The sequence below is a fragment of the Actinomyces sp. oral taxon 170 str. F0386 genome, assembly GCF_000195595.1.
Lineage (GTDB): Bacteria > Actinomycetota > Actinomycetes > Actinomycetales > Actinomycetaceae > Actinomyces.
In genome coordinates this window covers 59,124-115,578 of the sequence record NZ_GL882539.1, presented here as the reverse complement: position 1 = coordinate 115,578, position 56,455 = coordinate 59,124, and the positions used below count along the sequence as shown (strand labels likewise).

Below are 56,455 nucleotides of genomic sequence, written 5' to 3'. Positions count from 1 at the left end.
CACTCGCAGAGATCGTTCGGACACTTCGACGCATGTGGTGAGTACATGACCTATCCGACCAATCCCTACGATCCCGCCACGGGTCTCCATTCGGATGTGCCGGTGCTGCCCTCGGGCTCCTCCGCGGGGGAGTACCCCGGCGGTGAGTGCCCGCCCAACGCCGGGCAGCCCGGTTTCGGCCCGCAGCCGGGGTATGGCCCGCAGGGCGGCTACGCTCCACCACCGGGGTACGGTCCCGGATACGGCGCGCCGCCCGGATACGGGCCCTACCCCGGTTACGGCCCGCCGGCGTACCGGGGCAAGTCGAAGGTGGCTGCCGGCATCCTGGCTCTGTTCCTCGGAACCCTAGGGATCCACAACTTCTACCTCGGTTACACGGGCAAGGGCCTCTTCCAGCTCCTGGGCACGTTATTCAGCTGCGGTTTCCTCATCATCCCGATCGCCATCTGGAGCATCATCGAGGGAATTCTCCTTCTGACGGCTCATCCGGGCGAGCCGCCATGGGGCATCGACGCAGACGGCATGCCGCTGAGTAACTGATCACCGTCGGAGAGGTCGCCGGACCGGCCTCGGGCCGCGCCGCTGTTGAGGACCTCGGCGTCCCGGGTCGTGTGACTCTCCGCCGATGTCCAATCGCTGTGCGGACCTGGCACAATCGAGCCCGTGCTGCTCTCAGACCGCGATATCCGCACCGAGCTCGACGCCGGACGGGTCGTCCTCGACCCCTACGACCCCGAGATGATCCAGCCGGCCTCCATCGACGTGCGCCTGGACCGCTGGTTCCGTCTCTTCGACAACCACCGCTACCCGGTCATCGACCCGGCCGCCGACCAGGAGGGGCTGACCCACCTGGTCGACGTCGGCGGCGACGAGCCCTTCGTCCTGCACCCCGGCGAATTCGTCCTGGGCGCCACCTACGAGCGCATCACCCTGCCCGACGACGTCGCCGCCCGTCTGGAGGGCAAGTCCAGCCTGGGGCGTCTGGGCCTGCTCACCCACTCCACCGCCGGCTTCATCGACCCCGGCTTCACCGGGCACGTCACCCTGGAGCTGTCCAACACGGCCACCATGCCCATCAAGCTCTGGCCGGGGATGAAGGTGGGGCAGCTGTGCTTCTTCCGCCTGTCCAGCCCCGCCCAGGCGCCCTACGGCTCGGGCGCCACCGGCTCGCGCTACCAGGGACAGCGCGGACCGACCGCCTCCCGCTCCCACCAGTCCTTCCACCGCACCCGTATCCCCGACGCCCCGGCGGCCCCCGCCGACGGCGCCGGTCCCGTCTTCCAGGAGAAGCACGCATGAGCGACTCGACCGACTTCGCCGTCTCCCTGCCCACCGACACCGGCACCTTCACGGCCTCCTCGATGCTGCCGGTCGGGCTGCTGGACACCAACCACGTCCTGCTCCTGGCCGACGACGTCGCCCCCGACGAGGTCGAGGCCCTCGCCCTGTCCCAGGACATCCAGGCCGGCTGGGTGGGCGTCTCCAGCCTCCAGCTCTTCCCTGGGGTCTCCCTGCTGGGGCCCTGGAAGGTCGATGCCGAGATGCGCCGCCTCCTGGGTGCGCCGGAGTGGACCACGCAGCTGATGATCCTGGACTGTCCCCGCATTCGAGCCGGTGCCTTGCCGGCCGAGCTCGCCGGCCTGGATCCGCTCTCCGACGCCTTCCCCAAGGCTCAGCCCACGGGAGCCGAGCTGGTGGCCCTCACCCGCCTGCGCGCCATCGCCCGGCGTCTGGCCGGCGCTCTGCGCCTCATCCCCGGCGGGGACAAGGAGGACCCGGTCCTGGTCGAGCCCAGCCCCGAGGTCTCCGCCTCCCTGACGGTCTACGCCCCGGTGTGGCTCGGTCCGGAGGACCTGGTGGCCGTCCTGCGGCCCGTGGCCCCTGAGGCGACCGCGGCGCTGGAGGCCGTTCAGCCCCGGGGCGCCGTCGGACTGGATGCCATCGACCCCGAGCAGCTGGAGAGCCTTGTGGAGCGCATCGGTCCGGAGGTCTTCGAGAAGGCCTGGCGCGGCTCGGAGAAGATCCGCCAGGACACGATGCGTCAGGAGATCGTCGCCGCCGCCACCGGCAACGTCATCGAGGAGCTGCGCGACGGCTACGCGGTGGTGTCACCGGTCGACCCCGAGCACGAGGGCTGGGGCCGTATCGAGGTGCGCGCCGGCGCCACGGACGGGCTGCCGCTGGCCGTGCGCGGCGAGCCGTGGGCGCGCGGGGCGGTCCTGTCATACGACCTGCGTTGGATCCCCCAGGACCAGGCCGACGCCTACGCCGAGGTGGTCTCCCGATCCCGGCGCCGCGAGCGTCAGACGGCCCGGGACCTGGTCGAGGAGCTCGCCACCGTCCTGGTCACCGCTGTCTCCGGGGTGGCCGTGGACGACGACGGCTTCCTCGTCTCCCTGGGTGAGGATGCTCAGGAGGCCTGAGACCCGGGGCGGGCCCGCTCGGCACCGGGCGTGGTGCGCGCCGTGAGGAGCTCGACGCCGGCCTGCGCCCTCGCCGCGTCCCAGTGCCAGCCGCTGAAGCGGTGGGCATCGAGCAGCGCTCCGGCCCAGGCCACCGGTTCCTCGCCGCGCTGCCTCCCCACCTCCAGGTAGTGGCGCAGCAGGCCTGCGGCGGCCAGGGCGTCGTCGAGCGCGTTGTGGTGGCGGCCGATCTCCACCCCGGCCACCTCGCAGCACGTGGTCAGCCGGCGTGACGGCGTCGTCATGAAGTGGCGCGCCCACTCCATCGTGCACACCCGCGGCACTCGCGCGCCGCGGTCCAGCAGCCCCCGTGCCCCCAGTGCCTGGGTCAGGAAGCCGACGTCGAAGCGGGCGTTGTGGGCCACCACCGCCCGCCCGGCCAGGTCGGCCACCAGCAGGTCGGCGACGTCGTCGAGCCCGGGCGCCCCGCTGAGCTCCTCGGCGACGAGTCCGTGAATGCGGGTGGGGCCGACGTCCACGCCCGCGCCGGGATCGATGAGTGTGGACCAGCTGCGCTCGACCCGCCCGGCGGCGTCGGTGAGCACGAGCGCGACCTCCAGGATCGAGTCCGTCGTGGGGGACAGGCCCGTGGTCTCCAGGTCGACGACGGCGTAGCCGACACCGACGGCCTCGGCCATCTCGGCGGGTGTGGGCGGCGCCGTCGCCTGGCTGGGAACCATGGGGGAGCGGGGGCGCAGCGGGCCGCGGTCGGCGGGCGGGCGGTGGTAGAAGGGCATCGCCCCGATCCTCTCGCGAGCGGAGGTGAATCGCAGGATCATGACGCACCGTGCGCCGTCGGGCCGGCCCGATCCTGGGCGGTCTGCGCCCGCGACCGTGCCTGACGCCTGACGGCCGGCCCCGATGGCCCGGCCCCGGCGTAAGGTACGGTCCCGAGGGAGCACGGCCTCCCGCGTCGAGACACGATCCTGGCCAGGAGGAGCGATGACGACCCCGGACACCTCTCAGACGGATGCCTCTGTCCTGCCAGCGCTGGCCGACTTCCCCTTCCCAACCGCGCTCGTGGTCACCGGGACGGTCACCGGCTCGCCGGTGACCGATATCGGCGTGCTCCACGAGGCCGGCGACGTCGACGAGATCTTCCCCCTCGCCTCGGTCACCAAGCCGATCGTCGCCTGGTCCGCCCTGGTCGCCGTCGACCGGGGGCTGCTGGACCTGGAGGCCCCCGCGGGCCCGCCCGCTCCCGACGGTGCGACCATCGCCCACCTGTTGTCCCACTCCTCTGGGATCGCGGTCGACTCCGACGAGCGGCTGGCCGCTCCGGGCACGCGCCGCATCTATTCCAATCGCGGCATCGAGATCCTGGGGGAGCGGCTTGAGGAGGCCACCGGCACACCCCTGGAGACCTGGGTGGAGACCACGGTGCTCGAGCCCCTGGGAATGGCCAGCGTCCTCATCCCCGGCTCGCCCGCCCACTCCGGAGAGGGCAGCGCCCGTGACCTGTCCCTGTTCGCCCGCGAGCTGGCAGCCCCGAGGCTCGTCTCGTCGGCGCTCGCGGAGCGGGCCCGCACGCCGGTCCTGCCCGGCCTCGACGGCGTCCTACCCGGTTATGGACGCCAGGCCCCCAACCCCTTCGGCCTGGGGGTGGAGGTGCGTGGCAACAAGTCCCCGCACTGGACCGGGAAGGGCAACAGTCCGAGGACCTTCGGGCACTTCGGTCAGTCCGGCTCCTTCATCTGGGTGGATCCGGTCGCCGGGCGCCAGGCCGCCTTCCTGGGGGCCGAGCCCTTCGGGCCGGTCCACCGCAGGACGTGGCCCGCGCTGGGCGACCAGATCCTGGCTCTGCAGACGCCTAGCCCTGCTTGATGGGGAGGGAGGCGTTCTCGAGGTCGCGGACCGATGCGGTCAGCCTGTCGGTGCTCACCTGCACCTCCGCGCGGCAGACGATATTGCCTCTGCTGGACGACTGGCTCACCCGGATGCTGCGGTCGACCGGCCGCCCGGAGAACTCCTCATACTTCTTGCCGCAGTCGACGTCGGTCGGTGCGTCGAAGAACTCCTCTGAGGCGTGGTCGGTATCGCAGGAGGTTGGCTGACCCTGGCGGTTGAAGCACCGACGGAAGTTGCCGCCGTCCTTGTAGCCGTTGTGGTCGTTGTCGACCGTCCAGATGTCTTTGAGAGACACGTTCGGCATTCCCGATGTCCTCTCGACGACGCACAGGTCGTCCGCGTTCTTGAAGAATGTGACGTCGATGCCGGAGCCGAGGAGATCGACGCCGGCGACTCCGCCCATGTACAAAATGAGTGAGGTCTCATCGCAAGAGACGCCAGCAGGTTTGGAGAACACCTCCCGCGAGTGCGGCGAGCCGCACGGTGTCGGAGTATCACCGTCGTAGCAGCCTGAAAGCTCCTTCGTGGGTGAAGTTTCGGCGTCCGATGAGGAGGTAGGCGATTGTGGATTTCTGCTGCCGATAGTCGTAGAGCCGATGTGCTGTGTTTGATTTTCGGGACTTGGAAAAGGAGGGAATCCGAAGTGGTTTGCGACTGCCAGGGATGCTGCGAGCATGCCTGGCAGTGCGATTACTGCAGTTGCTAAGCCAATCTTGTCGGACCTGGAAAGGGGGGTTCGCTCTTTCTTAGAGGTGTCTGCATGCGTGGTTTTGTGAAGGAGCGTAAGGAGGTTCATGGGGTATCCACGCTTACTCTAGGCGCATGTCGAACATAACGCCGGTCAAGGAGTTCGATCCGAAGAATTTTTTCCCGTTCTGGTCGAGTGGTATGAGGTCGATCTTCAGTGCGTTGACATTCGATACGTCAATCTCGACTGGTTTGATTTCGTTGAAGAGGACGTCGATGAGCTGGTCGTTTTTGCCGTCCTTGTAGGTGGCTACCCGCAGAATGAGGTCTGAGGACTTTGAGTCGTTTGCCTGGCCGGCTTTGAAGGTGAGCTTGGTGAATCGGTTCTCCAGGCGAAGCTCTGCTTGCACCCCGTCGCTATCTCTCAGATATGCCCCGATTCCTTTTGTCTTGCTGGTTGTGGCAACGTTGTAGAGGTCTTCCTTGAGAGACTCCGAGGGATTGAAAAAGTCTCCGAGGGTCAGGTCTCGTCCCTGAGTGTTCATGGGTACCCCTGTTGCGGATGCGGGCCCCGGGGGTGTGCTGCCGTCAGTGGCACTCGTCGACGTCATTGACGGGCCGACTGCTGCGGTACTGGTCGTTGAGGAAGGGGTGGGGGCCTGCGTCGGAGTCGGGGTGGGAGGTGTGGAGGGAGGGGTGCTGGGTGCCTGGCTGGGTGGGGCCGTCGTTGGCTGCGGGGTGGGTTCGGAGGTGGCGTGCTGTCCCGAGCAGGCGGTCAGTGCGAGGATCGGGAGGGAGGAGAGAATGATGGCGTTGCGCCGGGTGACAGGCTGCTTCGGCATATTCATACGGTGATGATATGGCTCTAAATTCGGCAGAATAAAGCAGTTAACGTCATATTTTTACACAAATATTCACGAAATATTCTGACTGATTCGTCGGTTGTGCGGCGCTACTGCTGGTGGCATGTCCTCGTGCAACAGGGGGCAGCGATACGGCGGCTGTCAAGCCACGTTCGCCCGGCTGCGGTTCCTGGCCTCAGTCGACCTCGACGATGACGGGGACATGGTCGGAGGCGCCCTTGCCCTTGCGCTCGTTGCGGTCGATGGCGGCGCCGGTGACGCGGTCGGCCAGGGCCTGCGAGGCGTAGACGAAGTCGATGCGCATGCCCTCGTTCCTCGGGAAGCGCAGCTTCTGGTAGTCCCAGTACGTGTAGTTGGTGACCCGCTCGCGCGTGACCTCGTGCATGCCCGTTTCGGCGAAGGCGGCGAAGGCCTCGCGCTCCGGTGCTGAGACGTGGGTGGCGCCCTCGAAGACGCTCATGTCCCACACGTCCTCGTCCTTCGGTGCCACGTTCCAGTCACCTACCAGCGCCAGCGGCAGATCCGGCTCGGCCCTCAGCCAGGTGGCGACGTCGTCGCGCAGCGCCCGCAGCCAGTCGAGCTTGTAGGTGTAGTGCGGGTGGGTGAGCTCGCGGCCGTTGGGCACGTACAGGCTCCACAGGCGCACCGGCCTCGCCTCCGACGCTGCGCCCACCGTCGCCCCGAGCGCCCGCGCCTCAACGACTGGCTCGGCCTCGGACTTGGCCGCCCAGCCGGGCTGGCCCGGGAAGGAGGTGGCGACGTCGTCGAGTCCTACGCGCGAGGCGATCGCCACCCCGTTCCACTGGTTGAGCCCGTGGATTGCCAGCCGGTAGCCGGCCGCCTCGAAGGGCTCGACCGGGAACTGGTCGGGGCGGCACTTGATCTCCTGCATCGCCAGGGCGTCCACGTCCTCGCGCTCCAGGAATGCCAGGACGCGGTCGACGCGGGTGCGGATGGAGTTGACGTTCCAGGTGGCCAGGCGCATGGCAGCAGCGTAGCCGGTGCCCGGTTCCCATCAAGCACTCAACAAGCGGCCGTAGCCTGCCGCCATGGGAACAGCACTTGTCACCGGGGCCACCAGCGGCCTCGGCCTGGAGATCGCCTGGCAGCTCGCCCAGGCCCGGCACAACCTCATCCTCGTCGCGCGCACCCCCGAGCGTCTGCGGGAGGTGGCCGAGGAGATGCGTCAGTTCGCCGGTGTCCAGGTGGAGGTCCTGCGGGCCGACCTGTCTCAGCGCGATGAGCTCGAGGTTATCGCCGAGCGCCTGCGTGAGCCGGGCAAGCCCGTGGGGCTCCTGGTCAACAACGCCGGCTTCGGGCTGGGGCAGCCCTTCATCGGGGGAGACCTGGCCCGTGAGGAGCGGGCCCTCGACGTCATGGTCCGCGCGGTCATGGTGGCCTCGCACGCAGCGGCCGGTGCCATGGTGGAGCGCGGGCGCGGTGCGATCCTCAACGTCTCCTCCATGACTGCGCACACCGCCATGGGTACCTACGCGGCGCACAAGGCCTGGGTGCTCCGGTTCACCGAGGGGCTGGCCGCCGAGCTCGCCGGCACCGGCGTGACCGCCACGGCGCTGTGCCCCGGGCTGGTCCACACCGGTTTCCACGCGGCGGCCGGTATCGACGAGACCCAGTGGAAGGACCCGCTGTGGCTGGACGCTGAGCGAGTCGCCATCGACGGCCTCGCCGCAGTGCGACGCGGCCAGGTCATCTGCACCCCGAGCCTGCGCTACCGCAGCGCCAACGCCGCTCTGCGACTGGCTCCCCGCTGGTTCGTGCGCCGGATGGTCGGGCCCGAGCGCTCCGGCCGAGACCCCGAGTGAGGCCGCAGGAGCTCATCGCGGCGAAAAGTGTCACAGATGGAGGCTTTTCACCCGCATTCCTGCGTGCTGCCGCCACCGTTGACTTCCCCAACGGCGCTGACCTGCGCAGATGTGTCATGGCCGGGCGATGCGGCCATCTAAGAGTCTCTCGTTGTGACAGACTCATCCGCTCGCCGGGGTTCTTAGCCTTGTCGGGCGGGCCGAGAATCGCCCAGGGCTGAGGGCGTGGCCAGAAGACCGGTGACCTGCAACGATCGCACCATGGCTTCCATTACCTTCCACGGAGACCCCGTCAGCACCGTCGGCCAGCTGCCCGCTGTGGGCTCGACCGCCCCCGCCTTCGACCTCGTGGGCGCCGACCTCGCCCCGGTCACCAGCCAGTCCCTGGCCGGCCACCGCGTAGTCCTCAACATCTTCCCCTCGGTGGACACCGGGGTGTGCGCCGCCTCTGTGCGTCAGTTCAACAAGCTTGCCTCCGAGCTGGACAACACGACCGTGGTCTGCGTCTCCGCCGACCTGCCCTTCGCCGGCTCCCGCTTCTGCGGCGCCGAGGGCCTGAGCAACGTGGTGACCGGCTCGACCTTCCGCTCCACCTTCGGCGCCGACTACGGCGTCACCCTGGCCGACGGCCCACTGGCCGGCCTGCTGTCGCGCGCCGTTGTCGTTCTCGACGAGAACGGCAAGGTCGTCTACACCGAGCAGGTCCCCGAGGTCGGTCAGGAGCCCGACTACGACGCCGCCGTGGCCGCCCTGTCCTGACCTCCCCTACCGAGACTCTCCCAGAGCCCGCCCCTCCGCATCACGCGGAAGAGGGCGGGCTCTGGTCGCAGTGGGTGTCTACCCGGCACGCAAGCGCCCACGGCCACTACCATCGGAGCCGTGAGCACCAACGATTCCCATATCGCCCGCCTGGCCGAGCTCGTCAATGAGCTGTCCGTCGTCCGCGGCAAGGTCACCCTCGCCTCCGGCCTCGAGTCCGATTTCTACGTGGACATGCGCCGCGCCACCCTCCACCACGAGGCCGCCCCCCTCATCGGCCACGTCATGCTCGACATGCTGGAGGAGGCGGGGCTGGGCACTGACGAGATCGACGCCGTCGGCGGCCTGACCATGGGGGCCGACCCCGTGGCCGCCGCCATGCTGCACGCCGCCGCCTCGCGCGGTCTGGACCTGGACGCCTTCGTCGTACGCAAGGCCGCCAAGGACCACGGCATGCGCCGGCGCATCGAGGGCCCCGACGTCGCCGGGCGCTCCGTGGTGGTCCTGGAGGACACCTCCACCACCGGCGGCTCCCCGCTGGAGGCCGTCGAGGCCCTGCGCGAGGCGGGTGCCGACGTGCGGGCCGTCGCCGTCATCGTCGACCGGGCCACCGGCGCGCGTGAGCGCATCGAGGCCGCCGGCCTGTCCTACTACGCGGCGCTCGGCCTGGCCGACCTCGGCCTGGAGTGAATCCCCGACGGCGTCCGCCGGCATCTGCTCGCCGAGGCGAGGACGCTGATCGCATGGATCAGCCCGTCGACCTGCCCGAGGGGGAGCACCGGCCCGCTGTGCCCGCAGAGGCCGCGACGTCCTCCACCAGGTTCTCGGCCATGACCCCGGAGGAGGACCGGCCCGCCGATGTCCGCCAAGTCGGCGTCGGCCCCTGGCCCGGAGGCCCCGAGGCCTGGCCCGCCGACCCCCGCTACGACCGCGAGCTGCTGGCGGACGGCGACCGGCGCAACGTCGTCGACCGCTACCGCTACTGGACCATCGCGGCGATCCGCGCCGATCTGGCCGCCCGCGCCCACCGGCTGCACATCGCCATCGAGAACGTCAGCCAGGACCTCAACATCGGCTCCATCGTGCGCAGCGCCAACGCCTTCAACGTCGCCGGTGTCCACATCATCGGCCGACGCCGCTGGAACAAGCGCGGCGCCATGGTCACCAACCGCTACCTGGACGTGCGCCACCACCCCGAGCCCGGCGAGCTGCTCGACTGGGCGGCGGCAAGCGGCTACGAGGTCATCGGCATCGACAACGGCCCCGGAGCCCGGCCCCTGGAGGCCGCCGCGCTGCCCGAGCGCTGCCTCATGGTCTTCGGTTCCGAGGGTGAGGGCATCAGTGCCGAGCTGAGCGCCGGCTGCGCCAGCCTGCTGCGCATCGGCCAGTACGGCTCCACCCGCTCCATCAACGTGGCCGCGGCGGCGGCCGTGGCCATGCACACCTGGATCCTCCAGCACGCCGGGCCGGCCCCAGACTGACCTCGGGCGCTGCCGGCCCGTTGTATTGCGCTGTATTGCCCCGTATTGCCCCGCCTCATAGGCGTCAGCACCAAACCGGCCCTGAACAGCCCATGCTGCCGGCCCGCGCGGCCCATCCGGGACCATGATCCGGTTCACCTGGGTCGGGATTCGTGGAACAATCGGCCCCGCACCACTGACTCATACAGAAATCAGGAGGCACCCAGTGGCCATTGCAACCCCGGAGTCCTACGCCGACATGCTTGACCGCGCGAAGGCCGGCAAGTACGCCATCCCCGCGATCAACGTCACCTCGTCCCAGACTCTGTCCGCCGCCCTCAAGGGCTTCGCCGACGCCGAGTCCGACGGCATCGTCCAGATCTCCAACGGTGGTGCCGCCTACTGGTCCGGGTCCTCGCGCCTCGACCGCGTCAAGGGCTCGATCGCCTTCACCGCCTACGCCCGCGCCGTGGGCGACCTCTACCCCGTCACCATCGGTCTGCACACCGACCACTGCCCCAAGAAGCTCCTGGCCGACTGGATCCACCCGCTCATGGAGATCGAGGCCGAGCAGGTCAAGAACGGTGAGCTGCCGATGTTCAACTCCCACATGTGGGACGGCTCCGCCGAGGCCCTCGACGACAACATCGAGATCGCCGTCGACATGCTCAAGCGCGCCAAGGCCGCCAACGTCGTCCTCGAGATCGAGATCGGCGCCGTGGGCGGCGAGGAGGACGGTATCAAGGGCGAGGAGAACGCCAACCTCTACACCACCGCCGACGACGCCTGGAAGGCCGTCGAGGCCCTCGGCCTGGGTGAGAACGGCCGCTACATCACGGCCCTGACCTTCGGCAACGTGCACGGCTCCTACAAGCCCGGTCACGTCAAGCTCCGCCCGGAGATCCTCGGCGAGATCCAGGACGATGTGGCCAAGCGTCTCGGTGACCGCCTGTCCTCCAAGGTCGGCGACAAGAGCTCGCCCTTCGACCTGGTCATGCACGGCGGCTCCGGCTCCACCGACGAGGAGATCGCCACCGCGGTGCGCAACGGCGTCATCAAGATGAACGTCGACACCGACACCCAGTACGCCTACACCCGCCCGGTCGCCGGCTGGATGTACACTAACTACGATGGCGTCCTCAAGGTCGACGGCGAGGTCGGCAACAAGAAGCAGTACGACCCGCGCGCCTGGGGCAAGGCCGCCGAGGAGGGCATGGCCGCTCGCGTCGTCGAGGCCTGCGAGCGCCTCGGCTCCGTCGGCTCCGCCCGCAAGTGAGCCCCCGCCCCGCACAGGGGTGAGCGGCGAGCACAGGCCGTCGCTGGACGTGACCCCGGCACCACCGGTGCCGGGGTCACGTCGTGTCTGCGTCATGAGTCGTTCGAGAGGGGCCGCCCACTGTCCGACCGAGTGGTTACATTCTTGCAGGACAGCTCGGTGTGACGTCGCTCCGTGAGAGGAGGTTGTGAAATCGCGGGAGATTGCGGGAAATAAGGGTGAATCAACATCATCGACGTGAGTCGCAGATCACTTATTGCAAATCTTGCAGCAATATGGGCCGAAATATGCCATGATTGGTCGTCGCCGTTGAACCGACGGATCAGCCGCCGGCCACGCGGCAGTCGCTCCTCGCGGACGCCCCTGTCCGCTCCTGTCCCATGCGTCCAAAGGAGGACCCCAATGCGACTCATCTCCCGCCGCTCCATGCTGGGTGGAACCGCTGCGATCGCCGTCGCCGCGACCCTGGCGGCCTGCTCGAAGGGCTCGTCCGGTTCCGATGGCGACGGAGGCGTCTACTTCCTCAACTTCAAGCCCGAGTCGGAGCAGGCCTTCAAGGACATCGCGGCCGCCTACACCAAGAAGACCGGCGTGGCCGTCAAGGTCGTCACCGCCGCCTCCGGCACCTACGAGCAGACCCTGAAGTCCGAGGTCGCCAAGTCCAACCCGCCCACCCTGTTCAACCTCAACGGACCCGTGGGCTACGGGAACTGGAAGGAGTACGCCTCCGACCTGACCGACGCCGACTTCACCAAGCAGATGACGGATGAGTCGCTGGCCCTCAAGGGCGACGAGGGCAAGGTCGTGGGTGTGCCGCTGGCCATCGAGGGCTACGGCATCATCTACAACGCCGCCATCCTCAACAAGTACTTCGCCATGGAGGGCGCCAAGGCCACCGCCGTCGACCAGATCAAGGGCTTCGACAAGCTCAAGGAGGTCGTCGAGGACATGCAGGCCAAGAAGGCCGAGCTCGGTATCGAGGGCGTCTTCGCCGCCACCTCCCTGTCTCCCGGCGAGGACTGGCGCTGGCAGACCCACCTGGCCAACTACCCCGTCTACTACGAGTACCGCGACGCCAAGGTCGACGACCTCGATGAGCTCAAGCTGACCTACTCGGACAACTACAAGCAGATCTTCGACCTCTACCTCAACAACTCCACGATCGCCCCCACCGAGGCCAGCGCCAAGACGGTCACCGACTCCATGGCCGACTTCGCCCTGGGCAAGGCCGCCATGGTTCAGAACGGCAACTGGGGCTGGTCGCAGATCTCCGAGGTCTCCGGCAACACGGTCAAGGCTGAGGACGTCCACTTCCTGCCGATCTATGTCGGCGTGTCCGGCGAGGACAAGAGCAACATCGCCATCGGCACCGAGAACTACCTGACGATCAACTCCCAGGCCTCCGACGACGCTCAGAAGGCCACCAAGGAGTTCCTCACCTGGCTGTTCACCGACGCCGAGGGCACCAAGCTCGCCGCCGAGAAGCTCAGCATCATCGCGCCGTACAAGGCCTACGCCGACCTGGCCCCCTCCGACCCGCTGGGCAAGGAGGTCGCCGCGGCCATCACCAACAAGGACCTCGCTCCCGTCAAGTGGGTCTTCCCGACCTTCCCGAGCCAGGACTTCAAGGACCAGCTCGGCCAGCACCTGGCTCAGTACGCCTCCGGCAGCTCGGACTGGGCGAAGGTCAAGGAGTTCTTTGTGACCACCTGGGCCTCCGAGAAGAAGTCGGCCAAGGAGGGCTGACGCCGTCGAGTCGCCCGAGCCCGCTCAGTCCCTCCTGGTCCTCCGGCAACGGCGCGACGGCGACTCATCTCCCCATCCCCTCTCCACCCGGGGCGGCGTGTCCGGAGCCGATCGGCTCCCGCGCCGCCGCCCCGGTAGGAGCCCTCCGCTACCCGGCCGCTTCGGCGGGTAACGGTCGCACCTCGAGGTAGATATGACCAAGGCACTGAAAAAGTTCTTCCCAGTATTCGCGGGGCCGACCCTGTTGGCCTTCATGATCGCTTTCATCGTCCCCTTCTTCATGGGGCTCTATCTCTCCTTCACCAAGTTCAACAGCCTGACCAACGCGCGGTTCGTGGGCACCGACAACTACGCCAGGGCACTGGGGGAGCGCAGCGACTTCCCGCAGGCTCTCCTCTTCACCGCCGTCGTCTCCGTCATCTCCATCATCACGGTCAACCTGGGCGCCTTCGCCCTGGCCTACTTCCTGACCCGCAAGCTGCGCGGCACCAACTTCTTCCGCGCCGTCTTCTTCATGCCCAACCTCATCGGCGGCATCGTCCTGGGCTACACCTGGCAGGTCATGCTCAACGCGATCCTGCAGCGCTGGGGCCAGACCATCGTCAACGACTGGCGCCTGGGTCTGGCCGGCCTGGTCATGCTCGTCAACTGGCAGCTCATGGGCTACATGATGGTCATCTACATCGCCGGCCTGCAGAACGTGCCGCCCGAGCTCATCGAGGCCTCCCAGATCGACGGCGCCGGCCGCTGGCAGACGCTGCGCAACGTGACGCTGCCGATGATCATGCCCTCGATCACCATCTGCCTGTTCCTCACCCTGGCCAACACCTTCAAGATGTATGACCAGAACCTCGCCCTGACCAACGGGGCCCCGGCCAAGCAGACCCAGATGGCCGCGCTCAGCATCGTCAACACGATGTACAAGAAGGTCGGTCAGGAGGGCGTCGCCCAGGCCGAGGCCGTCGTCTTCTTCCTCATCGTCGCCGCCATCGCGCTCATCCAGCTGCGCGCCACTCGTTCCAAGGAGGTTGACGCGTGAGCACCGCCGTCCAGACCCATGTCCCCGGAACCGCCGCCCCAGCCCGGAAGGCGGGTGGGAAGGCGCCTCGGCACACGCCCGGCCAGAAGGCGCTCGTGGGGGTGCTGACCGTCCTGGCCCTCGTGTGGGTCATCCCCCTGGCCTTCATCCTCACCAACTCCTTCAAGGGCAAGTTCTACATCTCCGACAGCCCCTTCGCCCTGCCGACCGCCAAGACCTTCGCCGGCCTGGACAACTACGCCACCGGCCTGGCCCTGTCCGGCTTCGCCAGCGCCATGGGGTGGTCGCTGTTCATCACGGTGGGCTCCGTCGTCGTCATCGTGTTCCTCACGGCGATGACCGCCTACTACATCACCCGCATCAAGACGTGGTGGACCTCGGCGATCTACTACGCCTTCGCCTTCTCCATGATCGCTCCCTTCCAGATGGTCATGTTCCCCACCGTCAAGGTGGCCGACCTCCTCGGCCTGGCCACGCCCTGGGGCATGATCGTCCTCTACCTCGGATTCGGCGGCGGTCTGTCGGTGTTCCTGTTCGCCGGCTTCATCAAGTCGATCCCCATGGAGATCGAGGAGGCCGCCTACATGGACGGGTGCTCCCCGCTGCGGACCTACTTCAAGGTGGTCATGCCGCTGCTCAAGCCGACGGCGGTCACGGTGGCGATCCTCAACGCCATGTGGGTGTGGAACGACTTCCTCCTGCCCAACCTCGTCATCGGCCAGGACGAGCGCTACAAGACCATCCCGATCGTCATCCAGTCGCTCGTCGGGTCCAACGGAAACCGCGACCTGGGTGCCCAGATGGCCATGCTCGTCTTCGCCATCGTCCCGATCGTGGCCTTCTACCTCTTCGGTCAGAAGCACATCATCGAGGGCGTGGCCGCGGGCGCGGTCAAGGGCTGATGCCCGCGCATGACTCCTGAACCGGGCGGTTCCCGATGCCCCACGGCGGGTGTCGGGAACCGCCCGTATCATTCCCACCTGTCACTGCCCGAGTCCCGCATGAAGGAGATCCCGTGGCGCTGTTCCCCGGCCCCGACAGCCCGGCCTACCGGGCCTGGTCCGCAGCGGCCGACGTCGTCATCCTCAACGCCCTCACCCTGGCCGGCTGCCTGCCGGTGGTGACGGCCGGCGCCTCCCTGACGGCCTGCGCCCGCGTGGCCGGCGAGATGGCGGCCGACGACGACCCGGCAGTCGCCGCCACCTGGTGGCGCTCCTTCCGCCTCAACCTGCGTCAGTCGCTGGCCTGGTGGCTGCCGGTACTTGTGCTGCTGGCCCTGGGGGTATGGGAGTACCTGCTCCTGGCCGACGGCGCCGCCATGGGGCACCAGACCGGTGGTCAGCACGGTGGCGGTGGCAGGATGAGTGGCGCGGTGTCCGGGCTGGTGCTGGCCGGAGGAGTGCTCCTGGTCTCGACCCTCATCTGGCTGCTCCCGCTGGCGGCCTTCTTCGATGCGCCGCTCACACGTCACCTGTCCAACGCGGCCCGGCTCGCCGTGGGGCGCTTGGGGATCACGGCGCTCGCACTGGTGATCGCGACGGCACCGGTGGCGGTCCTCTGGACGGTGCCCGCCATGAGGACGGCCGCCCTCTGGTTCCTGGTTCTCATCGGGCCGGCCTTCCAGACCTATCTCATCGCCCTGCTCCAGCGCTCCACCGTCGCCGGTCTCACTGCCGCCGCTCCGGCCCCCTCCTGACCCGAGCCACCCCCGTGCGGCCAGGTGGCGGTCACGGCGTGAAGCGGCGGGTCCGGCTCCGGTAGGCTAGAGAACGGTGTGTCCACCGGCACGCCGTCACTGAAGCCAGGGAGCAGCCATGCCAGCCGTTGTCGTCGTCGGGACCCAGTGGGGGGACGAGGGAAAGGGCAAGGCGACTGACCAGCTCGGTCAGGACGTCGACTACGTCGTCAAGTTCAACGGAGGTAACAACGCCGGCCACACCGTGGTCATCGACGGCGAGAAGTTCGCCTTCCACCTCCTGCCGGCCGGTGTGCTCACTCCCGGGGTCACCCCCATCATCGGCAACGGCGTCGTCGTCGACCTGGAGGTCCTCTTCAGCGAGATCGCTGAGATCACCTCCCGCGGAAAGGACGCCTCCAGTCTCCTCATCAGTGCCAACGCCCATATCATCCCCTCCTACAACCGGATCCTGGACCGCACCACCGAGCGCTTCCTGGGCTCGCGCCAGCTGGGGACCACCGGTCGCGGGATCGGTCCCACCTACGCGGACAAGATGAACCGCGTGGGCATCCGCGTCCAGGACCTCTTCGACGAGTCGATCCTGCGCCAGAAGGTCCACTCCGCCCTGGACCAGAAGAACAGCCTCTTCCTCAAGGTCTTCAACCGGGCGGCCATCGACGCCGACGCCGTCGCCGACGAGCTGCTCTCCTACGCCGAGCGGGTCCGGCCCATGGTCGTGGACTGCTCCCTGGTGCTCAACGGCGCCCTCGACAAGGGCAAGACCGTCCTGTTCGAGGCCGGCCAGGCCACGATGCTCGACATCGACCACGGCACCTACCCGTTCGTCACCTCCTCCAACCCCACCTCCGGTGGCGCCTGCACCGGCACCGGCGTGGGGCCCACCCGCATCGACTCGGTGGTCGGTGTTGTCAAGGCCTACACGACCCGCGTGGGGGAGGGGCCCTTCCCCACCGAGCTGCACGACGAGATGGGTGAGCGCCTGCGCACCGAGGGCGGAGAGTTCGGTGTCACCACCGGCCGGCCGCGCCGCTGCGGCTGGCACGACGCCGTCGTCACCCGCTACGCGGCCCGCGTCAACGGGCTCACCGACCTGGTGATGACCAAGCTCGACGTCCTCACCGGGCATGAGACCATCCCCGTGTGCGTCGCCTACGACATCGACGGCACCACCACCCAGGAGATGCCGTTGACCCAGTCCGACTTCCACCACGCCGTCCCCGTCTACGAGGAGCTGCCCGGCTGGAGCGAGGACATCAGCGAGGTCCGCAGCTTCTCCGACCTGCCCCAAGCGGCCCAGGACTACGTGCTGCGCATCGAGGAGCTGGCCCGCTGCCGCGTCTCCGCGATCGGTGTCGGACCGGGCCGCGAGGCCACGATCTCGCGTCACTCGCTCATCGGGTGACGGCGACGGGCACCGGACGGCTGGCCGCGCCCCTCACCCGATGAGGCCTGCCGGAGGCGGCCTGCGGGCTCAGGGTGAGATGTGCCGATCGTCCGCAGGCCTCATGCCCTTTGCGGGGCGTTGGTGTCAGTAGCCGCCGTAGCCACCCTGGCCCGGAGGAGGATAGGGGCCGCCGGCGCCAGGTGGAACGGCGCCAGGTGGCTGCTGGTACGGGGCGGGGCCACCCCAGTATCCGGCCTGGTTGACCGGTGGTGCCTGCGGCGGAGGGTAGCTGCCCTGTTGAGGACCTGGTGGGTAGTAGGCCTGCGGATGCGTCGCAGCACCCGGCGCGCCTGAGCCCGGTGAGGTGTAGGGGAAGGCCTGGTATGGCGGTGCGGCCGCCGCTGCATTGAGAGACTGCTGCTTCAACGCAGCCAGGTACCTTTGCTCCCGACGTTTCTTGTTGGAGTTGCTGAAGAAGGCGATCATCCCGCCGACGACGGTGATGAAAACGATCAGAACGACAGCGATCAGGAATCCGGTTCTTGTGTCTGATCGGGAGTCGGACTGAGACTCGGAGGTGACTTCAGCGCTGTCCTTGCCCCGGGTCTTGTTGTCATAAAAATCAGTGAACGAGACCTTGTTCTGCTTGTCCCCCTCGATTCTCCCTCCTCCGGAATCCGTGACCTTCCCGGGGAAGACGACCGACAGCTTCAGTGAGCTGTTCTTGTCCTCCTCGGACGCGGAGTCCACATGGGTGTCGACGACGTACTCGTCTCCGTCATGACTCACGTACTCGTTACCTGACACCGGTGTGGTGACTACTGCCTTGCAGGTTGGAGTTCCGTGATCGGACGAGAACGTGACCTCGGGTTTCACTGAGTCGTCTGAGAAGTTCTCATCGACGCAGAAGTCCTTGAGGGACTGCTCGTCGTCGGACGGCGTCGTGGCCAGGAAGGTCATGGTCACTTCATCGTCCGACTTGATGACGATCTCGATACTGACATCCTCCGTGCCGGATCCGTCAGTGGCGGCGCTCGCGGGTGACGCCACTGTCGGGAGCAGGGAGATCGTGAGACTGAGGATGCCGGTCAGGCCGACTGCTCGTCTGTTCCTGGAGGAGAGGTAGTGCATATGCTGCCTTGTTACGCCGTGGCCCCGGATCCTGCGAATCCGGGGCCACATCGTCTGAAGAGGAGGAAGATGACGAATCAGTAGGCGCTCGGTCCGGGCTGGCCGGGCTGGCCACCGCCGTAAGGGGGCTGAGTGGGCTGCTGACCCTGAGGAGGAAGACCGGGCTGTGCCTGAGGAGCGCCATAAGCCTGCTGGCCCGGCTGGGCCGGGAAGGCCTGGTTCGGGTCGTAGCCCTGAACGGGAGCGCCGTAGGCAGGCTGCGGCTGGTTCTTCTTGCTGCGGATGATGAAGAAGGCGGCGCCTCCACCGATCACTGCCAGAGCGACCACGCCGATGACGATCCAGACCCACATGGGGATGGAGCCGTCCCCGCCCTTCACAGTGTGGGCGTCGATGTCGGTGAAGGTGACCTTGTTGCCCTCCACCTTGCCGCCGTCGGCCTCAGTGACCTTGCCGGGGAAGGTAATGGTCTGGGTGACGTCCACCTCGCTCATCGCGGCGGAGGTGCTTTCGCTTCCAGTCTTGACAATGTACTCATTTCCCTCGTGCTTCACCTGGCCCTTGCTGTCCTTGATGCTCTGTGAGCCTTCAATGGTGCAGGTGCGGGAGTCGCCGTTGTCCTTGAAGGTGGCCTTGGCGTTCTTACCGAGGTCCTGACCCGCGAACATATCGTCGGAGCAGTTGTCCTCAGACATGAAGCCGATATCCGTGTTGTCAACGATGACCATCTTCGCCGAGTAGGTGTCGTCCTTGTTGATGACGATGTCGGCAGTGATCTTGAACTGGGTGTCGGAGTCATCAGCCAGCGGTGCGGCGTGCCCGGGAGCGCCGACCAGGGCGAGAGGAGCGGACAGGGCGAGTGCGGCAAGAGCTGTCAGCACGGAGAAGGGCGCGGGGATCCGGCGAGCGGTTGCAGGTGTCATGGCCCCACAGTAACGGTTCCGATGCTGGGGTGTAACTGGACCTTCATGGGGACCGTTCCCCGGCGGGCCTGTTACTGGAACTGCTGCGGCGGCGGCCAGGTGCCGTGCTGCTGGGGCGCCTGCGTGGGGGAGGGCGGGTAGGAGCCGTTGGCGGTGCTGGAGGGGGAGTAGAGCGGTGACGGCTGTCCCGAGTGCTGCTGGTTCGGTTGAGGTGCAACCGGTTGCCCGGGGTACTGCTGAGGAACCGGCTGACCGAGGTGGGATGACTGCGGTTCAGGACCCGGGACGGGGACGGCCTGCACGGCGGCACCCGGAGCGCCCTGCCCGCTTCGCTGACGACGTCGCACAACGACCGCCATCGCGATGAGCCCGATGACCACGAGCGAGCCGACGCCTCCGATGATCCACGGCAGCACCTTGCTGGTCGTCGTCTCCGAGGCGGGACGGTCCTTGCCCTTGACGACCCGGCCCTTGAAGTCCGTGAAGGAGACGGTGCTCTTCTCGTCCCCCTCGACCTTTCCGCCTTGGCTCTGGGTCACCTCTCCGGGGAACGTGGCGGCATAGAACAGCTGCAACTTCGGGGACGGCGTCTTGCGTCCGTCCATGCTGCTGGTGTCGATGGCGTACTCGTCGTTCTCGTGCCTGATCGTGCCGTTGGTCTCAGAGATCTTCCCCTTCCTCGTGATGGTGCAGACTCGTTTGTCCTTCCCGTCATCGAATTTCGTCTCAGCGCTGGCGAAGATGTTCGGTTCCACGAGGAAGTAGTTCAGCGTGCAGCTGTCCTTGGTGATGGGAGGAGCCAGGCTGTAGTTCGTCTGATCGGTGATAACGAAGGACGCCTCAAAGGTGTCATCGCTCTTGACGGTGACTTTCATGTCGATGGTGACGTTGAGCTCATTGTCCTCTCCAGCGAGCGGCACCGCGTGACCAGGAGGGGAGGCCACGGCCATAGCGGCGATGAAGGCGAGAACGGCCAACGCAGCCAGTACGGCGTGGACTCTCCTGATAGCAACGGCGCGGCTCATGGCGTCACCCTAGTCGTTGCCTCGGTTCCCCGGCGGCTGTTCGAACGGCAGTACTACCCACCCTGATACGGCGGGTAGTACTGCCCGTTCTGACCTCCGCCGCCGGTGCGCTCCTGCGGCGGCTGGAAGTCGGCCTGACTGTGCCCCTGCTGGTAGGGCATCTGCGTGTACCCGGGGCCGGGGGCGTAGGTCCCGTTGCCGTCCTGGGCTCCGTAGATGCCGGGGCCGGCTGACTGTCCCGCGTACCCGGCGTCCTGGGGTGGGAAGGCGCCGGCACCCGCACCCGGATCGACATACGGGGAGTAGCCGTCCTGGAGATTGGCGACGGGATAGGTCTGGGTCGGCCCCGGCGTCGGCTGCTGGGCGCCGGGAAGGGGCGACTGGTACGGGCCGCTGATGTAGACGTCCGATGGGTGCGTGCCGGCCATCCCGGGATCCTGAGGAACCTCGCCGTATGGGGACACTGGACTCATCCGCTGGGCGCGCTGGACTCTCAGAAGGTAGAGCACGACGCCGGCGACGATGAGGAGGACGATGCCGCTGGCGATGGCCACCATCCACCACTGCAGGTGGAACTTCCCGTCCTCCCCTTCGGCGTGAAGGCCGTCGGAGCTCTCCAGGGCATCGTCCCAGGTGACCTTGTTGCCGTTGCTTCTACCGTTGGACTTGGTCACCTCGCCGGGGAAGGTGACGGACACTGAGACCTTGGTGTTGCCTCCGACGTTCTGCGAGGAGAGCTGGGGGTTCTTCGCGCTGAGCTTGTTCAGTGAACCGGGGGACAGGTCGAAGATGTACTGCCCGTCCTTGTGCTTGATCGTCCACGTGTCGGTCTGAAGCTTGTTGAGCGGGACCGCCTTGGCGGTGACCTGGCATGCCGGATTGCCGTTGTGGGACGTGTAGGTGTAGTTCGCCTCGACGCCCTCGGGGAGCGGGGTCGACTTCCCCAGCTCCTTCTCGGTGCAGTTCTCCTTGCTGATGAGCCGCAGGTTGGATGAGTCCCACATGATGTAGGTCATGTCGGCGGTCTCGTTGTCGTGGATGACGAAGTCGTAGCGGACTCCGCAGCCGGCCAGGATCAGCGTGAGGGCGGCCAGTACCGCCGCGACCACAGGCCGTGGGACGTTGCGGGAGGCTTCATTCATGCGTCGAGTCTAAGTCGGTGTCGTTGCTGCTTGTGAATGTCTGTCGGATTGACCCGGTTCCGTCAGCCTGCCTGCGTCCGTGCGCGGAATGGTGAGGCCGGATGCGGATGATCGCGCAGTGCCGCCCTGATGGTCGGCCGGTGGCCGTCCCTCTATTCCTACTCCTCGCTCGCGTGTCCTTTCGATGTGGAGGGCCCTCTTGCGCGCCGTCGCAGGACGGCCACCGTCAGGACTCCGCCGAGCGCTGCCAGGCCGGCGATCAGCCAGATGCGGGAGCGGCTCCACCAGGACATGCCCCGGGAGTCCTGGGCATAGCCCGAGGCGCTGACGCCCTTGGCCACGGTGTCGGGATCGTCCCAAGTGACCGTGGTGCCTGAGACCTTCCCCCCGCCGGACTGCGTCACCGCGCCGGGAAAGGTGACTGCGACCTTGGTGTCGACCACGCCCTTGAAGGAGGTGCTCTCCGGCTGAGGCCCGTCCTGGCCGCCCGACGGTGGGGCAGAGGCCTGCGGGGCCGCACCTGCTGCGCCGTCGGCCCCGCCGGAGTCCTGCGACGGATCGGGTGAGAGCGGCTGGATCGTCACCTTGTAGACGTCGCCGTCGCGTACGACGATGGTGTTCGGCTCGGCCGCCGAGGCCTGGGGGACCTTGACCCCCTTGATGCTCACCGAGCAGCCGAGGCCGTCGTCGCCGGTGATCGGCTCGGCCTTGACCGTGGTGCCGGCGGGCACGCCCAGAGCGGTCGGGTCGGAGTAGGCCGAGCAGTCGGGGGTCTTGTCCTTGGGGAAGACGGTTCCGGTCGTGTCCCGCATCTCCATGGCGACGTCGTAGCTGCCCTGGGAGCTGATGGTCATATCCATGTGGGCGGTGCAGGCGCTCAGCGTCAGGCAGGAGGCGGCCACCAGAACCGGGCGCATCAGCGGACGGGGCCGAGGACACACGGAGGAGCGCGTGGGAAGGGACGCGGAAGACGGCGCGACGGACATGCCGGGCACGCTACACGCTCGCACTGGACCTTCACTGAGGGCGGAACGACGCCGTTTCAAAGGGTGTAAAAGCCGTCATCCTCCTGAATGTGGCCGATCGCATGCTGGTGTGACCAGGAAGAGCGACCCAGTTGGGACCTTCGGCGATGTGACCTCAGGCGCCTGGTGGGGGAGTATTGCCCTCGACCGAGCGAGTCGGCAACGGCGCGCTCACCGGATCAACACATACCCAAGGAAGGGACTCGCATGACTGTGTCTGAGAAGGACGTCCGCGCCGCCGCGCCGGCTAACGCCCCTGAGGATGTCATCGAATTCGTCACGCGTATCGCCGAGCTGGCCAAGCCCGAGAACGTCTACTTCGCGGACGGTTCACAGGAGGAGTGGGACCGCCTGACCACCGAGATGGTGGAGTCGGGCATGTTCACCCGCCTCAACCCCGACAAGCGCCCCAACTCCTTCCTCGCGCGTTCCCTGCCCAGCGACGTGGCCCGCGTGGAGTCCAGGACCTTCATCTGTTCCGAGAAGGAGGAGGATGCCGGCCCGACCAACAACTGGTACGACCCGGCCGAGATGAAGAAGATCCTCAACGAGAAGTTCGACGGCGCCATGCGCGGCCGGACCCTCTACGTCATCCCCTTCTCCATGGGCCCCCTGGGCGGCCCCATCTCCCAGCTCGGCATCGAGCTGACCGACTCCCCCTACGTGGTGGTCAACATGCGGATCATGACCCGCATGGGCTCGGCCGCCATGGACCTCATCAACGAGGGGCGCACCTGGGTCCCTGCCGTCCACTCCGTCGGCGCCCCCCTGGCCGAGCACGAGAAGGACACCGCCTGGCCCTGCAACGACGAGAAGTACATCACCCACTTCCCGGAGACCAACGAGATCTGGTCCTTCGGCTCCGGCTACGGCGGCAACGCCCTGCTGGGCAAGAAGTGCTACGCGCTGCGCATCGCCTCGACCATGGCCCGCCGCGACGGCTGGATGGCCGAGCACATGCTCATCCTGCGCCTGACCGACGAGAAGACCGGCAAGCAGTACCACGTCACCGCCGCCTTCCCGAGCGCCTGCGGCAAGACCAACCTCGCCATGCTCCAGCCCACCATCCCGGGCTACAAGGTCGAGACCGTCGGTGATGACATCGCCTGGATGCGTCCCGGCCCCGACGGCCGCCTGCGCGCCATCAACCCCGAGGCCGGCTTCTTCGGCGTCGCCCCCGGCACTTCCTACGACACCAACCCGATGGCCATGGACACCATGAAGGCCAACACCATCTTCACCAACGTCGCGCTGACCGACGACGGTGACGTGTGGTGGGAGGGCATCGACGCCCCGATGCCGGAGCACCTCATCGACTGGCAGGGCAACGACTTCACCCCGGCCGACGCCGCCGAGGGCAAGAAGGCCGCCCACCCCAACAGCCGCTTCACCACCCCGGCCTCGCAGTGCCCGATCATCTGCCCCGACTGGGAGGCCCCCGAGGGCGTGGCCATCGACGCGATCCTCTTCGGCGGCCGCCGCGCCACCAACGTGCCGCTGGTCGCCGAGCAGTACGAGAACGCCCACGGCGTGTTCATCGGCTCCGCCGTGGCCTCCGAGGTCACCGCCGCCGCCCTGGACGCCAAGGTCGGCTCCCTGCGCCACGACCCCATGGCCATGCTGCCCTTCTGCGGCTACCATATGGCCGACTACTGGGCGCACTGGCTGGAGATGCAGGAGCAGCTGGGTGACAAGTTCCCCAAGGTCTACCAGGTCAACTGGTTCCGCAAGGACGAGAACGGCAAGTTCATCTGGCCCGGCTACGGCGACAACTCCCGCGTGCTCGACTGGATTGTGCGCCGCGCCTCCGGCGAGGTCGAGGCGATCGACGGCGTCACCGGCCGCTACCCCAAGTTCGAGGACTTCAACCTCGAGGGCCTCGACCTGGGCGAGGAGGAGTGGGCCAAGATGTACGACATCGACCCCGAGGCCTGGTCCGCCGAGATGGACGACACTGAGGAGTACTACAAGCAGTTCGGTGACAAGCTGCCCGAGGCCATCAAGGAGCAGCTCGCCAAGTTCCGTGAGCGCATCGCCGAGGCCAAGAAGGCCTGACCGCGGCTGAGGTCCTTCCCCGCGAAGGACTCTGACGGGGGTTCCCACCGGTTCGCCGGTGGGAACCCCCGTCTCTCTGTCGCACCGAGGTGGTGAGTGGTGCCCATCGTGACGGGCAGATTCCTGTGACGTAAAGGAATATAGTGGAAGTAATACGGCGGACGGGTGGGGCATCTATGGTGCTGCATCGAACCGCGGTGCGCCATGCGGAGGTGGTGAGAGTGGAACGTCGAGAAAACTTCTACGTAAGTAATGTCCGCGGCATTCTAGGCGAAGGTGGTATTGGTCGCTATACCCCAGACGGTTCCTTTGTGCGCCTCAAGAACCCCTTTAGAGGTTGGGCTGCTCTCAAGTGTATTCATGAGGGCGACTGCAGGCTGATCCTGCGTAGGTCGCTGTTAGTGAGACTGGCTGCAGCGGCAGTGATAATCATCTCTATTGCGTGGCTGTTCCTTCTTAATATGTGCCTGAGTGATTCTCTTTCGCCGGAAGATACTCACCTTCTTCTCTGCCTTACTGTAGGGGCGCTCGCGTGGGCGGTGAACACATTGCGGCGCCGAACTGTTTTTAGTGAATCGGGTATTGAGATGCAGGGGCTGTTCTTCGCGGAGTTGCGTCCCTGGCCCGTAACTCGATCGAAAATAACCTTCTCCGCTATCGAAATTGGTACGCACTCTCCGTATGGACCGTTCATCTACCGAAATCGATTGATGTTGGTCAATGGGGCGCTGGACGACCTTATCAGACTACCGGGAAGCGTATCCTGCGTGGAAGGCGAATACATGATTGAGCGGATTTGGTCATTCGCCGAGGAGAGGGGCTGGGTGGTCTCCGATCTCGGTAATCTTCAGGCGGATCCTGAGATGGTACGGGCTCGCGGAGAGATAGATAGGACGGCGATCGCGAATCGAAAGGAGTTGACCTACTGTGCTCCCGCTGTGCGGAAGCTGAAGGAAATGATGTGTAGTTGGGGCGTGATCATGTTCTTCATGGCTGCACTCCCCCTCGCGGGAGCGCAGGACGTGCTCAGGGATGACGCTCGCGATGTTTGGCTTGTAATGCTCGGAGTGACTCTACTCATCCTTGGTGCTATTCCCGCGGTGATTCTATTGGTGGGAATAGTATCCTGCTTTCGGAGGACGTTGGTCCGTCGGGCGGGGATTCAAGTCAAGGGGCGGGTTATTCCGTGGCCGGAGTCCCGCTCTGACTTGTATGTCGCAGGTGATCGAGTCTTCTTAGCGGGGCGCGATGGTTCGCCCGTTCCCCTGCCTGCGACGGGGCTGGGGGCCGGTGGTTTTAAAAAACGGCAGGAGAGGGCGATAGCTCAGTGTGAATCCATATGGCTCTGGGGAGTGACTCATGGTGTCGCAGAAGAGCATGACCGATATATCCGTCTTCGGGACGAAAACATGCAACGAGACAGAGAAGTGTTTGAGATACGTGCAGGATTGAAATCATCGGCTGCATTCAATGGTTGATTGCATTTCCTGGGAGAGGGTGACGTGTGATGATATCTTTTACGAGCCGTTCTGGTGGCGCCGGGAACACCTCTGGAGGTTCCGGAAGCAGGCGCCCAGTCAGGAACAAGTCGCTGCGGGGGTGGACGACTGAGACCTCAGATGGACGCCTGATACTGAGGCGCTCAGTGCTCGTTCGGTACGTCGCGATGGCGGCGGCCGTCGTGGGAGTCGCCTGGATGGCGTCAACGGGGGCGCAATTGCTGGGCTCGCTGATGAGCGGCTTCTATCGCTCCGATGACATGTATGTTCTTATGATGCTCAGCATTCCGACGATCTGGGGGATAAATGTTACGCGACGTAGATCTGTTCTGAGCGAGTCCGGTGTTGAGATGCGGCGTCTTCTGTTCACTGAGCGACGTCCTTGGAGGTCAGTGCTCTCAAGGTTCACGCTTTCGACGCTTGATATGACTGCGCCTGGATACGAAGGAGGAATCGATCGAACTCGGATCGTACTCGTGAATGGTGATCGTGACGATCTCATCAGGCTTCCAGGTTGTGTTCTCGGCATGACGCTGGATGATTCCAGCAACAGGGGATCTGCTGCTCTCCGGGCCATGTTGAATTATGTTCGCAGACACGGCTGGATCGTCTCTGACGCTGAGTCGGTTCACGAGGATCCTCGGCTGGTGAAGGCTCGTCAGAATCATGGGGCCGACAAGATGATGAGAAAGAGTCGTCTTATGTTCTGCACCCCGGTCTGGCGCAGAATCAAAGAACATCTCTGCAACGGTGGACTCTTCCTTATCGGAATGGGGGTACTGTTCATCCTCGTTAGCGTTCAGCAGCTATTCTATGAAACAGCCTCGGTGAGTGACTCGGATCGGCTCTACGCGGCGCTGTTACTTGTCCTTGCTCCCGTATTAATGGCCTACCCCTTATACAAGATCTATGGATGCTTCCAGCGAGTCGTCGTGGATGACCGAGGAATTCGTGCGGGGAGGAGGACCTGCGCCTGGCCGGAGTCCCGCTCCGGCCTGTTCGTCGTCGGGGACAGGATCTTTGTCGTGTACGCCAACGGGAGGCAGATCGCACTGGACGGTGCCGGTGTCACGTGGGGGAACTTTCGCCGGAGGCAGGAGCAGTTAGTCACCCGCTGTGAAGCCATCTGGCTCTGGGGTGTCGCCCATGGAGTCACCCGAGAGAGCGGCCGGTATATCGCCGTGCAGGATGAGGGCATGCAACAAGAACGCGAGATACTCGAAAAGAGCATCGGTTTGATGATACCGCGGCGAGATCAGTCCGCTTAATTCTGCGCGGCCAGGGCCCGGTGGCGCCGGACGAGAAGGAAGGCAGCGATGATCCAGCAAATCGCGCCGGACACCAGAGCTGCGACGAAGAGCCCCGTGAACCTGCTGAACGTGAATGTGGGGCCCACATAGATCCTATCGGTGTCACTCAGGCCCTCGCATGAGACGCGGTAGTCTCCCGCCTTGTCGGCTGTGAATGTCAGAGCGGAGTCAAACTCGCCGTTGTTGTTGGAGATATGCGTCCCGGTGCTGCGGGAGGTGGGGACCTCTTTGCCGTCAGGGGCGGTGACGGTGCAGGTGCGGGCGAAGGCGTCGTCTGATACGTACAGGGTGCGTTCGTCGTTGTTGCTCAGGGCGACCTGCTGTCCGTTTGTGACGACGTCGCCGCTGGCGGCGGTAGTGGCGGCGACGATGGCGGAACCGATGCCCGCGATGAGCAGTCCCAGAAATGGGCCAGCGACGAGCAGGATGATCGCCGTGATCAGCTTCCCCACGTGAGTCGGGCGGGGGCGCTGCTGTCCGTACGGGGGCACAGCCTGATAGGGAGGCCGGTACGAGGGTTGATTCTGGGGAGTCGACATCGATCTGTTTTCTGGGCGTGCTTCAGTTGTCGTCCTAGCATAGCAAGTCAGGTTTTCTGACGGGGCGACCTATTTCGGCGTATCGGCCGGTGGAGCCCTCGACATAGGAGACTCCAGATCCCTCGCCACGAGCGGGTGGGAACCTATCTCGCTCAAGATGTGATAGCCAGACTCAAGACGACGGATGCGAGCGTGAGCCGGGTGTCCGACCGTGGCCCGGCTGCGCCGCGCTGGGCGGGCCTTCCCTCCAGCCGTCCCTGGTGGCTGGGGCGCCACTCCTCCTCCCGGAGGTCACCGCTGTGTAACGTGACGTCATGCGCGAGTACTCACCTGACGGGCTCATGACGCCAGGCTCCTCCCATGAGGCTCCAGCCGCCGACGGCGCACAGATGGGTCGGCTGCTCGACGAGACCGCCGCCGATCTGGCGCTGCGAGCCACCCGGTACCTGCGCAACCATTTCCGCGATCGGGTCACCATTGGGGATCTCTCGGCGCACCTCGCCTACAGCCCCTCCCACCTCACCCGGGTCTTCACGGCCGCCGTCGGAACCTCGCCCATGGACTACCTGGCTGCCTGGCGACTGCACGAGGCCAAGCACCTCCTCGTCGCCCACCGGATGGGCGTGGCCGAGACCTGTCACGAAGTCGGCTACACCTCGGTGGGTACCTTCAGCCGGCGCTTCCTGCGCGACGTCGGAATCCCGCCCGGCGCCCTGCGTCGCATCGCCGACCGGATCGCCGAGCGAACCCTGCCGGCCGTGAGCCTCCTGGTGCCGGCTGCGGGGAGGATCCGTGTCCGCCCGGAAGTCCCTGAGGAGATGCGCCGCGCGCTCGGACCCGCCCCCTATCAGTGGGTCGGTACCTTTCACCGCCCCGTCCCCAGCGGGCTGCCGGCCACCGGGACGCTGCGTCGCGGTATTGACGAGGTGGAGCTGCCCGTGGTTCCGGGCACCCCCTGGATCCTCGCCACCATCCTTCCCGACGGCGCCAGCGTCCACGAACACCTGGCCCCCACAAGCCCTCTCGTCGCGAGGCTCCGTGTCCCGTCGGCACCCGTCATCGGCGCCGTCACTCTTCCGGTGCGCGCCGCCCTCCCCTGGGATCCCGCGGTCCTCGTGGCCCTGGCGGCGATGGTCGTCTGACGGTCGTCTGAGGTGGTCCGAAACGGGGCGCCTCTCAAGAGAGCAGGATCGGAGTCGTCTTTGGAGTGCCGGCCGGCCTACCGTCGTGGAGCGTCACAACGTCCCCCGACACGCAGCTGGATACGTAAGGAGCCACTGATGACCGACACCACCGCCAATGCCCTGCCCGCTGAGCGCCTTGCCGGCTTTCCCTGCTGGATCGAGCTGTACACACCGGACATCGACGCCTCGGCGGCCTTCTACCGGGACCTTCTCGGCTGGGAGATCACCCGTGCCGAACCGGGTGAGCCACTGACCACTGAGGTGCATCAGGACGGTCGGCTCATCGGCTCCTTCGAGCCCGCCGAGGAGGTGCACGGGGACCCCGGCTGGCGGGTGAGCTTCGTGGTCGACGACGTCCGCACCGCAGCCGGCGCCGCTGAGAGGACCGGAGGGAGTGTTGTTGTGGAGCCCACTCATGTCACCGAGACCATGGCCTACGCCCTCGCCTCCGACCCCGACGGCAACATCGTCGGGCTCCTGGAAGATGCGGACTGCGAGGGTCCCTACCCCTACCAGGCCGGGATGCCGGTGTGGTTCGACGTCCTGTCCAGCGACCTGGAGCTGGCCGAGCGCTTCTACCGGGAGGCCGCCGGGTGGTCCACCCGTCGGCTGACCATCGCCGACCAGGAGCAGCCCTTCTACACGAGCGTCGTCGGGGGCAGGTCCGTCAGCGGCGTCGGACGGGCCGGCTACTTCGGGGACGAGGAGGTCCCCTCACGCTGGCGCATCTACTTCGGGGTCGAGGACGCCGACGCCGCCACCCAGCGGGTGCGCGAGCTCGGCGGGAGCGTCGTCGTTGAGCCCATCGACTTCACGTTCGGGCGCATGGTGGAGGTCGCTGACCCGCATGGCGCACGCTTCCTGCTCACCACTTTTTGATTCTCTGTATTACGCCTTCTGAGGGGCACGGCCGCCGCGATCCGTCTCAGATTGCCGCCCGGCGCCACGCCGGCCCGGAACCCGCCTGAGCGGACCTGGTGTTGAGGGCGGTGAGGATGGTTCTCCCGAGAAACTGGTTGGACTGGATCGGTGCCAAGACGTCCGGTGCCCGCGATTCCGGGCATGATGCGGCCTCCATCATCTAGGCTGACGCCGTGAAGATCCTGCTCCTCGGCTCCGGCGCGCGCGAGCACGCCTTGGCCCGTGCCCTCGCCCGTGACCCGCAGACCACCGAGCTCGTCGTCGCCCCCGGCAACCCCGGGACCGCGGCCATCGCCACGAACCTCAACATCGACCCCTGCATCCCCGAGGAGGTCGTGGCCCTGGCCACCCAGATGGGGGCGGACCTCGTCGTCGTCGGTCCCGAGGCGCCCCTGGTGGCCGGTGTCGCCGACGCCGTGCGTGATGCGGGGATCCCCTGCTTCGGTCCCAGCGCTGAGGCCGCCCGCCTGGAGGGCTCGAAGGCCTTCGCCAAGGAGGTCATGGCCGCCGCCGGCGTACCCACCGCCGAGGCCGCCGTGTGCGCCACCGAGGCCGAGCTGACCTCCGCCCTGGACCGCTTCGGGGCCCCCTACGTCGTCAAGGAGGACGGTCTGGCCGCCGGCAAGGGCGTCGTCGTCACCGATGAGCGCCCCGTCGCCATGGCCCATGGCCGTGCCTGCCTGACCCGGGGCGGCGGCCGCGTCGTCGTCGAGGACTACCTCGACGGGCCCGAGGCCTCCCTGTTCTGCGTGTGCGACGGCGCCACCGTCCGCCCTCTGGCCCCCGCCCAGGACTTCAAGCGTCTCCTCGACGCCGATGCCGGCCCCAACACCGGCGGCATGGGCGCCTACTCGCCCCTGCCCTGGGCGCCGGCCGACCTTGCCGAGCAGGTGGTGCGCGAGGTCGCCCAGCCCGTCGTCGACGAGATGGCCCGCCGCGGCACCAGCTTCATCGGCCTGCTCTACTGCGGCCTGGCCCTGACCAGTCGTGGCTTGCGCGTCGTCGAGTTCAACGTGCGCTTCGGCGACCCCGAGACCCAGGCCGTCCTGGCCCGCCTGACCTCCTCGCTGCCCGAGCTGCTCCACGCCGCCGCCACCGGCGCCCTGGCCGAGGCACCCGAGCCCACCTGGTCCGAGCAGAGCGCCGTCGATGTCGTCATCGCCGCCCCCGGCTACCCCGGGACCGTGACGACCGGCGGCGCCATCACGGGGGTCGAGGCCGCCGAGGAGCTCGACGACGTCCATGTTCTGCACGCCGGCACCGGCACCACCGAGCGCGGCGAGCTGGTGGCCACCGGCGGGCGCGTCCTGTCCGTGGTCGCCCTGGGCGGCAGTGTGGAGGAGGCGCGGACGCGCGCCTACGAGGCCGTGGAGCGCATCGACCTCGAGGGCGCCCAGTACCGCACCGACATCGCCCGCGCCGCCGGCGCCGGTACCAGCGAGTAGATCCCCACTTCTTCCGAGAGCAACTCCACAGGCCGCGACAATTTCTGAGGCCCACCGCCGGATCCCGCCGCGCGTGCCTCAGCGCGTGCGGGGCTCGATGTTGACCCACATCAGCGTTGTGCCACCCCGTGATCAGAACGTGACCTGCCTGATGCCACCGCCCGCCCTCCGGTCGGATTTGCTCCGGTGGGCGATCGCGACGGCGGTCGGTTTAGCTCGGACTTTGCGGTGCCATTCCGCGGTGTGATGGAGCGTTCGTCCCGTGTACTCGCACAGCCGACGCCGCCGGTCGGAATCGGACACAGGGCGCCCGCCGATGGCAGGATGGGGGTATGACTCAGCCCGCGAGCTCCGCCTCCGTCAACCCCGGAGCCCCAGCACCCGCCTCTCAGGCCCCCGCCGTCCCAGGCTGGGAGCACCGCTCCAGCGGCAAGGTCCGGGACGTCTACGTGCCCACCGCCGAGGGGCCCTGGGCCGGTCAGGACGTGCTCCTCGTGGTCGCCTCGGACCGCATCAGCGCCTACGACCACATCCTGTCCACCCCGATCCCGGACAAGGGCAGAGTCCTCACCGCCCTGAGCGCCTGGTGGTTCGAGCAGCTCGCCGACGTCGTCCCGAACCACCTCGTCTCCCTCGACGTTCCCGATCAGGTCGCCGGGCGCGCCATGATCTGCCGGCGGCTGGACATGTACCCCGTGGAGTGCGTGGCCCGCGGCTACCTCACCGGCTCGGGCCTGGCCGAGTACCAGGAGAACCGGTCCGTGTGCGGCGTGCCCCTGCCCGAGGGCCTGACTGAGGCCTCCCGCCTGCCCGAGCCGATCTTCACCCCGGCCGCCAAGGCCGAGCTCGGCGAGCACGACGAGAACGTCACCTTCGAACGCGTCACCCACATGGTGGGAGAGACGGCCGCCACCGCCCTGCGCGGGACGACCCTGGCCCTCTACACCCGGGCCGCCCAGGTCGCCGGCGAGCGCGGCATCATCCTGGCCGACACCAAGTTCGAGCTCGGCACCGATGCCAGCGGCTCCCTGGTCCTGGGCGATGAGGTCCTCACCCCCGACTCCTCCCGCTTCTGGCCCGCCGACGCCTGGGAACCCGGCCGGGTCACCCCCTCCTTCGACAAGCAGTACGTGCGCGACTGGCTCACCTCGTCGGCCTCCGGCTGGGACCGCGGCAGCGGTCAGGAGCCTCCGGCCCTGCCCGATGTCGTCGTCGAGCGGACCCGGGCCCGCTACCTCGAGGCCTACGAGCGACTGACCGGCCGCCCCCTGGAGCTGTCATGACCACGACCTCTTCCACCTCAGACGTCCCTGATATGAGTGCCACCACCCGCGCCTTCAAACCGGGGCCGGGCTTCTACGCTCTCGTCGGCCTCACTGTCCTGACCATCGTCCTGGCGCTGTCGGCCGCCATCACCTCCGCCCTCGGGGTCACCGGGACCTCCCGCGTCCTGGGTGGAACCGCTCTCATCCTCGTAGGGCTCGGCATGCTCGCCTCCCTGAGGCTCTCCGCCCGCTCTCTGGTGGTTAATGCCCCCCGCCTGCGGCTGGAGCGTAACCGGGTCCGCGCGGCTCAGGCCCGTCAGCAGGCCGAGTCCCCCAAGAAGGCCGCGAGCGCGACGAGCGGCAGGAGTCCCAAGGGCAAGGCGAGCAGAGGCTCCCAGTCCTCGCAGCGCGGCTCCGGATCCGACGACGCCGGCGTGGCTCAGCCCGGAACCGATCTGGCCACGCTTACCGTGCCGGGGACCAAGGTGCTGGTCCCCGAGTCGACCGGCCGACGCGAGCTGACCACGCTCGACGTGGTCTCCGGCCCGGTCACCACCGCGCTGGCCGCGACATCCTTCGGGCGCGCGGCCGACGAGCGCCTGGCCGGGACCTCCACCGGCGAGACCCTCATCCGTGTCGGCCAGCTCCTGCTCGGCGCCACCGGCTTCGTGCTCGTGGCCCTGGGGCTCGCCTCCATCCTGGGACAGGTGATCTCATGACTCCCCGTGACCGACGTCCCGACAACGAGCAGGGCCCCGTCAACTGGGGCATCATGCCCAAGAAGGCCCCGCGTCCGAAGAACGCCGCCACTCGGCCGGGCGGCAGCGGGCGGCTTGAGGTCGTCCGCCCCAGCAACAACCCCGCCTCCACCGGCTCAGTCGCCTCGGCCGCCTCCGGCGTCTCCGCCACATCCGCTGCCGGCTCGGCCGACGGCGCCAGAAGAGTCGGCGAGGCCGGCAGCGCAAGCAGCGCCGCGGTCATGACGGAGGAGGACATGCGCTCGGCGGCCGCCCAGGCCATCGCCTCGGGAACCGCCGACGCCGTCGACGCCGCCATCGCCATCGACCTGGCCGACGCCGCCGGGGACGACTCCGGCTGGGCCGGCTCCGCCCTGTCCGCCGGCTCTCCCGCCTCCCCGGTCTCCGTGCGCGACGGCCGAGGTTACGGACGCGGGCCCAGCGCGACGGCAAGCGCTCCGGAGAGCGCTCTTGAAGAGTCCTCAGGGCCCGATCAGCGCACCGCTGCGGACGGCGGCGCAGCGGATGACGCCGTGACTCGCACTGCGGCCGCTGACGCCGTCGACGACGCCGAGGCCGGTGCGGCGGATGACACCGCGACCGAGGCAGCAGGCGACGCCCTGGGCGAGAGGCCGGTGTCGGACGGTGACGACAACGGCCTCGACGATGCCTCCGAGGACCGAGGCGAGCCCGTTGAGCCCGCTCCCGAGAGTGCCACGTCCGCAGCCACCAGCTCCGTGGCCACTGCTAGCACCCAGCAGGGAAGGCCCGCTGCCGGCGTCGTCAACGACGGCCGCTCCCCGCGACCCGTCGTGCGCCCCACCGCCGTCGACGGACCGAACGACGCGCCCCGATCCGGAGCCACCACCACCCGCGTCTTCACCATCTCCCAGGGCCGCCCCACGGCTGTGCCCACCACCTCCTCCAGCGCCGGCAGCGCCTCCGGTGCCGATGCGCCACCACCGTCCGCTCCCGCGGCCCCCGCTGAGACCCCCGGCGCCGGAGCGCCATCTCCCAGCGGCTACGGGTACCAGGCTCGGCCCACGGCCTCCTCCGGTGCCGCCCCCGCCGCGGCGCCCCAGGCCACTGCCAATGTCGCTGCCGGCACTGCCGGCACCATGCCCGCCGGCCCGGCTGCCGCCCCCGAACCCGAGGAGGACGCCGGCATCCTGGCCGAGTCCAGCGCCTGGGAGGCGGCCACCAACGCCCTGGACGCCGAGGAGATCAAGGCGCAGGGCGGCACCGATTGGGGGGTGGGCCGCGGACCCGCCAAAGGGCGTGGCCCCCGCCGTTCCTCCTCCGGCACCGACTGGGGAGTGGGCCGTGGACCCGCCAAGAGCTCCAGCAGCCGCACCCGGTCCCCCTGGCCCGCGGCGTTGCGCAAGCAGCGCCTGGCCGGAGTCGCCTTCGCCCTGCTGGGCCTGGTCCTGGCCACCGTCTCCGCCATGAACCTGGCCCGCAACGCTGAGGCCGGCCACCTGTGGATCCCGCCGTGGCTCGTCGCGGTTCTCGGTGGGGCCGGGCTGGTGGCTGCGGCCGGCTACCTGGCCTGGGCGGGAGGCACCCCGGTGCGCCGCGAGGCCGAGCGCTGGAAGCCCGGCGTGCTCGACGCCGCCGCGGGCCTGACCACCGGGACCGTCAAGGTCAACGACCCCGACCGGCTGGTGGCACGTGCTCGCGGCCCGTTCCTGCTCGGCACCTCCGAGCGCGGCGACGAGACGGCCCCCACCGTGGACTCCGCCCCCAAGCCGATCATGGGAACCTCCACCGTCGACCAGTCGACCCACGCCCCTGCTGGCGTGGCCGGGGCGGTGGGCGGCTTTATGCTCGCCAGCGCGGTGGTCTGTGCCGTCGTCGCTCTCATCCTGGGACCGAGCTGGCTCATCGCCACCGCCGCCCTGACGCTGGGCGGAATCGTCGCGATCCGCCTGGCCGGTGAGTGGCTCGGACAGGTCTGAGCCGGCGCGAGCCGGCCGGACGAATGCCCCTGGCCAAGTCCGGGTAGTCTTGGCTGCGCACTCATCCCGCCTTATCTGAGGAGCACCCATGGGACGCATCGTCGTCGAGGTCATGCCCAAGCCCGAGATCCTTGACCCCCAGGGCAAGGCCGTCGTCGGGAGCCTTCCCCGCCTCGGGTTCGACCAGTTCACCGGCGTGCGCCAGGGCCGCCGCTTCGAGCTGAGCGTGGAGGGACCCGTCACCGAGGAGCACCTGGTCGCCGCCCGCGAGGCCGCCGACACCCTCCTGTCCAACCCGATCATCGAGGACGTTGTCTCCGTGGCCGCCGATGAGGAGGCCTGAGCCGTGAGCGACTCTCTCAGTACCTCTCCCGCTGCCCGGATCGGCGTTATCACCTTCCCCGGAACCCTCGACGACGTCGACGCCGCCCGCGCCGTGCGCCTGGCGGGTGCCGAGCCGGTGAGCCTGTGGCACAAGGATGCCGACTTACGCGGGGTGGATGCCGTCGTCGTCCCCGGAGGCTTCTCCTACGGCGACTACCTGCGTTGCGGTGCCATCGCCCGCTTCGCCCCCGTCATGGAGGAGGTCGTGGCTGCCGCCGAGCGCGGCATGCCGGTGCTCGGCATCTGCAACGGCTTCCAGATCCTCGCCGAGGCCCACCTCCTGCCCGGCGCCCTCCTGCGCAACGCGAACCAGCGCTTCATCTGCGTCGAGCAGCGCCTGCGCATCGAGAACGCGCAGACCGCCTGGACCAACCGGTTCACGGACAGGGAGGAGATCATCGTCCCCATGAAGAACGGGGAGGGCAACTTCATCGCCTCACCCGAGGATCTCGACCGTCTTGAGGGCGAGGGACTCGTCGTCTTCCGCTACGTGGACAACCCCAACGGCTCGGCCCGTGACATCGCCGGCGTGCGCAATGAGCGAGGCAACGTCGTCGGCCTCATGCCTCACCCCGAGCACGCCGTCGAGCCCGGCTTCGGTCCCGGCTCGCAGGCCGGCCCGCGCACCGGGACCGACGGGCTGGGGATCTTCCATTCCGCCATCGACTCGCTGCTGGCTGTCTGACGCCGCTGGGCCCGCCTCGGCCGCGCCGTCCCTGACGGCCATCAAGGGGGAGAACCAGGACACCCCGTCCCTCCGAGTTATCCACAGATCCGCGTCGGGCCTGTGTAGAACTGTGGAGAGGGCGGGGTGACTCCTTGCCCGGACCTCTCCGGAGCGGTTACGTTCGAGTTGCACGACGATGAAGAATGTGCAGTCACTGCCGCCGGGGTCGTGGCCCTTGGAATCCCGCGGACAAGGCCCGACTGATCGGATGGTTTCCCTGTCTTTTCAGCCAAAACTCTGTCTATAGCGATGATGGCTCAAGGTCCGTGGCGGCGTTTGTGGGAAGCCTCCAGCGTGATCGCTCACCCGGGTTGGAGGTCTCGAACGGGTCCTGTGCACAGGGGGAGTGGCGACATCCCAAGAACCCACACACCCCTGCACAAGCCTGTGGACACGGCTTGTGGATAACTCCGCTCACGATGTGACGAAGTCCCCTGAACCGACTCTCCGACACACGACTGCTGGCCGCTCACTGGTCAGTGGTTGTGCTGGGAGACGTGCACGTCGAGCCAGGCTTTGAGAGGCTCGGCGGCGGCCCAGACGTCTCGGATTCTCTCGCGTGCCTGAGGGGTGTGCATCCAGGTGCCGGTGGTCCACTCTTGAACGACTGCCGCTCCTTTCCACCTGAGGAAGTGGATGCGGGGATGGTCTATCGGCCAGCCACGCGGCGCGTTCTTCAGTGGCTGATCGGCTCCGGGAGTGACGGGCAGCCCCTGTGCGGAGAGCTGTTGGGTGATCTCCTCGAACCGGGGTCCGGTGACGTCGGCGTCGATGGCGTCCCGGAAGCGGCGGAGCTGGTCGGCGGTCATCCGCATGGCTCCGTAACCGGTGGTGATACCGGTGGTCGACACGCTGAGGTAGTAGCCGATGCCGCCGGTGGCGTCAGGAGTGCTGGTGGCGCCTGTCCAGAGCTTGTAAGGGGACTTGTCTCGGGCGAAGCGTAGGTCGCGGTTGGGGCGGAACATACGCAACGGGCCGAACTCGGTGGAGAGCTCGTCAACCAGTGCACTCATGGGTGCTTTCACGTCTTGCTGCCATCGCTGCCTGTTGGCGTTCCAGAAGTCCTTCGAGTTGTCCTGCTCCAGTTCGGCGAAGAACTCGAACAGGCCCACCGGCAGTCCTTGGAAGGCGCTCATGATCCCTGGCTCCTCGATTCCCCTCTGGTGATGGCGCGGTTGTGCCTCATGGCCATGTCAACCCAGAAGGCGAGGCGGCCGTCGTCGGCGATGACCTCGGGGGCGACAGTGATCCAGCCGAGCCCCATGTCTCGTCCGGCTCCCATCTGGGCCTGCTCGGCACCCGGCTCACTCAGGAGCGTTTCATGGCGGTCGGCGGCGACACGTACCAGGAGGTCGCCGTTCCTTCCGACGCTGACGATCATCTTGTTGTTGACCATGATCGCGCGGCCTCCGAACATGGAGACCTCTCGCACGTCTGGTTCATCATCCACGTGCTCGAGGACGCGCCGCACGAGGATGCGCTGCTCGGGCGCCATTGCTGCCATGGTTTCATCTCCTATCGGCGATCAGTCGGTCAAGGGCTGCCAGTGGTCCGGTCCGGCGTCCCCGCCTGCACCGACAACCGCGAGGCGGGGCATGAAGTGGGCCCAGCCGTGCGCGTGCCCACGGACCTCGGGCTCCGGCAGGTCGATGTGGCGCAGGTCCACACGCGTGCCGCCTGTGATCGGAGTCAGGATGAACTCGACCCTGGACGCGCCGGCGGGCAGCTCGTCATTGCCGGCGAACCCCCACGAGACCACCACGCGCTTGAAGGGCTCGACCATGAGGTACTCACCCCGCACGGGATAGCCGGCGATATCGACCGCGAACCGGCCACCCGGCGTCGGGTCGAGATCTGCGTACTGCCCCATCCACGCCGTCATGCCCTCGTTGGTGGTGAGGTACTCGAACACCACCTGCGGGGGCGCCTCGATCTCGATGAAGTCCCGGAACTCAGCCATGCCGCTTCTCCTCTCGCTGCTCGACGGCGGACTTGAGGGCCGCCAGCCTCTCGGGCCAGAAGTCGTCGAGGTAGGAGCGCACTGCCGCGAGTCCGTCCGTGTTGAGTGCGTACAGGCGGCGCGTGTGATCGGTGGTGACGGTTGCCAGTCCCGCTCTCTGAAGAGTCCGGAGATGATGCGAGGCGGTCTGCTGCGACATCCCAACCGCTTGTGCAACGACACCGACGGGCTGCGGCCCCGAGCGGATGACTCGCAGGATCGCCCGACGGTTCCCGTCGGCCAGCGCCCGCAGCGCAGTATCGACATCGATCGCCTCTGTTGCTCCCACACGCTCCTCCTCAGGTCGACAGCCCCACCCTAGCACAAATAATGATTTGTACTCATGATGATTTGTGTACCTGTGTGTGGTGCTGGTGTCGACCAGTCGTCGACGTCGCGGTCGTACCTTATGTCGCGTGTTCGAGGGGTAGAGGGTACGAACGCGCGACATAAGGTACGAACACAAGGTGCTCCATCCTGCTCTCGCAACAGGCCCTAGCCCACCAGGTCGGCCACGATGTCCAGGAGGTCCTGCAGGTGTCGGTTGGACAGGAACTCCCGGCGCACGGACTCGTGCGCGGCCAGCCCCATCTCCCGGGCCCGCTCGGGGAAGAGCAGCAGGTCGCGCACGGCCTCGGCCCAGGCCGCGCCGTCGGCCGGGTCGACCAGGACGCCGTCGACGCCGTCGTCGATCTGGTCGCGGATGCCGCCCACCGCGGAGGCGACCACCGGGGCCTTCTTCCACATCGCCTCGGCCACGGTCAGCCCGAAGGCCTCGACAAGAGAGCGCTGGGTCACCACCGAGCTGACCCGCTGGACGGCGTTGACGACGGTGGCGTTGACCTCCCGGTCCTCCATGCTCACCGCGGCCACGTGGATCCGGGAGGCGATCGAGTCGGGCAGCACCGAGCAGCGCTCCACGATCTGGGCGAGGGCGGCCTGCGACTCGGATCCGTCCGGGGTGGGGCCGACCAGCAGCAGGTGGGCGTCCTCGGGCAGCAGGGCGATGTGCTCGGCGAAGGCCTCCACCAGCTCCAGACCGCCCTTGAGGCGGTCCCAGCGGTTGACCTGGGTGATGACCCGGGCGCCCAGCGGCACCGGGCCACCGGTCAGGACCGGGTCATCGGCCAGGCCGCGGAAGGCGTCGGCGCGCCCGTCGTGGCGCAGGAAGGGAACGGCCTCGAAGGGGGGCTCGCCGGCGAAGATCCCGGACAGGCGTGCCACCGACCAGGCCTCGTCCAGGTCCAGGACCCGGTTCTTGGGGGAGTCGGCATCGATGGAGGGGGCCAGGACCGCGCAGTGCTCGGCCTCGATGTAGGGCGGGCGGTACTCGGGGCGGGAGACGACGACGAGGTCCACGTCCTCCAGGTAGCGGTCCAGGAAGGCCCAGGCGTAGTCGGCGGCCTCGCCCGCTCCCTCGGCCCCGGCGTGGCAGCGCCAGATGACCGTGGCGCCCACGGCCTTGAGGGCCTTGGCCAGGCCCGCCGTGGGCGGGTCGTGGAGGATGACGACGTCGTCGGGGCGGACCTCGTCGACGATGTTCTCCGCGTTGGAGGACAGGACGTGCTCGTAGATGTCGCGCTGCTTGTCCCCGAGCTTGCCGCCGTCGCCGCGGTCGCCGTGGATGCCGGCGTGCAGGCGGGCCGCGATCCGGGTGAACTCCGCAGGGGCGTCCAGGCTCAGCCAGCGCACGTCGAGGCCGGTACCCAGGGCGTATCCCACAAGGGGTGCGACCGTCTCCGCCGGTCCCGAACCGGCGGCAGCCGACGGCGTCACCGTCCACACGGTGCGTCCCTCCAGCAGGGCCTCGGCACCCGCCAGGCTCGTGTGCAGCCGTCTGACGGCCACCTCGTCCAGGTGGCTCTCCAGGTGCGACAAGGGCAGTGGGGCGACGTCGATGTCTCTCATGCCATGATCTTCCCTCGAAATCGTGTGAGGCGCAGCACTTTGAGGGTGGGCGTGGCGCCTCGTTGCCATTTCTCGATGTTTTTCGGCCGGATTCCGCGGGGGGGGGGCCGAGTCTGGTACGGGCGTGGCGCGGTCTCGGCCGGGTGCTGATGTGAGGCGCCATGGGGCGCGGGTAGGCTTGGCCCGGCCGCACTCCCTCATCGACCAGGAGCACCCATGGCGCCCGAGCCCGCGATCCCAGCCGCCCACCCCGACACCGTCGCCGACGCCGCCGCGACCCCCGAGCGGGAGATGCCCTGGAAGGAGCTGGGGCTCAAGGCCGATGAGTACGAGTCCATCCGCGAGCTGCTGGGACGGCGTCCCACGAACGCCGAGCTGGCCATGTACTCGGTCATGTGGTCCGAGCACTGCTCCTACAAGTCCTCCAAGGTCCACCTGCGCCAGTTCGGCGCCAAGACCACCCCCGAGATGCGCGAGCACCTGCTGGTCGGCATGGGGGAGAACGCCGGCGTCGTCGACATCGGCGACGGCTGGGCCGTGACCTACAAGGTCGAGTCCCACAACCACCCCAGCTACGTCGAGCCCTACCAGGGGGCCGCCACCGGCGTGGGCGGCATCGTGCGCGACATCATCTCCATGGGGGCGCGGCCCGTGGCCGTCATGGACCAGCTGCGCTTCGGCGCCGTCGACCACCCCGACACCGCGCGCGTCGTCCACGGCGTCGTGGCCGGCGTGGGCACCTACGGCAACTCCCTGGGCCTGCCCAACATCGGCGGCGAGACCGAGTTCGACTCCTCCTACCAGGAGAACCCGCTGGTCAACGCCCTGTGCGTGGGCGTGCTGCGCCACGAGGACATCCACCTGGCCAACGCCACGGGCGCCGGCAACAAGGTGGTTCTCTTCGGGGCGCGCACTGGTGGAGACGGGATCGGCGGTGCCTCCATCCTGGCGTCGGAGTCCTTCGAGGACGGCATGCCCGCCAAGCGCCCCAGCGTCCAGGTGGGTGACCCCTTCATGGAGAAGGTCCTCATCGAGTGCTGCCTCGACCTGTTCGGCGCCGGGCTCGTGCTCGGCATCCAGGACCTGGGCGCCGCCGGCATCTCCTGCGCCACCTCCGAGCTGGCCTCCAACGGTGACGGCGGCATGCACGTGGACCTGGAGGAGGTGCTGCTGCGCGACCCCACCCTGACCGCCGGCGAGATCCTCATGAGTGAGTCCCAGGAGCGCATGATGGCCGTCGTCGCCCCCGACAAGCTCGAGGCGTTCATGGCCGTCATCGACAAGTGGGACGTCGAGGCCGCCGTCATCGGCGAGGTCAACGGATCGGGCCGCCTGACCATCGACCACTTCGGGGAGCGGATCGTCGACGTCGACCCGCGCACCGTGGCCCACGAGGGCCCCACCTACGATCGCCCCTACGCCCGCCCCGCCTGGCAGGACGAGCTCAACGCGGACACCACTGAGGCTCTGGCCCGCCCCGAAAGCGCCGCCGAGCTCGACCAGCAGGTGCGCGCCGTCGTCACCAGTCCCAACCAGGTCTCCACCGCCTGGGTGACCGACCAGTACGACCGGTTCGTGCGCGGCGACACTGCCCTGTGCCAGCCAGACGACGCCGGCGTCATCCGTGTCGACGAGGCCACCGGCCGCGGCGTCGCCATCTCCACCGACGCCAACGGCCGCTTCACCAAGCTCGACCCCGCCACCGGCGCCGCCCAGGCCCTGGCCGAGTCCTACCGCAACGTGTGCACCGTGGGCGCCCGGCCCCTGGCCGTCACCGACTGCCTCAACTTCGGATCGCCGGAGGACCCCGACGCCATGTGGCAGCTCGTCGAGGCCATCACCGGCCTGGCCGACGCCTGCGCCGTCATGGGGGTGCCGGTCACCGGCGGTAACGTCTCCCTCTACAACTCCCACGGCAAGGTCAAGGGGCGGATCGACTCCTCGATCAACCCCACCCCCGTCGTCGGCGTCCTGGGCGTCATGGACGATGTGCGCCGGGCCAACCCCTCGGGCTGGCACGAGGAGGGTCTGGCCATCATGGCGCTGGGCGTCACCGCCGACGAGCTCGACGGCTCGGCCTGGTCCCGCGTGGTCCACGATCACCTCGGCGGGCTGCCCCCGCGCGTCGACCTCGAGGCGGAGATGGCCCTCGGGCGGGTCCTGCTGGCCCTCAGCGAGGCGGAGGGGCCCGGCGGCGAGCCGCTCGTGCGCGCGGCCCATGACTGCTCCGCCGGCGGGCTCATCCAGACCCTCGTGGACTCCTGCCTGCGCTGCGGCGTCGGCGCCAGCGTGGACCTGACCGCCATCCAGGAGGAGGGCGTGGACGACTTCACCGCCCTGTTCTCCGAGTCCGGTGCCCGCGCGATCGTTGCCGTGCGCGAGGAGCTCGTGCCCGCCGTGACCGCGGCCGCCGAGGCCGAGGACGTCGCCGTGGCCCGCCTGGGTACCACCGGCGGCGACCTGCTCGTCGTGGCCGGCAGCGACCTGCTCTCCGACGGTGGGGCCGGGCGTCCCCTCGTCCTGGACCTGGCCGAGCTCGGGGCCGACGTCGAGGCCGTTCTGCCGGCCCTGTTCTGACCCCTCCCCTCCAACCTCCTGCCGCCGAGCCGGGCGTTTCTCGCGTAGTCCTACGGTATTTCCGTCGGGCTACGCGAGAAACGCCCGGCTCGGCGTCTGAAATGGCTACCCTGGAGACATGATTGATCACGCCTCGGTGAGTGTCAGTGATCCGGTGGCCTCCAAGGCCTTCTACGAGGCGGCGCTCGCGCCGCTCGGATACCGCGTCGTCATGGAGTTCGGGCCCGTTACCGGCTTGGGCGGGCCGGTGCCCGGTGCGCCGGAGGGCGCCCCGGTGCACGCGGACCTGTGGCTGGCCCCGGCGGAGAGTCCGACGCCCTGCCATGTCGCTGTGACGGCGTCGTCGACGGCGCAGGTGGATGCCTTCCATGAGGCTGCCCTGGCGGCGGGAGGCGCCGACAACGGCGCGCCCGGCGAGCGCCCGCACTACCACCCCGGCTACTACGGGGCCTTCGTCCTCGACCCCGACGGCAACAACCTCGAGGCCGTCTTCCACGGCGCCGGCGACTGAGCCTGTCCGCGGTCTCGCTCCCGCCGTCGACCTCCGTCCGTCCACGAGGACGTCTCACGCCTACGGGGGCAGAAACTCTGCACCCGTACGCGTGGATGTCCCCGTCCACCGCCTGTCGTGGAGGCCGGGACAGGGTCTTGTGAGACGGGTAGGAAGGCGTGCTTACTCTTCAGCCGTCGTGCTCCCGCCGGCGATCAGCGCGGACGCGGTGCGCGTGACACCGATGAGCACCAGGCAGAGAATGCCGGCAAGGGCGGCGGTCAGGATGTTCTTGAGCCAACGATGTCCGAGGCTCTCGCCGACGGGGGCGAATTCGTGGCTCATGGGGCGAGAGGTCGTGATGGCGGTCATGACCCCATCCTGTGTGATGGTGGTCCATGGCGCATCGAGCTGCCGAATGATTCCCCGTCGGCTCGTATCCGTCCAAAGGATGGTGGATCTCGGTGTGCTTCCTACCCAGGTCGGAGGGCGTGCCTGTCGGGGGCGGCTCCGGCCGGTCCTCATGCTCCGCCGCCGTCGGCGGGGACCTTCTGCAGGCACGGGGACGTGTCACGCCTACTGGGACGGAAATCCTGTCCTCGTACGTGTGGGATGTCCCCCGTCCGTTTGAGGCGGTGGGTAAGCCACCCGCGCCGCTCTGCACCCATGTCGACGGCGCTCTCGGAGGCCCTCCTGAGTGGCCAATAATTCTCCGGGTGTCTCGGGAAGATATCGAGGCGGGCGGCGAGTCATTCGCTGCCGGCTGCGCGACGCCCCTCCGACCCCGCCCGGACGGGGCTTGGTAGCGCGGAAGGCGGCGTCACCGCGTGTCGCGCGCCCGGCGTGGCGCCCTCTCAGCCGCGGATTTGCCAGATATCACTCAGGTAACTGCTCGCAATCGGCTCAAGATGCCGCAGATACCTCGCAGAGATCTCTAGACTTCAACCATGACTGTGCCTTCAGAGACCTCGGGGATGATCGACCCTCGCGAGGTGTCACTGTATGCCGGCCACTTCGACGCGCTGTGGGGTGTGGCCTGGAGCCCGGACGGCACGCGGCTCCTCTCCGGATCTCACGACGGCACGGCCCGTGTCTGGGACGCGAACCGCGGTACCGAGCTGTTCGCACTCGCAGGCCCCAGCCTGTCCATCAGCGCAGTGGCCTGGAGCCCCGACGGTACGCGCCTCCTCACCGCGGCGGAGGACCACAGCGTGCGCGTCTGGGACGCGACCACCGGTGCCGACCTTCTGACCCTGGGCGTCGGCGGCTCCGGCGTCGGCGGGGCAGTGGCCTGGAGCCCCGACTCCACCCGCATCCTCACCGGATTCGACGACGCATCGGCCCGCATCTGGGACGCCTCCAGCGGCCAGGTGGTGCGCACCCTGTCCGGCCACACGGAGCACCTCACCGCCGTGTCATGGAGCCCGGACGGGACCCGCGTGGCCACGGCCTCCGACGACGGCACCGCCCGTGTCTGGGACGTCACCACCGGCACCGAGCTGCTGCGTGTGGGCCCCATGGCCTTCGTGGGGCGCGGCGGCACCGTGGGGCCCGACGGCAAGCCGACTCACATCGGCCCGATCGAGCCGATGACCGGGCTCTCCTGGAGCCCGGACTCGCGTCGCATCATCACCGCCTTCGACTCCGCCGAGCCCCGGGTCTGGGACGCCGCCACCGGCGAGGAGGTCCTCAGCCTCCACGGCCGCGAGCGCCGCTGGGTGAGCGTCGTCTCCTGGAGCCCCGACGGCAGCCGCATCGTCACCGACGACATCTCCGGCACCACCGCCCACGTCTGGGACGCCGCCACCGGCGAGGAGCTCTTCAGCCTGCGCGGTCACACCCAGTGGGCCTGCTCCCTGGCCTGGAGCCCGGACTCGCGCCGTGTGGCCACCGGCTCGCACGACGACACCGTGCGCGTCTGGGACGCCGCCACCGGCCAGACCCAGCTGGTCCTGGGGGCCGGCAACTCCGTCGAGACCGTCTCCTGGAGCCCCGACGGCACGAAGCTCACCATCGGCGCCAAGATCGGTGGCAACCGCGTCTGGGACGCCGCCACCGGCGAGCCGCGGCTGACCGTGGACAACGGCGCCCGCGAGCTGAGCGAGGTCGTCTGGAGCCCGGACGGCACCCGCCTGGCCACCTCCTCCTACCTCTCACCACGCGTCCTCATCCTGGACGCCGCCACCGGCGACGTCGTCCAGGCTCTGACTGCTGGCGAGGACGACGTCAACGACGTCGCCTGGAGCCCTGACAGCGAGCGCATCCTCTCCGGCCTGGGGGACAACCGCGCCGCGATCTGGGACGCCACCACCGGCGAGCGCCTCCTCACCCTCGAGGGCCACCGCGACATGATCACCTCGGTCGCCTGGAGCCCCAACGGCCAGCGCGTCCTGACCGGATCCCAGGACGGCACCGCCCGCATCTGGGACGCCACCACCGGCGAGGTCATCCACACCTACACCGGCAACTGGGTGCGCGACGTCGTGTGGACGCAAGGAGGTCCCCGCGTCGTCACCGGCAGTGCCGACGGCGCCGCCCACGTCTGGGACGTCATCACCTCCGGCGAGCTCGTAACGCTGCGCGACGATGCCGCCATGGTCCGCTCCTACGCGTGGAACCCCGACGGCACCCGGGTCCTGGCCGGCTTCGACGACGGCGTCGTGCGCGTGTGGGACGAGGTCTCCGGCAAGGTCGTCCTGTCCCTGGCCGGCCACCGCTTCGGCGTCACCGACGCCCAGTGGAGTCCCGACGGCACCCGGGTCCTCACCGGCTCCGAGGACGGCACCGTGCGCCTGTGGGACGCCGCCACCGGCGAGATGACCGGGCTGTTCCTGTGCTTCCTGCCCGACGGCGGAGTCGCCATCCTCGACGCCCCCTCCCTGAGCCTGCGCTCGGGTCCCGGCGAGGTCTGGGACTACCTCGGCCGCCCCGAGATCCTCGCCGGCCAGCTCACTCGCGTGGGCGTGGAGCGGCGTCAGTACATCACCGCCCCGCTGCCCGAGGTCGTTGCGGAGTCCGCTCCGGTCGTCCCGGTGGACGAGGAACCGGCCGCGGAGGGTCCCGAGGAGTCCACGGAGGCGCCCCTGACCTCTGAGACCGCCGAGAGGGGTGAGGCGGCTGAGGCCGACCAGTCCGTGGAGGAGGCGGCCGAACAGAGTACTGCCGCGTCGGAGGGGCCGGTGGGTGAGCATGCGTCGGTCGACGCCGGTGCCACTGCCCAGGCCGCCATCGCCACCGGTGCGAACGTGCCGGCTGAGGCTGAGGCGCCGTCTGCTCCCGTCTCCGAGCCCGTTGAGAACGCTCCTGAGGCGGCCGCCGAGCCCGTACCGGCCTCCAAGCCGACGCCCGAGGCGATGGTGGGGGCCGTGACCGAGCAGGCGGAGGCGGGTGAGTCCGCTTCTGCCGAGGCCGAGATCCTCACTCCGGTCTCCGCCCCCGAGGCGGAGGACGCGGCCGTCGCCCGCCAGGCCCGGCACATGGCCGCGACCGCCCACACGCCGGCCGAGGGCTCCGGCGCCGCTGAGGGCACCGAGCAGCCGGCCGCACCGGTCGAGACCGAGCCGGTCGCCGCGCCGACGGGCGAGACCCTCCTCGTCCAGCCCTTCCCCGTCGATCAGGGCGTCAAGGACGGTGAGGTGACCGCGCCGGCCGTGACGACGCCGTCGATGGTGGAGATGCCCGCCGCTCCCGGGGCGGTCCCCGTCGCGTCCGAGGGCGCCCCGCAGGAGCAGTCCGAGGCTGTCGTCGAGACACCCGCCGCCCCGGCGCCTCAGACCGGCTCCGACGCCGACACGCGTCGGGTCAGGCACGCCGCCGCCACGGCCCAGACCCCGGCTGAGCCGGCCTCGGAGGCGGTGGTTGAGGCCGCCGCCGATGCGGTCCCCGAGACAGCCTCGCAGGTCGCCGCTCCGACGCGGACGGCGCCGTCCTCCGGGACGGCCGAGTCCGCCTACGAGCCGGTGGCGGTCCCCTCCGTCGAGCACCCCGGTGGCGAGCCCGTCGCCGCGCCCACCGGTGAGACCGTCGCCCCCGACCCGGCTGAGTCGGCCCTGGCCGATGCCGTCGAGCAGCAGCCGACAGCCTCCTCCGGTGAGGCCTGGGAGAACGTGGCGGTCTCGGCACGGACCCCGGTCGACACCGGCCGCGAGGGCGAGCAGGCGACCCGGGAGCCGTCCGAGGAGCCCGGTGAGTCGGGACGGTCCGAGCAGGCGGAGATCCCCTGGTACGCGGCCTCCGTCGAGGGCGCGGTGCCGCCCGCGTCAGACGCGACGGAGACAGCGAGCGTCACGGACACTGCCGACGCGGCGGAGCCTGAGGCTCGAGCGGCCTCCGCGCCAACCGCCTCGACGCCTGAGGATGACGCCGAGGACCGTGTGGACCAGAGTGCCCCGACCGAGCAGGTCGCTGAGGAACGCGGGAAGAGCAACGAGGAGAACGCCGAGACACCTGAGGCGCCCGTGGAGGGCGCCGAGGCTGCCGACGGCGCTGAGGCCGCCCAGGAGGAGCCCGCCGAGCCGGCCCCGGCCCCGTGGGGGAACGAGGAGCTGCGCCGTCGGATCTACACCGAGGTCCAGGAGTTCGTCGCCGCCATCGCGCGCCGCGACGTCAACGAGCTGGCGAGCCGCTACGGCATCTCCGGCAATGACCTCGCCGGCCTCGACGAGCAGCTCACCGGCCTGTCCGTCCCCGCCGCCGACCTGGCCCTCTACCCGGTGGAGCAGGCCGACGACTACGTCGACGGCCATCACCGCCTGGACCTCAGTGAGCTGGAGGGCGGCGGCGTCGTCATCACCAGCGAGCTGTGGGCCCACGACGCGGCCACCGGCGCTCGTCTCCTCGCCCACTGGAACCCCATGGGGATCTACCCCTTCGACTTCCGCGACGTGAGCATGTGAGTCATCTCCTCCACGCGCTCGCGGGCGCGTGGCAGACCGTGTGTGTCCCCGTACCCACCAGGTACGGGGACACACACGGTTCCGGGGCGGGATCGGCGCGTGCGCGGGAGGCGGTGCGCACCGGGGCATGCGCCCGACGGATATGTGCTGCGGCTGTGAACCACATAGACTTCTCGTGAATCAGTGTCATCCACCGAGAGGGGACCGTTCGTGTCGACGGCGCAGTACCCGGCACGGGCCCGTGCCGCCGCCTGGGCAGTGCACATCCTGACCATGTCGGGGCTGGTGTGGGCCAGCCTGGCCATGCTCGCCACCATTCACCCCCGCCGGGAGTTCGCCTGGATGTGGTTCTGGCTGCTCGTCGCCCTTGTCGTCGACGGCGTTGACGGCACCCTGGCCCGGCGTGCCAGGGTCTCCGAAATCATCCCCTGGTTCGACGGCGGCATCGTGGACATCGTCGTCGACTACCTCACGTGGACCTTCATCCCGGCCGTCTTCATGTACGTGGCCCTGCCGATGGGGCCCAGGCCGGTGGCCGGCCTGCTCATGGCCCTCATCCTGAGCTCGTCCATGTTCTGCTACGCCAACAAGCAGTGGAAGTCCACCGACTACTACTTCGTGGGATTCCCGGCGGCCTGGAACATCGTGGCCCTCATGTTCTACGTGCTGCAGACCCCGGCGGTCTTCAACATCGTCGTCACCCTCATCTTCGTGGTGCTCACGCTCGTGCCCACGCACTACGCGCACCCGGCGCGCGTCAAGCGCTTCCGTGCCCTCAACATCGGTGCGGTGGCGGTGTGGTTCCTGGCCACCTGCTGGCTCGTGGCGATCCACCCCCAGCGGCCGCTCAGCCTGGTCGCCGTCATCGTCGTCTCCGGTGGCTGGTTCCTGCTCGCCGGGGTCCTGCGCTCGATCCGCGGGGCCGAGCCGGTCACAGGGGCGGCTGCTTAGCCGGTAGTCCGAGCCTGGCGACTCCCTAGCCTCCCCGCGGCGTGCGCAGGCCCCGGGCGACGGCCACGTCCCGCAGCCAGCGCCCGCCCTCGAGCAGGAAGGTCGCCAGCACCAGGCCGATGACCACCATGACGACCCAGCCGGGGTAGTGGTTGCCGTGTCCGTCATCACCCGCCAGGAAGAAGTACACGTAGGGCGCAACGAAGGTGATGAGGGTGACGAGGAACCCGGCGAAGCGGATACGGCGTCGTCGACCTGCCACCATGGCGATGATGCCCCATGTGTAGGGGACGGCGGTGATGATGTCGATGGTCCACAGCACCCAAGGGTTGCCGCGGAAGCCGGGGGCGTAGACGGCCGGCAGCGCCCGCAACGAGGAGTAGATGAAGACGGTTGCGTAGGCGAGGAAGCGCGGGTTGTGCAGCAGCCGGACGATGCCTGCACGCGGTACCAGGTCCACCTCCGCCTCGCGCAGGGCGGCCAAGGTGTGCCGAGAGACCCGCAGCGGGTCCGTCCCCTCCAGGACGGTGTGCAGGTAGCCGATCTGCGCAGGACTCCCGGTGGCCCACTTGTCCAGGAGGTGGCGCGGGCTCACGGCGACGACGACGCTGCCGTCCCCGTCGGAGTCGCCGGGCTCATCCAGGGAGGCGATGTGGACGAGCGTCTCGCCCAGAACCGTTCGCAGCCGCTCCAGCTGCTCCGGGGTCACCTCGCTGAGCCACAGGCGCTGCCCGTGCTCAACGGCCAGCGACAGCGCGTGCCCCAGTGCCCATCCATGCTCATCGGGCGTCAGGAGCTCCTCGAGTTCGGAGACGCGGGCGAGTTCGGGGACCTCTGCGACGTTGAAACGTGTCAGGTCGCCGACTCGATCGACGGCGGCCACCGTTCGCAGGATCTCGGGGTCCAGGACGTGGCGACGGGTCACGGGCAGTTCCGTGACGGAGCGCAGGGCCATCAGGTCCATCACGGGAGAGCGAGGGGAGGGGGCGTTCTCGGGCATTGGGATGAGCCTAGAGGAGTGGGTGCCAGTTGTGTGCATCCTGTGAGTCGGTACGGCTCACTCCCTACCCAGGAGGAGGGTCCTTCCTCCTGCCCCCGGCGCTGGCGCCAGGGGCGCAGACGAGGCCGGGCGGGCCCAAGGGGCGGCCGAGGGCCTAGGGTGGGGTCAATGGGCACTCACGGGATCCCCTCAGCACCGCCCGGCCGCCGCAGCGGCCCGGGGCTGCTCGTCGTGGCCGGCGCGGGCCTCATCGGATCCCGCCTGGCGGATATGGCCCGGGACAGTGGCTGGAGGATCCGGATCCTCCACCGCAGCGGACCGGACAAGGCATCGCGGGAGGGCATCGAGATTGATGCCTCCGGCAGGGAGCACGCCTGGTGGGCCCCCGCCGAGCGCATCCTGGCGCCCGGCGCCCTGGAGGGGGCCAGAGCCGTGGTGTGCCTGTCAGGCGCCCCGATCGCGCCGCGCCCCTGGACACCGGCGCGCCGTCGCGCGCTGGCGGCCTCGCGCCTGTCCACCACCGCCCTCATCGCCCGGGTCGCCGCGAGCCTGCCCCCGGCGGGGCGGCCCGGGGTCCTGCTGAGTGGGTCGGCCACCGGCTTCTACGGGGATCGGGGCGATGAGATCCTCACCGAGGCGTGCGGCCCGGGTGAGGGGTTCCTGTCCGAGCTGTGCCTGCGTTGGGAGGCCGCTGCGGGCCCGGCGGCGCGGGCCGGGCTGCGCACGGTCCAGTCCCGCACGGGCCTGGTGGTCAGCTCCTCGGGCGGGCTGGGCAGGCTCCTCGGCGCCGCCTACCGGGTGGGGGCGGGGGCCCGGCTCGGCCGTGGCGACCAGTGGCAGCCGTGGATCGGACTGGAGGATGCCGCGGCCGGCCTCCTATGGGCCATCGAGCACGACGACATCCGAGGGCCGGTCAACCTGACCGCGCCCGAGCCTCTGCGCAACCGCGACCTCCACCGGCTAATGTCCCGCGCCTGCGGCCCGCCCTCGATGGCGGTGGTGCCCCAGGTCCTGCTGGACCGGGCGGGGAGGACCGGGGTGGCCGGCGGTACCGGAAGCATCGGCAGCATGCTTGCCGAGCTGCTCGGTGCCTCCCAGCGCGCGGTTCCCCAGGCGCTGCTCGCCTCCGGATTCCGCTTCACTGCGCCGGGCGTGGCCTCGATCTGGGGACTCGGCGCCTGACTCCCGCCCCGGTGCCGGAGCCGCCCTCCTTCCGGCCGGCACGAAGACTCACGGTGCCGGCCGATCTCGTGCGTCCGCCGTCAGGCACGGGCAATGACCTCGCCGTGCACGACGACGAACCAGGCGTCCTCGCTGCCGCCCCACTGTCGCCAGGCCCGGGCCATCGTCTCCAGGTCGGTGCTGCTGGCCAGCCCCAGCTCCACCGCCTGCGGCCCGAAGGAGGTCAGGCTCCGCTGCGCCCAGGTCGTCGACTGCCAGGCGCGGTCGGCGGGCGTGGCGTAGCACCAGGTGGAGGCCGAGGCCGTCACCTCAGTGAACCCCGCCCGGTGGGCCCAGGCGAGCAGCCGGCTTCCGGCGTCGGGCTCGCCCCCGTTGCCCCGGGCCGTGGCCATGTAGACCGAGCGCCACAGGCTCATGCCCTCCGGCTCCGGGAACCAGGTCATGGCGGAGTAGACGGCGTCGCGCACCGCCACGATCCCGCCCGGACGGGCGACGCGCCGCATCTCCGTCAGGGCCCCCACCGGGTCGCTGAGGTGCTGGAGGACCTGGTGGGCGTGGACGACGTCGAAGGAGTCGTCGTCGAAGGGCAGGGCCATGACGTCTCCAGTGGTCAGCTCCACCTGCCCGGACAGGCCCCGCTCGGCCAGCGTTGCGCGGGCCGCCTCCAGGGCGCCGGGAGCGGCGTCCAGGCCCACGACCCGGCCGGGTGCCACGTGCTCGGCCAGGTCCGCGGTGATGGTCGCAGGCCCGCAGCCGACGTCGAGCAGATCCATCCCGGCGCGCAGGCGGCCCAGGAGGTAGGCGGCCGAGTCCTCGGCGCCACGACGTGAATGCGCGCTGAGGACCGCCGCCCCGTGGCCATGGGTGTAGCGGGCCGCTCTGGCTGAGCCGCCGGAGGTGTCCGAATACTGTTCACCGTTCATAACAGGATCATCCGAGAACTGTGACCTCGGCTGCATTATCGTCCGAAATGCGGCCTTTTCGGCGCCTATGTTTCCTCCGGATAGCGAGATGTTTCGTCTCAGTGAACGTCTCGGTGGAAGCCTTTTCGCGGTGCCGCGGCGACCAGCCAGGTGCTGAGCTTATTCCGCTAGGCGAAGGAGTCCCTCATGCAGGACGTTGTCGAGAAGGTGTACGAGCAGGTTGTGGCTCGCAACCGTGGAGAGGTCGAGTTCCACCAGGCCGTCCACGAGGTGCTGGAGTCCCTCGGTCCCGTCATCGCCAAGCACCCCCACTACGCCGAGGGCGCCCTCCTGGAGCGCATCGTCGAGCCCGAGCGCCAGATCATGTTCCGGGTCCCGTGGGTCGACGACGCCGGCCAGGTCCACGTCAATCGCGGCTTCCGCATCGAGTTCAACTCCGCTCTGGGCCCCTACAAGGGCGGCCTGCGCTTCCACCCCTCGGTCAACGCCGGCATCATCAAGTTCCTCGGTTTTGAGCAGATCTTCAAGAACGCCCTGACCGCCCAGGGCATCGGCGGCGGCAAGGGCGGTTCCGACTTCGACCCGCACGGCCGCTCCGACGCCGAGGTCATGCGATTCTGCCAGTCCTTCATGACCGAGCTCTCCCGCCACATCGGCCCCTCCACCGACGTGCCCGCCGGAGACATCGGCGTGGGCGGCCGCGAGGTCGGCTACATGTTCGGCCAGTACAAGCGTCTGCGGAACTCCTACGACGCCGGCGTCCTCACCGGCAAGGGCCTGGCCTGGGGCGGCTCCCTCGTGCGCACCGAGGCCACCGGCTACGGTGCCGTGCTCTTCGCCCAGTCCATGCTCTCCACCAAGGGTGAGTCCCTCGAAGGCAAGAAGGTCATCGTCTCCGGTGCCGGCAACGTGGCGATCTACGCCATCGAGAAGGCCCAGCAGCTCGGTGCCACCCCCATCACCTTCTCCGACTCCTCCGGCTACGTCGTCGACGAGGCCGGTGTGGACCTCGAGCTGCTCAAGCAGGTCAAGGAGGTCGAGCGCGGCCGCGTGGCCGACTACGTCGAGCGCCGCCCCGGCGCCCGCCTCGTGACCGACGGCTCCGTGTGGGACGTCCCCGGCGACGTCGCCCTGCCCTGCGCCACCCAGAATGAGCTCGACGGCGACGCTGCGAACACCCTGCTGCGGGGCGGCTGCGGCGTGGTCTCCGAGGGTGCCAACATGCCCTCCACCCCCGAGGCCGTCGAGGCCTTCCAGAAGGCCGGCATCCTGTTCGGCCCCGGTAAGGCTGCCAACGCCGGTGGTGTGGCCACCTCCGCCCTCGAGATGGAGCAGAACGCCGGCCGCACCCGCTGGGACTTCGCCACCGCCGAGGCCAAGCTGACCGGCATCATGACTGACATCCACGACTCCTGCGTCGCCGCGGCCGAGGAGTACGGCCGCCCCGGCGACTACGTGCTCGGCGCCAACGCGGCCGGTTTCACCCGCGTTGCCGACGTCATGATCGCCCACGGCATCGTCTGATACCTGCCTGATCCGGGCCCGCGCCCATAGCGACGGCGTCCGTCACCTCTCCTCCGAGGTGACGGACGCCGTCGTTGTGCTGTGAGGGCGGGCGAAATCGACGCAGATCCTTGGTGAGAAGTCACGACCGGGCACCTACTGACTGGCTGAGATCGTAAAAAACACTGCAAAAGTCCCGGGAGGGGCGTACCTTGATGATGTTCCTTTCCTCACGTGATCCCGATCTCCATCCCTACGTCCCACGAGGATTGACATGAGAATATTTCCAACTCGGAGAGCACGAGTCTGCGCTGCGTTGAGCGCTCTGGTTGTGGCTGCACTGAGTCCCATGGTCGCGGCTCCGACAGCATCCCTCATACCGCCGGCCGCCGCTGTGGAGAAGCCGCCCGACGGCGCTGACGGGAACCAAGGGGCCGACGATCCGGGCAACAAGGTGCGCATCAAGCTGATCGGCCTGGGTAACCTTCGCGGTCACTACCTGGAGACGAGCGGGTACAACCCGGAGACCGAGGAGTACGACCCCTCCAGGGACTACGGCCTGATCGGAATCGAGTGCGCTGTCCGCGGGGTCCGGGAGGACTTCCCCAACACGCTTGTCGTCTCCTCCGGCGGCAACATCGGCGCCTCGCCCCACGCGTCCTCCTTCGTGCAGGACCAGCCCATCATCTATGGCCTCAATACGATGAAGCTGGATGCCTCAGCCCTGGGGGTCCACGCGCTCGACGGAGGGGTGAAGGACCTCGAGGACAGGATCCTGCCAGCCTCCGACTTCCCCATCCTGGCGGCGAACGTGTCCGGCTCCGCTTCCCTCAGTGCCGAGGGGAGCGGTCGCGGGGTCTTCGTCAAGAAGGTCGACGGGGTGCGCGTCGGCTTCGTCGGTGTGGTGACCGACGAGCTTCCCATCCGAACACTCGCTGCGAACAGAGAGGTTCTGAGCGTCTCCCCGGCGGTGGCCACGGCCAACGCCCGCGCCGCCGAGCTCAAGGACGGCAACCCGGCCAACGGTGAGGCCGACATCGTCGTCGTGCTCAGCCACGAGGACATGGCCTCCACGGCGACAAGCTTCTCCAAGAATGTCGACGCCGTCGTCTCCGGCCGTGGGGCAGGGGAGTACGGACAGGTCGTCACCGGATTCGAGGGAAACTCGATCGCTGTCGTCCAGCCCCAGATCTACGGTCGGAGCTTCGGGGACATTCTCCTGGAGTACGACCGAACGACTCGGAAGATCGTCTCCTCCAGCGCAGAGAACATGTGGATCGGACATTACGCATGCCGAGGATCCTCTCCTGAGGTCTGGAACAAGACCTGGGAGTACGAAGGTGCCGCCAGGGATGTCTCGAAGCAGCCGCTGGCGCATATCGGGGCGGACTTCCTGCGGGGGTCTGACGGAAGTGTCCCCAACACCAATACGGCAACGGAGTCCTCAGCCGCCGACCTGGTCGCCGACTCGTATCACAGCTGGATCACCTCTATCAAACCTCCCGGCTCCAGCCACTATGTCGGCATCGTCAGTACCCGCGACGTGAAGAACGACCTCACCTACCTCGAGTCCGGCCGCCATGACGACATCCTGCGCCCTGACCAGGACGGCCTGGTGACCTACGGGGAGGCACTCAGCGTCCAATCCGACAACAAACCGCTCGCCTACGTCACCGTCAATGGTGCAAAGCTCAAGAAGCTCATCGCCCACCAGTGGAGGTTCTACGCCGAGCCCCCCGTGCTCAACCTGGGGCTGTCCTCGAATGTTGACGTCATCGTGGATCCCGACGCGACGGTGGAGAACGGGAAGGTTCCCACAGTGCGTGAGATCCGGGTCGACGGGCAGGTTCTGGGGGACACGGACCCGGTGGTCCTGGCCTCCACCTACGAGCTGCTCCATGACAACAACGACTTCCCCAGTCCTGACGAGGATGCCGTCGTCAACGTCGGCACGCTCCAGCACACCGTCTTCATCTCCTACCTGCAGTCCTTCGGCGACAAGCCCCTGAGCCCGTCCTACGCCAAGCGTCAGGTGGGTATGAGCGCGGTCCCGAAGCCGGGCCGGGCCGGCTTCGTGACAGTGACGATGGACTCCCTGGCCTACACCAACGCCTCCGAACAGACCCTCGGTGCGCAACGGGTCCGTGCCCGCTCCGGGGACAAGGAGTTCTTCAGTCAGAACATCGACCTGACCGTGGACCGTACCGGCCCCACCACCGGTAAGGCGAGCTTCGACCTCACGGTCCCGGCCGACGCACCCACCGGTGCCTGCCGCACAGGCTCCGCGGACAGCTGCCGCTGGGTGACTCTGGAGTCAGTGAACGCCGCCGGTCAGGTCCTCAACAGCTTCTACGTCGAGGTGCCCGCCGATGCGGCGCCCACGGCGGCGCCGTCGGCCGCGCCCGGTGCGCAGGCGGCTCCACCCAGTACGCCGTCGGCTCCGCCTTCGACGGGGGCGGCGTCCTCGACGCCCAGTGCCGGGCCGTCGGCGAGTGCCACGGTGACGCCGTCGGCTACGCCCGATGCACAGGCGGCTCCGTCGGCTTCGGCGGCGCCCAGTGACGGTGCCGGTGCGGTCCCGGGCGGGAAGGCGACGGCCTCACCCGGAGGTGGGAGCGCTGACGGCTCCGCGGCGCCGGTCGGCGTTGGTGGGCTGCCCGCTGCCACGAGCAGGGCGGGCACGGCCGCCCCTGAGGCTCGCGGCGCCGGTG

The 56,455-nt window shown here is 68.4% G+C and carries 51 protein-coding genes; 33 read left to right on the top strand and 18 right to left on the bottom strand.

Features of this window, described 5'->3' with window-relative positions; translation table 11 throughout:
• The first annotated feature begins 45 nt into the window (after positions 1 to 45).
• The 3 genes from HMPREF9056_RS14695 (at position 46) to HMPREF9056_RS07110 (ending at position 2,423) form a co-directional block, all read left to right on the top strand.
• A complete protein-coding gene (locus tag HMPREF9056_RS14695; RefSeq protein ID WP_253269969.1) occupies positions 46 to 540 on the top strand; it encodes a TM2 domain-containing protein in 495 nt (164 codons plus the stop codon).
• A 123-nt stretch (positions 541 to 663) separates the two neighbouring features.
• Positions 664 to 1,299, top strand: a complete 636-nt coding sequence (gene dcd, locus HMPREF9056_RS07115; RefSeq protein ID WP_009746758.1) for a dCTP deaminase — start codon at positions 664 to 666, stop codon at positions 1,297 to 1,299.
• Entirely contained in the window at positions 1,296 to 2,423 is a 1,128-nt protein-coding gene (locus HMPREF9056_RS07110) for a hypothetical protein (protein ID WP_009746757.1), read from the top strand. The genes dcd and HMPREF9056_RS07110 overlap by 4 nt, the downstream gene beginning before the upstream one ends.
• On the opposite strand, the gene HMPREF9056_RS07105 is transcribed toward HMPREF9056_RS07110, so the two are convergent.
• Positions 2,411 to 3,199, bottom strand: a complete 789-nt coding sequence (locus tag HMPREF9056_RS07105; protein ID WP_034514211.1) for a 3'-5' exonuclease — start codon at positions 3,197 to 3,199, stop codon at positions 2,411 to 2,413. The genes HMPREF9056_RS07110 and HMPREF9056_RS07105 overlap by 13 nt on opposite strands.
• 205 nt (positions 3,200 to 3,404) lie before the next feature.
• Between HMPREF9056_RS07105 and HMPREF9056_RS07100 the strand changes: the two genes are divergently transcribed.
• Positions 3,405 to 4,286 (top strand): serine hydrolase, encoded by an 882-nt coding sequence (locus HMPREF9056_RS07100; RefSeq protein ID WP_009746755.1) that lies wholly within the window; start codon positions 3,405 to 3,407, stop codon positions 4,284 to 4,286.
• On the opposite strand, the gene HMPREF9056_RS14690 is transcribed toward HMPREF9056_RS07100, so the two are convergent.
• Entirely contained in the window at positions 4,273 to 5,106 is an 834-nt protein-coding gene (locus tag HMPREF9056_RS14690; protein ID WP_253269968.1) for a hypothetical protein, read from the bottom strand. The two genes, HMPREF9056_RS07100 and HMPREF9056_RS14690, sit on opposite strands and share 14 nt — an antisense overlap.
• Before the next feature lie 13 nt (positions 5,107 to 5,119).
• Complete coding sequence (locus tag HMPREF9056_RS14685) at positions 5,120 to 5,542, bottom strand: hypothetical protein (protein WP_009746753.1); 423 nt, start codon at positions 5,540 to 5,542, stop codon at positions 5,120 to 5,122.
• Between the two features lie 46 nt (positions 5,543 to 5,588).
• Here HMPREF9056_RS14685 and HMPREF9056_RS14680 point away from each other — a divergent pair, with 46 nt between their 5' ends.
• Positions 5,589 to 5,852, top strand: a complete 264-nt coding sequence (locus HMPREF9056_RS14680; protein WP_253269967.1) for a hypothetical protein — start codon at positions 5,589 to 5,591, stop codon at positions 5,850 to 5,852.
• A 183-nt stretch (positions 5,853 to 6,035) separates the two neighbouring features.
• Here the strand turns inward: HMPREF9056_RS14680 and HMPREF9056_RS07085 are convergent, their stop codons facing one another.
• On the bottom strand, positions 6,036 to 6,845 hold the full coding sequence (locus HMPREF9056_RS07085; protein ID WP_009746751.1) for an exodeoxyribonuclease III: 810 nt from the start codon (positions 6,843 to 6,845) through the stop codon (positions 6,036 to 6,038).
• 64 nt (positions 6,846 to 6,909) lie between these two features.
• On the opposite strand from HMPREF9056_RS07085, the gene HMPREF9056_RS07080 reads away from it, so the two are divergent.
• The 10 genes from HMPREF9056_RS07080 to HMPREF9056_RS07035 all read left to right on the top strand — a co-directional run bounded on the left by HMPREF9056_RS07080 (position 6,910) and on the right by HMPREF9056_RS07035 (position 17,064).
• Entirely contained in the window at positions 6,910 to 7,683 is a 774-nt protein-coding gene (locus HMPREF9056_RS07080; RefSeq protein ID WP_009746750.1) for an SDR family oxidoreductase, read from the top strand.
• A 261-nt stretch (positions 7,684 to 7,944) separates the two neighbouring features.
• Positions 7,945 to 8,442: a thiol peroxidase gene (gene tpx / locus HMPREF9056_RS07075; protein WP_009746749.1), complete on the top strand. Its 498-nt coding sequence runs from the start codon at positions 7,945 to 7,947 to the stop codon at positions 8,440 to 8,442.
• A 120-nt stretch (positions 8,443 to 8,562) separates the two neighbouring features.
• Positions 8,563 to 9,132 (top strand): orotate phosphoribosyltransferase, encoded by a 570-nt coding sequence (pyrE, locus tag HMPREF9056_RS07070; protein WP_009746748.1) that lies wholly within the window; start codon positions 8,563 to 8,565, stop codon positions 9,130 to 9,132.
• 53 nt (positions 9,133 to 9,185) lie between these two features.
• Positions 9,186 to 9,923: a TrmH family RNA methyltransferase gene (locus HMPREF9056_RS07065; RefSeq protein ID WP_009746747.1), complete on the top strand. Its 738-nt coding sequence runs from the start codon at positions 9,186 to 9,188 to the stop codon at positions 9,921 to 9,923.
• Between the two features lie 205 nt (positions 9,924 to 10,128).
• Positions 10,129 to 11,178, top strand: a complete 1,050-nt coding sequence (gene fbaA / locus HMPREF9056_RS07060) for a class II fructose-bisphosphate aldolase (RefSeq protein ID WP_009746746.1) — start codon at positions 10,129 to 10,131, stop codon at positions 11,176 to 11,178.
• A gap of 402 nt (positions 11,179 to 11,580) precedes the next feature.
• Positions 11,581 to 12,924, top strand: coding sequence for an ABC transporter substrate-binding protein (locus HMPREF9056_RS07055; protein ID WP_009746745.1), 1,344 nt, complete (start codon positions 11,581 to 11,583; stop codon positions 12,922 to 12,924).
• Positions 12,925 to 13,117: 193 nt separating this feature from the next.
• Entirely contained in the window at positions 13,118 to 13,963 is an 846-nt protein-coding gene (locus HMPREF9056_RS07050) for a carbohydrate ABC transporter permease (protein WP_009746744.1), read from the top strand.
• On the top strand, positions 13,960 to 14,865 hold the full coding sequence (locus HMPREF9056_RS07045; RefSeq protein ID WP_009746743.1) for a carbohydrate ABC transporter permease: 906 nt from the start codon (positions 13,960 to 13,962) through the stop codon (positions 14,863 to 14,865). Before HMPREF9056_RS07050 ends, HMPREF9056_RS07045 begins: the two co-directional genes overlap by 4 nt.
• A 113-nt stretch (positions 14,866 to 14,978) precedes the next feature.
• The gene (locus HMPREF9056_RS07040; RefSeq protein ID WP_009746742.1) at positions 14,979 to 15,659 is read left to right on the top strand and encodes a DUF624 domain-containing protein; all 681 of its coding nucleotides are present in this window, start codon (positions 14,979 to 14,981) and stop codon (positions 15,657 to 15,659) included.
• 118 nt (positions 15,660 to 15,777) lie between these two features.
• Entirely contained in the window at positions 15,778 to 17,064 is a 1,287-nt protein-coding gene (locus tag HMPREF9056_RS07035; RefSeq protein WP_009746741.1) for an adenylosuccinate synthase, read from the top strand.
• A gap of 126 nt (positions 17,065 to 17,190) precedes the next feature.
• Here HMPREF9056_RS07035 and HMPREF9056_RS07030 read toward each other — a convergent pair whose 3' ends face one another.
• The 5 genes from HMPREF9056_RS07030 to HMPREF9056_RS07010 all read right to left on the bottom strand — a co-directional run bounded on the left by HMPREF9056_RS07030 (position 17,191) and on the right by HMPREF9056_RS07010 (position 22,184).
• Positions 17,191 to 18,177 (bottom strand): hypothetical protein, encoded by a 987-nt coding sequence (locus HMPREF9056_RS07030; protein ID WP_009746740.1) that lies wholly within the window; start codon positions 18,175 to 18,177, stop codon positions 17,191 to 17,193.
• Between the two features lie 77 nt (positions 18,178 to 18,254).
• A complete protein-coding gene (locus HMPREF9056_RS07025; protein WP_009746739.1) occupies positions 18,255 to 19,100 on the bottom strand; it encodes a hypothetical protein in 846 nt (281 codons plus the stop codon).
• A 71-nt stretch (positions 19,101 to 19,171) separates the two neighbouring features.
• The gene (locus HMPREF9056_RS07020; protein WP_009746738.1) at positions 19,172 to 20,125 is read right to left on the bottom strand and encodes a hypothetical protein; all 954 of its coding nucleotides are present in this window, start codon (positions 20,123 to 20,125) and stop codon (positions 19,172 to 19,174) included.
• Between the two features lie 53 nt (positions 20,126 to 20,178).
• Positions 20,179 to 21,267, bottom strand: coding sequence for a hypothetical protein (locus tag HMPREF9056_RS07015; protein WP_034514170.1), 1,089 nt, complete (start codon positions 21,265 to 21,267; stop codon positions 20,179 to 20,181).
• A gap of 158 nt (positions 21,268 to 21,425) precedes the next feature.
• Positions 21,426 to 22,184, bottom strand: coding sequence for a hypothetical protein (locus HMPREF9056_RS07010; RefSeq protein ID WP_009746736.1), 759 nt, complete (start codon positions 22,182 to 22,184; stop codon positions 21,426 to 21,428).
• 315 nt (positions 22,185 to 22,499) lie between these two features.
• Between HMPREF9056_RS07010 and HMPREF9056_RS07005 the strand changes: the two genes are divergently transcribed.
• The 3 genes from HMPREF9056_RS07005 to HMPREF9056_RS07000 all read left to right on the top strand — a co-directional run bounded on the left by HMPREF9056_RS07005 (position 22,500) and on the right by HMPREF9056_RS07000 (position 27,114).
• Positions 22,500 to 24,347: a phosphoenolpyruvate carboxykinase (GTP) gene (locus HMPREF9056_RS07005; protein ID WP_009746734.1), complete on the top strand. Its 1,848-nt coding sequence runs from the start codon at positions 22,500 to 22,502 to the stop codon at positions 24,345 to 24,347.
• Between the two features lie 221 nt (positions 24,348 to 24,568).
• Positions 24,569 to 25,825: a hypothetical protein gene (locus HMPREF9056_RS13665; protein WP_009746733.1), complete on the top strand. Its 1,257-nt coding sequence runs from the start codon at positions 24,569 to 24,571 to the stop codon at positions 25,823 to 25,825.
• Between the two features lie 167 nt (positions 25,826 to 25,992).
• Positions 25,993 to 27,114 carry a hypothetical protein gene (locus HMPREF9056_RS07000; protein WP_253269966.1) on the top strand — a complete coding sequence of 374 codons (1,122 nt, stop codon included), beginning with the start codon at positions 25,993 to 25,995 and terminating at the stop codon, positions 27,112 to 27,114.
• Here HMPREF9056_RS07000 and HMPREF9056_RS06995 read toward each other — a convergent pair.
• Positions 27,111 to 27,647, bottom strand: coding sequence for a hypothetical protein (locus tag HMPREF9056_RS06995; protein ID WP_253269965.1), 537 nt, complete (start codon positions 27,645 to 27,647; stop codon positions 27,111 to 27,113). The two genes, HMPREF9056_RS07000 and HMPREF9056_RS06995, sit on opposite strands and share 4 nt — an antisense overlap.
• A 362-nt stretch (positions 27,648 to 28,009) precedes the next feature.
• On the opposite strand from HMPREF9056_RS06995, the gene HMPREF9056_RS06990 reads away from it, so the two are divergent.
• The 8 genes from HMPREF9056_RS06990 to purQ all read left to right on the top strand — a co-directional run bounded on the left by HMPREF9056_RS06990 (position 28,010) and on the right by purQ (position 36,274).
• Complete coding sequence (locus HMPREF9056_RS06990; RefSeq protein WP_009746729.1) at positions 28,010 to 28,837, top strand: AraC family transcriptional regulator; 828 nt, start codon at positions 28,010 to 28,012, stop codon at positions 28,835 to 28,837.
• 138 nt (positions 28,838 to 28,975) lie between these two features.
• Positions 28,976 to 29,758 (top strand): VOC family protein, encoded by a 783-nt coding sequence (locus tag HMPREF9056_RS06985; RefSeq protein WP_009746728.1) that lies wholly within the window; start codon positions 28,976 to 28,978, stop codon positions 29,756 to 29,758.
• 215 nt (positions 29,759 to 29,973) lie between these two features.
• On the top strand, positions 29,974 to 31,245 hold the full coding sequence (purD, locus tag HMPREF9056_RS06980) for a phosphoribosylamine--glycine ligase (protein ID WP_009746727.1): 1,272 nt from the start codon (positions 29,974 to 29,976) through the stop codon (positions 31,243 to 31,245).
• 332 nt (positions 31,246 to 31,577) lie between these two features.
• Positions 31,578 to 32,528, top strand: coding sequence for a phosphoribosylaminoimidazolesuccinocarboxamide synthase (locus HMPREF9056_RS06975; RefSeq protein WP_009746726.1), 951 nt, complete (start codon positions 31,578 to 31,580; stop codon positions 32,526 to 32,528).
• Complete coding sequence (locus HMPREF9056_RS06970) at positions 32,525 to 33,229, top strand: hypothetical protein (protein ID WP_009746725.1); 705 nt, start codon at positions 32,525 to 32,527, stop codon at positions 33,227 to 33,229. Before HMPREF9056_RS06975 ends, HMPREF9056_RS06970 begins: the two co-directional genes overlap by 4 nt.
• Positions 33,226 to 35,205 carry a hypothetical protein gene (locus HMPREF9056_RS14675; RefSeq protein ID WP_009746724.1) on the top strand — a complete coding sequence of 660 codons (1,980 nt, stop codon included), beginning with the start codon at positions 33,226 to 33,228 and terminating at the stop codon, positions 35,203 to 35,205. Before HMPREF9056_RS06970 ends, HMPREF9056_RS14675 begins: the two co-directional genes overlap by 4 nt.
• Positions 35,206 to 35,293: 88 nt before the next feature.
• On the top strand, positions 35,294 to 35,548 hold the full coding sequence (gene purS / locus HMPREF9056_RS06960) for a phosphoribosylformylglycinamidine synthase subunit PurS (protein WP_009746723.1): 255 nt from the start codon (positions 35,294 to 35,296) through the stop codon (positions 35,546 to 35,548).
• 3 nt (positions 35,549 to 35,551) lie between these two features.
• Positions 35,552 to 36,274, top strand: a complete 723-nt coding sequence (gene purQ, locus HMPREF9056_RS06955; protein WP_009746722.1) for a phosphoribosylformylglycinamidine synthase subunit PurQ — start codon at positions 35,552 to 35,554, stop codon at positions 36,272 to 36,274.
• A gap of 518 nt (positions 36,275 to 36,792) precedes the next feature.
• Here the strand turns inward: purQ and HMPREF9056_RS06950 are convergent.
• From HMPREF9056_RS06950 to HMPREF9056_RS06930, 5 genes are all read right to left on the bottom strand, one after another.
• Positions 36,793 to 37,452: a DUF2461 domain-containing protein gene (locus HMPREF9056_RS06950; protein WP_009746720.1), complete on the bottom strand. Its 660-nt coding sequence runs from the start codon at positions 37,450 to 37,452 to the stop codon at positions 36,793 to 36,795.
• Positions 37,449 to 37,820: a TfoX/Sxy family protein gene (locus tag HMPREF9056_RS06945; RefSeq protein WP_034514163.1), complete on the bottom strand. Its 372-nt coding sequence runs from the start codon at positions 37,818 to 37,820 to the stop codon at positions 37,449 to 37,451. The genes HMPREF9056_RS06950 and HMPREF9056_RS06945 overlap by 4 nt, the downstream gene beginning before the upstream one ends.
• A 21-nt stretch (positions 37,821 to 37,841) precedes the next feature.
• Positions 37,842 to 38,276, bottom strand: coding sequence for an SRPBCC domain-containing protein (locus HMPREF9056_RS06940; RefSeq protein ID WP_009746718.1), 435 nt, complete (start codon positions 38,274 to 38,276; stop codon positions 37,842 to 37,844).
• On the bottom strand, positions 38,269 to 38,604 hold the full coding sequence (locus HMPREF9056_RS06935; protein ID WP_009746717.1) for a helix-turn-helix transcriptional regulator: 336 nt from the start codon (positions 38,602 to 38,604) through the stop codon (positions 38,269 to 38,271). The genes HMPREF9056_RS06940 and HMPREF9056_RS06935 overlap by 8 nt, the downstream gene beginning before the upstream one ends.
• 206 nt (positions 38,605 to 38,810) lie before the next feature.
• Positions 38,811 to 40,223, bottom strand: a complete 1,413-nt coding sequence (locus tag HMPREF9056_RS06930; protein ID WP_009746715.1) for a glycosyltransferase — start codon at positions 40,221 to 40,223, stop codon at positions 38,811 to 38,813.
• Positions 40,224 to 40,439: 216 nt separating this feature from the next.
• Here HMPREF9056_RS06930 and purL point away from each other — a divergent pair, with 216 nt between their 5' ends.
• Both purL and HMPREF9056_RS06920 read left to right on the top strand, forming a co-directional pair.
• Positions 40,440 to 42,800, top strand: coding sequence for a phosphoribosylformylglycinamidine synthase subunit PurL (purL, locus tag HMPREF9056_RS06925; protein WP_009746713.1), 2,361 nt, complete (start codon positions 40,440 to 40,442; stop codon positions 42,798 to 42,800).
• A 118-nt stretch (positions 42,801 to 42,918) separates the two neighbouring features.
• Entirely contained in the window at positions 42,919 to 43,311 is a 393-nt protein-coding gene (locus HMPREF9056_RS06920; RefSeq protein WP_009746712.1) for a VOC family protein, read from the top strand.
• A gap of 162 nt (positions 43,312 to 43,473) precedes the next feature.
• On the opposite strand, the gene HMPREF9056_RS06915 is transcribed toward HMPREF9056_RS06920, so the two are convergent.
• A complete protein-coding gene (locus HMPREF9056_RS06915) occupies positions 43,474 to 43,662 on the bottom strand; it encodes a hypothetical protein (protein WP_009746711.1) in 189 nt (62 codons plus the stop codon).
• 575 nt (positions 43,663 to 44,237) lie between these two features.
• Between HMPREF9056_RS06915 and HMPREF9056_RS06910 the strand changes: the two genes are divergently transcribed.
• The gene (locus tag HMPREF9056_RS06910) at positions 44,238 to 48,185 is read left to right on the top strand and encodes a hypothetical protein (protein ID WP_157185029.1); all 3,948 of its coding nucleotides are present in this window, start codon (positions 44,238 to 44,240) and stop codon (positions 48,183 to 48,185) included.
• A gap of 210 nt (positions 48,186 to 48,395) precedes the next feature.
• Complete coding sequence (locus HMPREF9056_RS06905) at positions 48,396 to 49,136, top strand: phosphatidylcholine/phosphatidylserine synthase (RefSeq protein WP_087942220.1); 741 nt, start codon at positions 48,396 to 48,398, stop codon at positions 49,134 to 49,136.
• 25 nt (positions 49,137 to 49,161) lie between these two features.
• On the opposite strand, the gene HMPREF9056_RS06900 is transcribed toward HMPREF9056_RS06905, so the two are convergent.
• Positions 49,162 to 50,136 (bottom strand): hypothetical protein, encoded by a 975-nt coding sequence (locus HMPREF9056_RS06900; RefSeq protein WP_034514158.1) that lies wholly within the window; start codon positions 50,134 to 50,136, stop codon positions 49,162 to 49,164.
• A gap of 168 nt (positions 50,137 to 50,304) precedes the next feature.
• Between HMPREF9056_RS06900 and HMPREF9056_RS06895 the strand changes: the two genes are divergently transcribed.
• A complete protein-coding gene (locus HMPREF9056_RS06895; RefSeq protein ID WP_009746706.1) occupies positions 50,305 to 51,318 on the top strand; it encodes a TIGR01777 family oxidoreductase in 1,014 nt (337 codons plus the stop codon).
• 80 nt (positions 51,319 to 51,398) lie between these two features.
• Here the strand turns inward: HMPREF9056_RS06895 and HMPREF9056_RS06890 are convergent, their stop codons facing one another.
• Positions 51,399 to 52,241 carry a class I SAM-dependent methyltransferase gene (locus HMPREF9056_RS06890; RefSeq protein WP_009746705.1) on the bottom strand — a complete coding sequence of 281 codons (843 nt, stop codon included), beginning with the start codon at positions 52,239 to 52,241 and terminating at the stop codon, positions 51,399 to 51,401.
• A 186-nt stretch (positions 52,242 to 52,427) separates the two neighbouring features.
• Here HMPREF9056_RS06890 and gdhA point away from each other — a divergent pair, with 186 nt between their 5' ends.
• Both gdhA and HMPREF9056_RS06880 read left to right on the top strand, forming a co-directional pair.
• The gene (gene gdhA / locus HMPREF9056_RS06885; protein ID WP_009746704.1) at positions 52,428 to 53,765 is read left to right on the top strand and encodes an NADP-specific glutamate dehydrogenase; all 1,338 of its coding nucleotides are present in this window, start codon (positions 52,428 to 52,430) and stop codon (positions 53,763 to 53,765) included.
• A gap of 310 nt (positions 53,766 to 54,075) precedes the next feature.
• Positions 54,076 to 56,455, top strand: a 2,380-nt coding sequence (locus tag HMPREF9056_RS06880) for a 5'-nucleotidase C-terminal domain-containing protein (protein ID WP_172635250.1), incomplete at its 3' end; no start/stop codon positions are given.

Bases quoted from the DNA above. Each gene is read 5' to 3' on its own strand.
- HMPREF9056_RS06910 (WP_157185029.1), top strand. From the start codon at position 44,238: ATGACTGTGCCTTCAGAGACCTCGGGGATGATCGACCCTCGCGAGGTG.
- HMPREF9056_RS06940 (WP_009746718.1), bottom strand. From the start codon at position 38,276: ATGGCTGAGTTCCGGGACTTCATCGAGATCGAGGCGCCCCCGCAGGTG.
- HMPREF9056_RS06985 (WP_009746728.1), top strand. From the start codon at position 28,976: ATGACCGACACCACCGCCAATGCCCTGCCCGCTGAGCGCCTTGCCGGC.
- HMPREF9056_RS07010 (WP_009746736.1), bottom strand. From the start codon at position 22,184: ATGCGCCCGGTTCTGGTGGCCGCCTCCTGCCTGACGCTGAGCGCCTGC.
- gdhA (WP_009746704.1), top strand. From the start codon at position 52,428: ATGCAGGACGTTGTCGAGAAGGTGTACGAGCAGGTTGTGGCTCGCAAC.
- HMPREF9056_RS07080 (WP_009746750.1), top strand. From the start codon at position 6,910: ATGGGAACAGCACTTGTCACCGGGGCCACCAGCGGCCTCGGCCTGGAG.
- HMPREF9056_RS06970 (WP_009746725.1), top strand. From the start codon at position 32,525: ATGACCACGACCTCTTCCACCTCAGACGTCCCTGATATGAGTGCCACC.
- HMPREF9056_RS07030 (WP_009746740.1), bottom strand. From the start codon at position 18,177: ATGCACTACCTCTCCTCCAGGAACAGACGAGCAGTCGGCCTGACCGGC.
- HMPREF9056_RS07025 (WP_009746739.1), bottom strand. From the start codon at position 19,100: ATGACACCTGCAACCGCTCGCCGGATCCCCGCGCCCTTCTCCGTGCTG.
- HMPREF9056_RS06990 (WP_009746729.1), top strand. From the start codon at position 28,010: ATGCGCGAGTACTCACCTGACGGGCTCATGACGCCAGGCTCCTCCCAT.
- HMPREF9056_RS07105 (WP_034514211.1), bottom strand. From the start codon at position 3,199: ATGCCCTTCTACCACCGCCCGCCCGCCGACCGCGGCCCGCTGCGCCCC.
- HMPREF9056_RS06920 (WP_009746712.1), top strand. From the start codon at position 42,919: ATGATTGATCACGCCTCGGTGAGTGTCAGTGATCCGGTGGCCTCCAAG.
- HMPREF9056_RS07050 (WP_009746744.1), top strand. From the start codon at position 13,118: ATGACCAAGGCACTGAAAAAGTTCTTCCCAGTATTCGCGGGGCCGACC.
- HMPREF9056_RS06930 (WP_009746715.1), bottom strand. From the start codon at position 40,223: ATGAGAGACATCGACGTCGCCCCACTGCCCTTGTCGCACCTGGAGAGC.
- HMPREF9056_RS07065 (WP_009746747.1), top strand. From the start codon at position 9,186: ATGGATCAGCCCGTCGACCTGCCCGAGGGGGAGCACCGGCCCGCTGTG.
- HMPREF9056_RS07085 (WP_009746751.1), bottom strand. From the start codon at position 6,845: ATGCGCCTGGCCACCTGGAACGTCAACTCCATCCGCACCCGCGTCGAC.
- HMPREF9056_RS14690 (WP_253269968.1), bottom strand. From the start codon at position 5,106: ATGAACCTCCTTACGCTCCTTCACAAAACCACGCATGCAGACACCTCT.
- HMPREF9056_RS07015 (WP_034514170.1), bottom strand. From the start codon at position 21,267: ATGAATGAAGCCTCCCGCAACGTCCCACGGCCTGTGGTCGCGGCGGTA.
- HMPREF9056_RS07055 (WP_009746745.1), top strand. From the start codon at position 11,581: ATGCGACTCATCTCCCGCCGCTCCATGCTGGGTGGAACCGCTGCGATC.
- HMPREF9056_RS14685 (WP_009746753.1), bottom strand. From the start codon at position 5,542: ATGAACACTCAGGGACGAGACCTGACCCTCGGAGACTTTTTCAATCCC.
- purS (WP_009746723.1), top strand. From the start codon at position 35,294: ATGGGACGCATCGTCGTCGAGGTCATGCCCAAGCCCGAGATCCTTGAC.
- tpx (WP_009746749.1), top strand. From the start codon at position 7,945: ATGGCTTCCATTACCTTCCACGGAGACCCCGTCAGCACCGTCGGCCAG.
- HMPREF9056_RS07020 (WP_009746738.1), bottom strand. From the start codon at position 20,125: ATGAGCCGCGCCGTTGCTATCAGGAGAGTCCACGCCGTACTGGCTGCG.
- HMPREF9056_RS07005 (WP_009746734.1), top strand. From the start codon at position 22,500: ATGACTGTGTCTGAGAAGGACGTCCGCGCCGCCGCGCCGGCTAACGCC.
- HMPREF9056_RS06890 (WP_009746705.1), bottom strand. From the start codon at position 52,241: ATGAACGGTGAACAGTATTCGGACACCTCCGGCGGCTCAGCCAGAGCG.
- purL (WP_009746713.1), top strand. From the start codon at position 40,440: ATGGCGCCCGAGCCCGCGATCCCAGCCGCCCACCCCGACACCGTCGCC.
- HMPREF9056_RS07035 (WP_009746741.1), top strand. From the start codon at position 15,778: ATGCCAGCCGTTGTCGTCGTCGGGACCCAGTGGGGGGACGAGGGAAAG.
- HMPREF9056_RS06900 (WP_034514158.1), bottom strand. From the start codon at position 50,136: ATGCCCGAGAACGCCCCCTCCCCTCGCTCTCCCGTGATGGACCTGATG.
- HMPREF9056_RS06950 (WP_009746720.1), bottom strand. From the start codon at position 37,452: ATGAGCGCCTTCCAAGGACTGCCGGTGGGCCTGTTCGAGTTCTTCGCC.
- HMPREF9056_RS14675 (WP_009746724.1), top strand. From the start codon at position 33,226: ATGACTCCCCGTGACCGACGTCCCGACAACGAGCAGGGCCCCGTCAAC.
- HMPREF9056_RS14695 (WP_253269969.1), top strand. From the start codon at position 46: ATGACCTATCCGACCAATCCCTACGATCCCGCCACGGGTCTCCATTCG.
- HMPREF9056_RS06895 (WP_009746706.1), top strand. From the start codon at position 50,305: ATGGGCACTCACGGGATCCCCTCAGCACCGCCCGGCCGCCGCAGCGGC.
- HMPREF9056_RS06975 (WP_009746726.1), top strand. From the start codon at position 31,578: ATGACTCAGCCCGCGAGCTCCGCCTCCGTCAACCCCGGAGCCCCAGCA.
- HMPREF9056_RS07110 (WP_009746757.1), top strand. From the start codon at position 1,296: ATGAGCGACTCGACCGACTTCGCCGTCTCCCTGCCCACCGACACCGGC.
- HMPREF9056_RS06945 (WP_034514163.1), bottom strand. From the start codon at position 37,820: ATGGCAGCAATGGCGCCCGAGCAGCGCATCCTCGTGCGGCGCGTCCTC.
- HMPREF9056_RS07100 (WP_009746755.1), top strand. From the start codon at position 3,405: ATGACGACCCCGGACACCTCTCAGACGGATGCCTCTGTCCTGCCAGCG.
- HMPREF9056_RS06915 (WP_009746711.1), bottom strand. From the start codon at position 43,662: ATGACCGCCATCACGACCTCTCGCCCCATGAGCCACGAATTCGCCCCC.